The sequence below is a fragment of the Zemynaea arenosa genome, assembly GCF_004614185.1.
GTDB lineage: Bacteria > Pseudomonadota > Gammaproteobacteria > Burkholderiales > Burkholderiaceae_D > Telluria > Telluria arenosa.
Window position 1 is genome coordinate 1 of the sequence record NZ_SPVF01000248.1, and the last position, 46777, is coordinate 46777.

Consider the following 46777-nt stretch of genomic DNA (forward strand, 5'->3'; position numbering starts at 1 on the left):
TGGTGATGCCGCGTGCTTTTTCTTCCGGCGCCGCGTCGATCTGGTCGTAGGCCTTCGCTTCGCCGCCGAACTTCTTCGACAGGACGGTTGCGATTGCAGCGGTCAGGGTGGTCTTGCCGTGGTCGACGTGACCGATGGTGCCGACGTTGACGTGCGGTTTAGTCCGCTCGAACTTTTCTTTTGCCATTTCAATCTTCCTTAAAAGAGCGATTTACTTGAATGATTGCCTCCGGACCGGAAGACCCGGAGGCTAAGGATGTCAAACTGTATTACTTCGACTTCGCGGTCACGATCGCGTCGATGACGTGCTTCGGCGCTTCCGAATAGTGCTTGAATTCCATGGTGTAGGTCGCACGGCCCTGCGTTGCGGAACGCAGCGAGGTCGAGTAACCAAACATCTCGGACAGCGGCACTTCGGCCTTGATGATCTTGCCGCCGCCACCCGGGATTTCGTCCATGCCCTGCACCATACCGCGGCGGGACGACAGGTCGCCCATCACGGTACCGGCGTAGTCTTCCGGCGTTTCCACTTCCACGGCCATCATCGGCTCCAGGATGACCGGCGACGCGCGCTTGCAGCCTTCCTTGAATGCCATCGAACCGGCCATGCGGAACGCGTTTTCATTCGAGTCCACGTCGTGGTAGGAACCGAAGGTCAGGGTGACCTTCACGTCCACCACCGGGTAGCCCGCCAGGACACCGGTCGTCAGCGTCTCGCGCACACCCTTTTCCACTGCCGGGATGTACTCGCGCGGCACCACGCCGCCCTTGATCGCGTCGACGAACTCGAAGCCCTTGCCCGGCTCCTGCGGTTCCACGGTCAGGACTGCGTGGCCGTACTGGCCGCGGCCGCCCGACTGCTTGACGAACTTGCCTTCCACGTCGGTGACGGCCTTGCGGATGGTCTCGCGGTAGGCCACCTGCGGCTTGCCGACGGTCGCTTCCACGCCGAATTCACGCTTCATGCGGTCGACGATGATCTCCAGGTGCAGCTCGCCCATACCACCGATGATGGTCTGGCCCGACTCTTCGTCGGTGCGCACGCGGAACGACGGGTCTTCCTGTGCCAGGCGGTTCAGCGCCAGGCCCATTTTTTCCTGGTCGGCCTTGGTCTTCGGCTCGACGGCCTGCTGGATCACCGGCTCCGGGAACACCATCTTTTCCAGGATGATCGGAGCGGCCGGGTCGCACAGGGTTTCACCGGTGGTCGCTTCTTTCAGGCCCACGGCAGCGGCGATGTCGCCGGCGCGGACTTCCTTGATCTCTTCACGCTGGTTGGCGTGCATCTGCAGGATACGGCCGACGCGTTCTTTCTTGCCCTTGATCGGGTTGAACACGGTGTCGCCCGAGTTGATGACGCCCGAATACACGCGGAAGAAGATCAGCTGGCCCACGAACGGGTCGGTCATGATCTTGAAGGCCAGCGCGGCAAACTTCTCGTCGTCCGACGCACGGCGGGTGACCGGCTGGTCGTCCTCGTCGGTACCAGCGACCGGCGGAATGTCGACCGGCGACGGCAGGTACTCGATGACCGCGTCCAGCATGGCCTGCACGCCCTTGTTCTTGAACGCGGTGCCGCACATCATCGGCACGATTTCGCCGTTGATGGTACGGGTGCGCAGCGCCTTCTTGATCTCTTCTTCGGACAGTTCGCCCTCTTCGAGATACTTGTTCATCAGGTCTTCGGTCGCTTCAGCAGCGGTCTCGACCAGCTTCTCGCGCCATTCTTCGGCTTGCGCCTGCAGTTCGGCCGGGATGTCGCGGTAGTCGAACTTCATGCCCTGGGACGCGTCGTCCCAGTAGATCGCGCGCATCTTGACCAGGTCAACCACGCCCTGGAAGTTGTCTTCCGCGCCGATCGGGATCTGCAGCGGGATCGGGTTGGCCTTCAGGCGCGCGCGCATCTGCTCGTACACCTTGAAGAAGTTGGCGCCGGTACGGTCCATCTTGTTGACGAAGGCGAGACGCGGCACCTTGTACTTGTTCGCCTGGCGCCACACGGTTTCCGACTGCGGCTGCACGCCACCCACGGCGCAGTAGACCATGCAGGCGCCGTCCAGCACGCGCATGGAACGCTCCACCTCGATGGTGAAGTCCACGTGGCCCGGGGTATCGATGATGTTGAAGCGGTGCGGCTCGAAGTTGTTCGCCATGCCCTTCCAGAAGCAGGTGGTCGCGGCGGAGGTGATCGTGATGCCACGCTCCTGCTCCTGCTCCATCCAGTCCATGGTGGCGGCGCCATCGTGCACTTCACCGATCTTGTGGTTCACACCGGTGTAGTACAGGATACGCTCGGTGGTGGTCGTTTTACCGGCGTCGATGTGAGCGGAAATACCGATGTTACGGTAGCGCTCAATGGGGGTAGTGCGTGCCATAAAAATATCCTAAATCTTTGAATGGACAAAACCGAGCACCACTGCGTTACGCAAAATGTGCTCGGCCTGAACGTCATTCCGGCCACCCACGCGGATAGCCGGGTACTGCTGTGCTTTAGAAGCGGAAGTGCGAGAACGCGCGGTTCGCTTCTGCCATGCGGTGGACTTCGTCGCGGCGCTTCATCGCGCCACCACGCATTTCCGCAGCTTCCATCAGCTCACCGGCGAGGCGCAGCGGCATGGACTTTTCGCTCCGCTTGTTTGCGGCTTCGCGCAACCAACGCATGGAGAGAGCCATCCGGCGCACCGGGCGAACTTCCACCGGCACCTGGTAGTTGGCGCCACCGACGCGGCGGGATTTCACCTCGACCATCGGCTTGCAGTTGTTCAGGGCGGCGGTGAACACTTCCAGCGGGTCCTTGCCCGACTTGGTCTTGATCACATCGAACGCACCGTAGATGATGGATTCCGCGGTCGACTTTTTACCGTCGAGCATCAGAACGTTGACGAACTTGGCGACATCGGTATTGCCGAATTTCGGATCCGGCAGAATCTCGCGCTTGGGGACTTCACGACGACGTGGCATTTCAATTCCTTCCTTGTCTTCAGTTGAGTGCCTCTTTGCTGGCACCCGCGTGGGCCCTCATGGCCTCACACTTACTCGGCCTTGCGGCCGCCTCAACTCAATCTTAAAAAGCTAAAAGCGAAATTACTTCTTCGCCTGCTTAGCGCGCTTCGCACCGTACTTGGAGCGAGCCTGCTTACGGTCTTTCACGCCCTGGGTATCCAGCGCGCCGCGGACCATGTGGTAACGCACACCCGGCAAGTCCTTCACACGGCCGCCGCGGATCAGCACGACCGAGTGTTCCTGCAGGTTGTGGCCTTCACCGCCGATGTACGAAATGACTTCGAAACCGTTGGTCAGGCGCACTTTGGCGACTTTACGAAGTGCCGAGTTCGGCTTCTTCGGAGTGGTGGTGTACACGCGGGTGCACACGCCACGCTTTTGCGGGCAGTTTTCAAGTGCCGGCGACTTGCTCTTCACGATCGCAGCCACGCGGGGCTTGCGGATCAGCTGATTGATGGTTGGCATCTTTATTTCCAACTAAGTGCTGCTACATTGACATCCCGGACCCATCTACCTATGGGTTCAGGGGCTAAAACCTTGTCCCGACCACTGTACTTCAGAGACGCCGACAGCCACTCAACGCAGATGAGCGGCCAAAGATGCGTAAACGATGTGCAGAATAAAATCGAGAACTCGCGAGTATAGACCGGTGACTGACGCAGGTCAACCGCTTTCGCTCTCAGGCGTTGGGGTGAAAGTGACGACGCGCTGCAACGGTTCCTCTAAGGAAATGCTGTATCTGCGCGGAAAATAGGCACATAATAGACCCTTTGCGCCGCCCGGGCGCCCCTGTTCCCGCTTCACATGCGACACCTGCTGCGCCCCGCAAATCTCTATTTATTAGTCACCTACGTGCTGATTTCGGCCGTGCCGTTTGCCGGCAACCTGTTCGGCAAGCCGGTCGAGCACCCGTACCAGGTGCTGGGCATCGAGGTGATCGGCTGGATCGCGGCCTGGGCCGTGTTCAAGCGCCCGGCCTGGTTCCACATCCTGCTGCTGCCCGCCTTCCTGGCGCTGCCGACCGAACTGTACCTGTTCAAGTTCTACGGCCAGGGCATCTCCACTCACCACCTGGGCATCATCGCCGAGACCAGCCCTAAGGAGGCCATGGAATTCATGGGCTCCAAGGTGTGGCTGCTGGCGGGGGTGCTGCTGGCGGTGATCCTATGGTTTGGCACGACCTTCCGCGTGGCGCTCAAAACGCGCGACCTGGACTGGGCCGATATGTCGCGCTGGGTGGCGCTGGCGGTGCTCGCCGTGGGTGCGGGCGTGCTGGGCTGGGGCTACGAATTCGGCATCCAAGCCAAGGACGTGGAGCCGGTGGTGGCGTCGGCCTCCATCGTCACCGATTCGCCGGTGTCGCACTCGCTGCCGTCCAATATTCACCTGACCAAGGCGGCCGGCAAGCGGCCGGTGCCGCCCAAGGCGTCCCCGATTCCGTCCGCCAGCAGCGTGGTGAGCGCGGCCAGTGAAGAGGACGACGAGGAAGAAGAGACCAATCCGGACGACGAAGCCGTCGACGGCGTGCACAAGACGGGCCTCAAGTGGCGCGAGCTGCCGCACTGGGCCAAGCTGCCCTTCCACTTCGACGAGTTTGCCCAGACCTGGCCGTTCGGCCTGATGGCGCGCGGCGTGGACTTCTATAACGAGCGCAAGTACCTGGCGGAGCTGAACCAGCGCAGCGCCAGCTTCAAGTTCGGCGCGCACCAGGCCACCCAGGACGCCAAGCCGGAAGTGGTGGTGCTGGTGATCGGCGAATCGTCGCGCTACGACCGCTGGAGCCTGAACGGCTACGAGCGTGAGACCAACCCGCTGCTCAAGCAGCAGGAGAACCTGGTGGTGCTGCCCGATGTGGTGACCTCGGTCTCGGCCACGCGCCTGTCGGTCCCGGTCATCATCTCGCGCAAGCCCGCGATGCAAAGCCTGAAGGACGGCTTCACCGAAAAGTCCTTCCTCACCGCCTACAAGGAAGCCGGGTTCAAGACCTTCTGGCTGTCCAACCAGATTTCGTTCGGCCAGTTCGACACGCCGGTGTCGGTGTTCGCCAAGGAGGCGGACGTGATCCAGTTCCTGAACCTGGGCGGCTTCACCAATGCGTCCAGTTTCGACTCGGTGCTGTTCGACCCGCTCAAGATCGCGCTCAACGACCCCGCGCCGAAAAAGCTGATCGTGCTGCACTCGCTGGGCAGCCACTGGAACTACAGCCAGCGCTACCCGGCCGAATTCGACAAATGGAAGCCCTCGCTGTACGGCGTGGACAAGCCGGTCTACACGGACCTCAAGATCAAGCCGCAGCTGAACAACAGCTACGACAACGCGATCCTGTACACGGACTGGTTCCTGTCCAACGTGATCGACACGCTCAAGCACGCCAACGAACTGAGCTCGCTGGTGTACGTGTCCGACCACGGGCAGACCCTGTACGACAACAGCTGCAACCTCGCCTTCCACGGCCACAACACGCAGTACGAATTCCACGTGCCCGCCTTCGTCTGGTACTCGGAGCAGTTCAAGGAGCGCTATCCGGGCAAGGTCGAGCAGCTGGTCATGCACCGTAAGTCCAGGCTCGCGACCGAGAACATGTTCCACACCCTGCTGGACATGGGCGACATCCGCTACCCCACCGAGCGCCTCGACTGGAGCTTCGTGAACCCGCAGTTCAAGCCGCACAAGCGCTATGTCGACAGCTACGGCTGGACCAATTACGATAACGCCAGCTTCAAAGGCGACTGCCGCGAAGTGATCGACAAGGGCAAGCCACTCAAGCAGGACAAATAATCCGCACGGAGGCGCAGCATGGACGGAGGCAAACGGATCGTTTCAATCGACATGCTGCGCGGGCTGGTGGTGGCGCTGATGGCGCTGGACCATGTGCGGGACTTCTACGGCTTCGCGCCCTTCATCGCGGAAGACCTGGCGGCCACCACGCCGGGCTGGTTCTGGACCCGCTGGATCACCCACCTGTGCGCGCCGGTGTTTGTCTTCCTGGCCGGGAGCTCCGCTTTCCTGCGCGGGCAGAAGACCGGGCTGCCGGATCTCTCGCGCTACCTCGTCACCCGCGGCCTGCTGCTGATCGCGCTGGAGGTCACGTGGATCAGCTTCTCGTGGCAGCTCAATTACCAGTTCACCATCCTGCAGGTGCTGTGGGCCCTCGGCGCGGGCATGATCGTGCTCGCGGCCCTGGCGTGGCTGCCCCGCTGGGCCATCGCGCTGGTCGCGGCGGCGCTGATCCTGCCGCATAACCTGCTGGATCAGGTGCACGTCGCCTCGCCGCTGTGGTTCGCCTGGCACGAGCAGAACTTCCAGCCGGTCGCCGGTGGCTACGGCGTGATGTTCATGTACCCGCTGATGCCCTGGCTCGGCCTGATCGCCGCGGGCTACGCTTTCGGACCCGTGTTCCAGCTTGCGCCCGAGCGCCGCCAGCGCATCCTGTGGGGCACGGGCCTGGTGCTGCTGGCCGCCTTCGTGATCCTGCGCCTGCCCAATGTGTACGGCGACCCGGACCCATGGACGTCGCCCGGCCGCGGAACGATGTTCGACCTGATGGCCTTCATGAAGGTGCAGAAGTATCCGCCCTCGCTGCTCTACCTGTGCGCCACCGGCGGCATCGGTCTCCTGCTGCTGGCCGCCTTCGAGCGGGTGCGCAGCTTCGAGCCACTGCTCACCTTCGGCCGCCACCCGCTGTTCTTCTACGTGATCCACATCGCGCTGATCCACGCGAGTTCGCGCGTGTATGCGCAGCTGCGCTACGGCGACCTGCCCAACTTCTTCCAGGCCGTGCCGCACATGCCGAACGGCTCCGAGCCTTCGCTCACCGTGGTGTACGTGGCCTGGGCAGTGGTCTTGCTGGTGATGTTCGCGCTGTGCCGCGCGTGGGCACAATGGCTGTTGAAGCGGCGCCCGGCTAGCCCTCAGCCGCGCCAGTCCACCAGCGGCGTGTCGTAGCCGAGCATCAACGGGTGCAGCGGATCGCCCGACTGCGCCAGCCCGAACACCCGCACCGGCTTGCCGGAAGCGAGCAGCCGGTCGCGCAGCGCATCGAGCCGCGCATGCAGGCGCACCGGCAGCTTGGCGCGGCTGCCCCAGCACGGCACCAGCACGTCGGCGTGCGCGATGATGGCGCGCAGGTGGCGGTCGTTGTACGGTCCCACCGGATCGTCCGCGCGGCCCAGTTCCGCCACGTCGGTCGCGCGGAACGCGAACGCATTCCCCACGATGAAGCGCCGCCCGTCGTTGCGCTGCGTGAAGCCGATCCACTTGCGTACCGTGTGGTCATCCTCGGTCGCCGTCGCGGTCGAGCCGTTGATGCCGAAATAGGCAAACACCAGCCCATGCGCCTGCACCTCGCGCTCCAGGCGATACCGGTACATCCCGCATCTGCTGATCACTGCCGTCATGGGCGCCGATTCTACCGTGCGGCTGCACGCGCGGCATATGCATGGCGCGACAATTTCACGACACCCCGCGCACATACACAGGTGCTACGGTTCTTCTTTTGCCCATGGAGACCCGCCGCATGATCCGCCCCGCCCTCGCCGCCCTTTGCCTCTGCCTCGGCACCGCCGCCTTCGCACACGCGGCCCAGCCGGAACTCGACATCAAGCTGGAGCCCTACCGCAAATCGATCGCAGTGCATGCCACGGTGGCGGGCCAGCCGGGCTTCTTTGGCTTCGACAGTGCGGGCGGCATCAGCCTGGTGTCGCCGCAGCTGGCGCAGAAGGCGGGGCTGCAGCCGTGGGGGATGCTGAGCGGGTATTCAATGACGCGCAACCGCTTCGACATTCCGCAGCTGGAGGGCCTGCCGGTGACCCTCGGTGGCCGGAGCTGGACGCCGCGCGGACTGGGCGTCATGGACGTGGCCCCGCTCTACGCCAAGGACAACACCCTGCCCATCGACGGCAACCTCGCGCTCGACCTCTTCGAGGGCAAGGTGGTGACCCTGGACGTGCCGCACATGCACCTGTACGTGGAGTCGCCCGACAGCCTGCGCGAGCGCGTCGCCGGTGCCATCGAAGTGCCGATGCGCGTGGCGCGCGAGTGGCAGGGGCGGACCCTGAGCGTGTCACTGGGCGTGAAATCGCCCAAGGGCCTGGTGTGGTTCGAGCTCGATTCCGGCAATGGCGGCGTGGTGCTGGTGTCCAAGCCCTTCGCGTCCCTCTTCAACCTCGATCCGGCCAAGGAAGGCCCGCAGAAGGTGCGCCTGGAGCTGGCCCCCGGCTACACGCTGGAGTCGGAGATGGGCATGACGCCCGATATGATCATCGACGGAAACGTCGGCATGATCCTGCTGCGCCAGGCCGTGGTGACGCTGGACCTGGCCAACAGCCGCGCGTGGATCAAGCCGGTGCCGCCGGCGCAGCCGTAAGCGGCGTTGACGCGAGCGGCTGGGCCGGCGGCGCCAGCACCCGCTCCGCCTCCGCGGGATCGGCCAGGTAGCGCGCCAGCCAGCCCTGCACGCGCTGGGCATTGGCCAGCACTGCGCCGCCCAGGCCCGCCGCGCCGAGCAGCGGCACACCGTTGGTCTCAGTAAGCACGCCGGGGCGCAGCTCCACGGTGTCGCGGCCACGTTCCACGCACACCGCATCGAGCCGGTGCCGCATCAGCGCGGCCAGGATCACGTTGTGGGACGAGACCAGCACCGGCCCCCGCGCTGCCAGCTCGTTGAGCACCGCGGCGGCGGACGACACCGAGTCCAGGTGGTTCGTCCCGCGGAAAATCTCGTCGATCAGGTACAGCCCCGCCGGCGCGGCCAGCAGCTCGCGGGCGCGCCGCAGTTCGGCCACGTACAGGCTTTCGCCATCGAGCAGGGAATCGTCGTTGCGCAGGCTCGCATACACCGGCAGCGCAGGCACGCGCGCGGCGTCCGCGTGGCAGAAGCCCAGGCCCCGCGCCAGTGCGACGTTCAGCCCCACGGTGCGCAGCAGGGTGCTCTTGCCCTCCCCGTTGCGGCCCGAGATGAACATGCCCTTGCCGTGCAGCGCCAGCGACACCGGCAGCCCCGCCGCCAGCAGCGGGTGGCGCACTGCGTCGAGTTGCAGCTCCCCCTCTTGCGCCGCGCAGGTACGTTCGCCTTCGATGTACAGCGCCAGCGCCAGCACCGCCTCGGCACGCGCACAGCGGTTGTAGGCGGCCCGCAGCACGGCGCGGTTGTCATGCACGCGCCGGCGCCAGCGCAGGTAGTGCTTCACCTTCGCCAGCAGCACCCACTCGCGGTAGTCCTTGGTCATTGGTGCCAGGTCCAGCACCCCGGGCGACAGGGCGCGGTTGAGCGCTGCGGCCTCCTTGTCGCCATCGAGCCGGACCTTCGCCCGCAACAGCATGGCGAGCGCGTGGCCGCGGCGGCGCGCCAGTTCGATGGTGCTGTGCTGCGCTACGTTGAACCACATCAGGGCGACCAGCGCCACGAACACGCCCAGCCAGGCCACCGGAAACCACGGTGCGGACGCCAGCGACACCAGCAGCAGCCAGGGCGGCACCGGCACCCACCGCGCCCACGGCAGCACGGGGGGCGGCCCGTCCTCCGCGATGCGCTCGTAGACTTCGATATCGGCGCTGCGCAGGCAGGACAGTGCGGCCCGCTGCCGTTCACGCTCCGTGGGGTCCCCGTTCAGCGCCCGCGCATCCGCATACAGGCCGCGCTCGCGACCGTCCTGCCGGCGCAGCGCGCGGTACAGCCACTGGCGGCCGAACAGGCTGGTGCGCGCGCCGGGAGCGATCCGCTCCAGGCAGTCCGGCAGCATCAGGTCCTGCCAGGTCTGCTCGTCCACCTGCGCGCCACCGGCCAGTGTGGCGCGGTGCAAGGCGGCGATGTCGCTGGGAGCGAACGGGTAGTCCGAAGGGGCATGGTCCGGCACATCGAGCAGGCCGCGCACGGCCTTGGCCGCGCGGGTGGACAGGAACGACAGGGGATGGGGCATCGCAGGTCGGCCGCGGCCGTTATTGAAATGCTCACCAGTTTGCGGCACTGATGAGTTTTTCAAGCCCGCCCCGGAAGTTGCGAGTACAGGGCTTCGCACCTGGCGCAACCGGCTCCGGAGCGGCGACCGTCACACCGTCGACGCTTGCCGCCCTAGTCACGGTCGCGCTGGCTGGCGCCGCTGTCCGCCCGGGTGTCCGTACGGTGGGGCGCGGACGGCGCGGACACGTATGCATGGCTTATGAATCAATGAGTTAGCTCATGGCACGCTTCCTGCATTGCAGGGACTCGTCATTTGCACAGAGCCTAACCATGATTCGCGATACCTCAGCCCAGGATGCCGTCATCGCCGCGCATCCGGCCCACCAGTACAAGAAGAAGGCCGCCTGGATCGGCGGCGCCGCCATCGCCATCGTCGCCGCCGCCACCCTGTTCGGGACCTGGCGCAGCAGCGAGGGCTCGGTCAGCGCCGCCCGCATCCGCATCGCGGAAGTCGGGCGCGGCACGCTGGTGCGCGACGCCCAGGTGAACGGCCGCATCGTCGCCGCCGTCTCGCCCACCATGTTTTCCACGGCCGCCGGCCCCGTCACCCTCAAGGTGCAGGCCGGCGACACGGTCCAGAAAGGTGACGTACTGGCGATCGTGGAATCGCCAGACCTTACCGATGCCTTGAAGCGCGAACAATCGACCTACGACCAGCTGGTGGCCGAAGTCGCGCGTCAGGAAATCCTCGCCCGCAAGCAGAAGCTGCTGGCCCAGCGCGAGGCGGACGTCGCTGAAATCGAGCGGCTGTCCGCCCAGCGCACGCTGGAGCGCTACCAGGGCGTGGCCAACGAGGGCATCATCGCCAAGATCGATTTCCAGAAAGCCAAGGACGCGCTCAATTCCGCCGAGATCAAGGCCAAGCATGCCGCCTCCGCCGCCGCCCTGGAAAAAGACGACGTGGCCCTCGAACTGAAGTCCAAGATCAACCAGCTGGAACGCCAGAAGCTCAGCCTCGCCAACGCCCAGCGCCGCGTCGACGAGCTGACCGTGCGCGCTCCGGTGAATGGCCTGATCGGCACACTGAATGTGCAGAACCGCAGCGTGGTGCAGGCCAACGGCCCGCTGATGACGCTGATCGACCTGTCCCGTCTCGAAGTGGAACTGGAAGTGCCGGAGACCTACGTGTCTGACCTGGGAATCGGCATGAACGTGGAAGTGAATTTCAACGGTACCACCGCCATGGCCAAGCTCTCGGCCCTGTCGCCGGAAGTGGTCAAGAACCAGGTGCTGGCGCGCGCCCGCTTCGAAGGCCAGCAGCCGCCGGGCCTGCGCCAGAGCCAGCGCGTAACTGCCCGCCTGCTGATCGAAGAGAAGCCGAACGTGCTGATGGTCGCCCGCGGCCCGTTCGTCGAAAGCGAAGGTGGACGCTACGCCTACGTGGTACACGACGGCGTGGCCGTGCGCACCCCGGTGAAGATCGGCGCCACCTCCATCTCCGCCGTCGAAATCCTGTCCGGCGCCAAGCAGGGCGACAAGATCGTCATCGCCGGTACCGACGCCTTCGAGAACGCCCAGCGGGTCTCGATCAACAAATAACTCGTACGAAACCGAAAGGACTCACCATGCTGCGCATGAAAAACCTCTCCAAGGTCTACCGCACCCACATGATCGAGACGCACGCGCTGCGCGGTTTCGAGATCACCGTCAACCAGGGTGAATTCGTCACCGTGACCGGGCCTTCGGGCTCGGGCAAGACCAGCTTCCTCAACATCGCCGGTCTGCTGGAAGACTTCACCGACGGCGAATACGTCCTCGATGGCGTCAACGTGAAAGGCCTGGACGACAATGCCCGTTCGCGCCTGCGCAACGAGAAGCTGGGCTTCATCTTCCAGGGCTTCAACCTGATCCCCGACCTGAACCTGTTCGACAACGTCGACGTCCCGCTGCGCTACCGCGGCTTCAATGCGGCCGAGCGCAAGGAGCGCATCGAGGATGCGCTGGCGAAAGTGGGCCTGGCCTCGCGCATGAAGCACTACCCGGCCGAACTCTCCGGCGGCCAGCAGCAGCGCGTGGCGATCGCGCGCGCGCTGGCCGGCTCGCCCAAGCTGCTGCTGGCGGACGAACCGACCGGTAACCTGGACACCCAGATGGCGCGCGGCGTGATGGAACTGCTGGAAGAGATCAACGCCGAAGGCACCACCATCCTGATGGTCACCCACGACCCGGAACTGGCCACCCGCACCCAGCGCAACGTCCACATCATCGACGGCCAAGTGTCCGACCTGGTGCGCAAGACGCCCACGCTGGTGGCGTAAGCAAGGAGCCCGCGAACATGTTCGGCTATTACTTCAAGCTCGGCGTGCGCAGCCTGCGCCGCAACCCCGCCCTCACGGCGTTGATGGTGCTGACGCTGGCCGTCGGCGTGGCCGCCTCGGTGGCGACCCTCACCATCCTGCACGTGATGTCGGGCGACCCCATTCCGTCCAAGAGCGACCGCCTGTTCGTGCCGCTGGTGGACAACAATCAGCCCAAGGGCTACACCCCGGGGGACAAGCTCAATGACGACCAGTCCAGCTACAAGGACGCCATCGCCATCCTCAACGCCAGGGTGGGCGTGCGCCGCGTGATCATGTACGGCTTCGGCCCATCCGTGGAGCCGCCGCGCGCGGAGCTGGGCGCCTTCAACGTGAGCGGCATCGCGCCGACTGCCGACTTCTTTGCCATGTTCGAAGTGCCGTTCCTGTATGGCCAGGGCTGGGGCGAAGCCGAGGACAAGGCCGGCGCCGACGTGGTGGTGCTGGGCCGCGAATTGGCCGAGAAGGTCTTCGGGAACACCAATCCAGTGGGCCAGACCCTGCGCCTGATGGGCTTCCCGTACAAGGTGATCGGCGTGATCGACTACTGGAATCCGCTGCCGCACTACCACCACATCATCGGAGGCCCCGGCAGCTTCGGCAAACCGGACGACCTGTTCATCCCCTTCAACTCCGCCATCCGCCACGAGACTTCGCACTCGGGCAGCATGAGCTGCGACGGCAACCGCGACCCGGGCTTCCAGGGCTTGCTCAATTCCGAGTGCACCTGGATCCAGCCATGGATCGAAACGCGTAGCGCGTCCGAGCGCGTGGACGTGCACGCCTGGCTGGACAACTATGCCAATGAGCAGCGCAAGCTGGGCCGCCTGCAGCGCAAGGCCCCCAACTATGTGTGGAACGTGATGGAATGGCTGGAATACCGCAAGGTCGTCGGCAACGACAGCAAGCTGCAGGCCTGGCTGGCGTTCGGGTTCCTGATCCTCTGCCTGGTCAACACCATCGGCCTGCTGCTGGCCAAGTTCTCGGTGCGCGCCTCCGAAGTGGGCGTGCGCCGCGCGCTGGGCGCCTCGCGCCGCGAGATTTTCAACCAGTTCCTGATCGAGACCGCGGTGGTCGGCCTGGCCGGCGGCGTTCTCGGGCTGCTGCTGGCCTTCGGCGCGCTGGCGCTGATTGCGATGCAGTCCAACGCCATGTCGGTGGTGGCGCACATGGACTGGGCGATGCTGGCCACTACTTTCATCATGTCAGTCGCCGCCGCCATTCTCGCCGGCCTGCTGCCGACCTGGCGCGCCTGCCAGGTCACGCCGGCCCTGCAACTGAAGTCGCAGTAAGACTGAGACGCACAAGGATCACATCATGGAAATCCGTCCCATCCTCTCGGCGCTGTTCCGCAACAAGACTGGCGCCATCCTGATCGCTCTGCAGGTGGCCATCAGCATGGCGATCCTCGCCAATGCCCTGCACATCGTGAATGTGCGCCAGGCGGTGGCCGCGCGCCCCAGCGGCATCGCCAACGAAACCGATGTCTTCTACATCCAGGTTCAGAACCTGACCAGCGGCGGCTTCGAGCAGCGCCTGGCCACGCAGCACCGGGAAGAAGCGACGCTGCGCGCCGTGAGCGGCGTGACCCAGGTCGCGCAGGTCAACCAGATGCCGATGACCCGCAACGGCAGCTACAGCGGTCTTGCAGTCGACCGCAAGCAGGCCAAGGTCACCACCAGCGCGGCCTCGTTCTCCACCGGCGGCAACATGATCAAGACGCTCGGTCTCAACCTGGTGGCCGGCCGTGACTTCCGCTCCGAGGAGTACCTGGAGCTGGACCCCGACAAGGACACCGAAGGCTCGAAGATCGCGCTCATCACCCAGCCACTGGCCGAGAAGCTGTTCCCCGGCCAGAAAGCGGTGGGCAAGCACTTTTACTTCGGCACGGGCGACAACGCGACCGAGGTCGAGGTGATCGGCGTGGTGGAGCGCCTGCAGCGCCCGGGCGCCGAAGTGAAGGACGCTGGCGAGTACTCGACCATCCAGCCCGAGCGCGTCCCGTTCGACAATGGCGCCAATTATGCCGTGCGCGTGGAGCCGGGGCAGACCGACCGCGTGATCAAGGAAGCCGAAGCCGCGCTGCGCAAGGCGGCGCCCAACCCGGTCATCACCCGCGTCAAGTCGGTGCCGCAGATCCGCAACGAGCGCTATCGCGCCGACATGGCGATGGCGTGGATGCTCGTCACCGTCTCCGTGCTCCTGCTGCTGATTACGGCCTCCGGCATTGTCGGCATGGCCAGCCTGTGGGTCACGCAGCGGCGCAAGCAAATCGGCGTGCGCCGCGCGCTGGGAGCGCGCAAAATCGACATCCTGCGCTACTTCCTGACCGAGAACTTCATGATCACCAGCCTGGGGATCGTGGCCGGGGTGCTGGGTGCGATCGGCCTGAACGCCTTCCTGGTGTCCAAGCTGGAGCTGGCGCGCCTGCCGCTGATGTATCTGGTGGGCGGCGCGGGCATCTTCTGGCTGCTCGGCTTCTTCGCCGCCTATGGCCCGGCGTGGCGCGCGGCCAGCATCTCGCCGGCCATGGCCACGCGCACGGCCTGAGGCCTCGGCCCGGATGATATGCTAGCGCTCATGCCGACCGTATTGATCATCGACGACAACGCCGCCGTGGGCGTGGCGCTGGAGGTGCTGTTCTCCCTCCACGATATCGCCGCCCTGTGCGCGGCGTCGCCGGAGGAAGGCCTGGCGCTGCTGGAGCGGCACCCGGTGGACCTGGTCATCCAGGACATGAACTTCACCGCTGACACCACCTCCGGTGCGGAAGGCGTGGCGCTGTTCCGCGAGATTCGCCAGCGCCACCCGGACCTGCCTGTGATCCTGCTCACGGCGTGGACGCATCTCGACGCGGCGGTCGACCTGGTCAAGGCCGGTGCCGCCGACTACCTCGCCAAGCCGTGGGACGACCAGCGCCTGCTGGCCACCGTCACCAACCTGATCGAACTGGGGCAGGCCAACCGCGCGCTGGGCCGCCGCCTGCAGCGCGAGCGCCGCGAAAAGCGCGAGCTCGAAACCAAGTACGACCTGTGCGGCATGGTGTGGGAAGACCCGGCCACCGAGCGGGTGCTGAACCTGGCGTGCCAGGTTGCGCGCGCCGAGGTGCCGGTGCTGATCACGGGGCCGAACGGCAGCGGCAAGGAACGCATCGCGGAGATCATCAAGGCCAATTCCGCCGTGGCCACAGGGCCCTTTGTGGTCCTGAACTGCGGCGCCCTGCCCGGTGAACTGATTGAGGCTGAGCTGTTCGGCGCCGAGGCCGGAGCCTACACCGGCGCCTCCCGAGCCCGCGAAGGCAAATTCGAAGCTGCGGACGGCGGCACCCTCTTCCTCGACGAAATCGGCAACCTGCCGCTGGCGGGGCAGATGAAGCTCCTGCGGGTGCTGGAGACCGGGCGTTTCGAACGCCTGGGCTCCAACCGCGAACGCCAGGTGCGGGTGCGCGTCATTAGCGCCACCAACGCCGACCTGCCGGCCATGATCCGCGCGGGCACCTTCCGCGAAGACCTGTTCTACCGCCTCAACGTGATTGAACTGCGCCTGCCACCGCTGGCCGCGCGCCCGGCCGACATCCTGCCGCTGGCACGCAGCTTCCTCCACCGCGACAAGACATTGGACGAAGCGGCCGAAGCGGCGCTGCTGGCCCACGCCTGGCCGGGCAACGTGCGGGAGTTGAAGAACGTGATGCAGCGTGCCACGCTGCTGGCCACCGGGACGAGCATCCGCGCCGACGACCTGGGCCTGCCGCTGGTGCCGATCGCCGCGGCCGAGAATGAGCCGGACCGCGACACCATCGCCGCCGCCCTGGCCCGCTGCGGGGGCGTGGTGGCGCAGGCGGCGTCGGAACTGGGGCTGTCGCGCCAGGCCCTGTACCGCCGCATGGAGCGGCTCGGGATCGCCCGTCCATGATGCAGCGGCAGCCCGGCCGCGGCTTCCGTCTCTCCCTCGTCACCCGCTGCGCCGCGCTGGTCGGCACTTTGCTGGCGCTCGGCGTGCTGATCGCGATGGCGCTGGACCGGCTGCTGCCAGACCGGCCGGTGCTGGTGTTCATCGTTTGCCTCGCATGCGTGGTGCCGATCTCCATCATCACCATCCGCTCGCAGATCCAGCCCATCCTGTCGCTGTTCCGCGCCCTGCAGGGCACCGTCACCAGCTACAAGGACGGGGACTTTTCCTTCAGCCTGCACTGGCCCCAGAACGACGAGCTGGCGGACCTGGTGGCGGCCCACAATGAACTCGGGGGCGTGTTGCGCAACCAGCGCCTGGAGCTGGTGCAGCGCGAGCTGCTGCTCGACACCATGGTGCAGAACACGCCGGTCGCCATGCTGCTGGTGACCGAGGGCGGGCCGATCGTGTATGCGAACATCGCGGCGCGCCAGCTGCTCAACCACGGGCGCAAGCTCGAAGGCAACCAGCTGTCCACAGTGCTCGAACATGCCTCTCCCGCGCTGCGCGAAGCGGTGGGCCGGGGCGGCGATGGCCTGTTCACGGTGCCGGGGCAGGATGCGGATGGCGAAGAGGTCTACCATCTCGCGCGGCGCAGCTTCTCGCTCAATGGCCGCAAGCACGAGCTGCTGCTGCTGCGGCTTTTGACGCTGGAGCTGCGGCGGCAGGAGGTGCAGACGTGGAAGAAGGTGATCCGCGTGATCTCGCACGAGCTGAATAACTCGCTGGCGCCTTTGACCTCGCTGGCGCATTCGGGCGCCGAGCTGGTGCGGCGCGGGCAACCGGAGCGCCTGCCGCAGATCCTCGCCACCATCACCGAGCGCACGCGCCACCTGGAGAGTTTCATCCTCGGCTATGCGCGCTTTGCCAAGCTGCCCACCCCGCGCGTGGAGCCGCACGCGTGGCCGGACTTCGTGGCGCGGCTGGCCGATGAAGTCCCGTTCCGCCTTGCCGCCGAGCTGCCGCCGGAGCCGGGACATTTCGACGCCGCTCAACTGGAGCAGGCGCTCATCAACCTCCTCAAGAATGCGCACGAATCGGGTTCGGCCGCGGATGAAGTGGAGCTCTCGATCCGCCAGCAGCAAGGCATGGTGCGCATCGAAGTCTCGGACCGCGGCCAGGGCATGAACGACGCGGTGCTCACGAATGCCCTGGTTCCCTTCTACTCCACCAAGCGCACCGGCACAGGCCTCGGCCTCGCCCTCGCCCGCGAAATCGCCGAAGCGCACGGCGGCCGCATCACCCTCAACAACCGCGACGGCGGCGGCCTGACGGTCACCCTCATCCTCCCGGCCTCACCCGCGTAGCGCCGGGCGCTATACTGGCGCGATCATGTCGCAGCCAGATCCCCGCTTTTCCGCACCGGGCCACCCGCCCGCTACCATCACCGAATTCGAAGGCGTCCGCTTCCTCCACCTGGGCACCAGCTGGGTGCAGGGCGCGATGCGGCTGTCGCGGCCCGACGCGATTGAACTTGAATACGTGCAGATGATGATGATGTGGATGCTCTTCATCGAGCGCCCGCGCCGCATCGTGCAGCTGGGCCTCGGCAGCGCGGCGCTCACCAAGTTTTGCTACCAGCGCTTCCCGGAGGCGCGCGTCGCGGTCGCGGAGCTGAACCCCAACGTGATCGCCATCGACCGCGCCCTGTTCGGCCTCCCGCCCAACGACGAGCGCCTAGACGTGCGCGAGATGGACGCGCTGGACTTCGTCAACGACAAAGCGAATCACGGCACCGTGGACGTGCTGCAGGTGGACCTGTACGACGAGGAAGCGCGCGGCCCCGTGCTGGACACGCCCGAGTTCTACCAGGCCTGCGCTGACTGCCTGAGCGAAGGCGGCATCATGACCGCCAACGTATTCGGCGACTTCGATAACTACGACAAGAACCTGCAAGCGATGGAGCAGGCCTTCGACGCCGTGGTCTGGCTGCCCGAAGTCCACGACGCCAACATCGTGGTCGTCGCCTTCAAACGCGCGCCGCAGGTGGACTTCGCGGCCCTGTACCAGCGCGCCGGCGACATCCGCCGCGAGTACAACCTCCCCGCCAAGAACTGGGTCAACGGCCTGAAAAACTGGATGCGGGACCACGCCTGACCGGCGCGGCCGAACGTGTCAGCATACCTGCTTTTCGCGTGGCCGAGAATGCAAGCTTATCGAACTGGCACGTAATAACAACACTCGCCAACAGTCCCGTTGTCCAGACCAATCGTGCTCGTTAGACTCGCCGCACACTGGGTGGCGACGTCCGGCGTGGCCATACCAGTGGCACCGATAATAACTCGCACGAGGACTGATAATGACACGGACCAAACGATCCAATGCACGGCCTATCGTACGCTTCACTCCAACCCTACTCGCTACCTCCCTCCTGCTGGCATTCCACTCCGCCAGCGCCCAGCAGGCTCCCACCGACAACGCCATCGCCAAGGCTTCCGAAGAGCCGGCGCCGCCCGCGGTCGTGGTGCTGGGCTCCCGCTCCACCGCCCGCACCGCGCTCGATTCTGCCGCCCCGGTGGGCCTGATCGGCCAGAAGGACATGCAGATGGCCGGCCCATTGGAACTGGGGAAGCTGCTGCAAACGCTGGACCCATCCTTCAACTTCTCGAGCACCTTTATCTCGGACGGCACGGACATCATCCGCCCGGCCACCCTGCGTTCGCTCGGCCCGGACCAGATCCTGGTGCTGGTCAACGGCAAGCGCCGCCATCAGCAGGCGCTGGTCAATGTGCAGCAGACCATTGGCCGCGGTTCGGCCGGTACCGACATCAACGCGATCCCGATGGGCGCCGTGCAGCGCATCGAAGTGCTGCGCGACGGCGCCGCCGCCCAATACGGCTCGGACGCCATCGCAGGCGTCATCAACATCGTGCTGAAGCAGCAGACCGCGGACTACCAGCTCTCGGCCACTGCAGGTGGCACCTCGGAAGGCGGCGGCGAACTGTATTCGGCCAGCGCCAACAAGGGCTGGGCCATCGGTGACGGCGGCTACGTCAACTTCACGCTCGAAGGCCGCCACCGCGGCGAAACCAACCGCGCCGGGGTGGACACCCTGCGCGTCGATCCCCCGCGCGTGACCCAGCGCATCGGCGACAGCGAAGCACGCGACAAGTACTTCTGGTGGAACGCCTCGCTCCCCACTTCCAAGGACAGCGAGTTCTATGTGTTCGGCGGCGTCTCGCACCGCAGCGGCGACTCCGCGGGCTTCTTCCGCCCCTCGGGCGATGGCCGCAACGTGCCGGCCGTGTACCCCAACGGCTTCCTCCCGAATATCATCACCACCGTCAAGGACCAGTCGCTGGCTGCCGGCTGGCGCACCGACCTGGGTGACGAGTGGAAGCTGGACTTGAGCCTGAACCACGGCCGCAGCGAGCTCGATTTCCACGAGCGGAACACCATCAACGTCAGCTACTGGTACGAACCGAAACCGGGCGGCGGCATCTACGCCGACTCGCCGCTGGAAGCCGATACCGGCAAGCTGAAATTCCGCCAGACGACCTTCAACGCCGACCTGCGCGGCCCGCTCAACCTGGGCGGCACCCGCGTGAGCTTCGCGACCGGCTTCGAATGGCGCCGCGACGGCTACGCCATTGACGCGGGCGACCCGGTCTCCTACCAGTACGGCCGCACCAACAATCCGGCCGTGGTGATCAAGGACCAGACGGGTGGGGCCGCAGCTTCCGGCACGCAGGGCTTCCCCGGCTACACGCCCGGCACCGCGGTGGACGACAGCCGCCACAACACGGCCTTCTACATCGACCTGGAACACAACCTGACGCCGCAGCTGCTGGCCGGTGCGGCCATCCGCCACGAGCGCTATTCGGACTTCGGCAGCACCACCACCGGAAAGCTCTCGCTGCGCTTTGACCCGAGCCGTGAGTTCGGCGTGCGCGGCACGCTGTCGACTGGCTTCCGCGCTCCGAGCGTGCAGCAGAAGTTCTACAGCTCCGTCTCGACCAACCTGAATGCGGCCGGCGTACTGACCGAGACCTTGACCGCGCGCGAAGGCAGCGCGGTCACCAAGGCTTTCGGCATCCCGAACCTGAAGGAAGAGAAGTCGAAGAGCGCCAGCATCGGCATGATCCTGCGCCCGATGCCGAACTTCTCGCTGACGGCCGACCTGTGGCGCATCGACATCGATGACCGCATCGTGTTCTCGTCCAACATCGCACCCGAAAGCGGCGCCTGCGCCACCGCGGCGGCCTGCCCGATCAAGTCCATCCTCGATCCGCTGAAGGTCGGCCAGGCGCAGTTCTTCACCAATGCGATCGACACCCGCACCAATGGCCTGGACATCGTGGCGGAGCACACCACGCGCATGCAGGGGTCCACGCTGGTGCTCTCGGGTCAACTGGGCTTCAACCGCACCACCGTCAAGGACCGCCATTCGCTGTCGCCGGTGCTGACCGGGGCGCAGCTGTTCGACGACGCGCAAGTGACGCTGATCGAACGCGGCCAGCCGCGCCAGCATCACGTGCTCGCGGTGGACTACACCGCCGGCGCCTGGAACGGCAACGTGCGCGCCAACTACTACGGCGAAGTGCAGGGCCAGGGCTTTACCGCGCCGTTCATCCAGACTTGGGAAGCCAAGTGGCTGGTGGACGCGGCAATCCGCTATGCGTTCACGCCGCGTCTCAGCCTGACCGCCGGCGCCAATAACCTCTTCAACACCTTCCCGACCAAGTGGGATCCGGTGAAGGCGGCGCCGTTCCCGCAGCTGGGCTTTACCTATTGCTGGGAGACCTGCCCGTTTGGCATCAACGGCCGCTCGTACTACGCGCGGCTGGATATGAGCCTATGAAGGTGTAGTGCGTTTGGCTTAGCGGCGCTCGCGCCACCACAGGGTGAGCGCCGCGGCCAGGAAGATCAGGGCGAAGGGCCAGACCGGGAACGGCTGGCTCTTTTCTTTTGCAGCGCCGCCTGGGGTGCGGAGGGCGGCGTAGGCTTGGGCGTCGTGGCGCTGGGCGGCTTGCCAGCGCGGCCAGTCCTTGGTGTCGTAGACATAGTAGCGGGCGGATGCCTTTTGGTCTGCCGTTTCCACGGTCAGCCAGCCGGGTTGGCGTGGCCAGATGGCGATGCAGGAGGCATCGGGATATTCGCCACGCTTTTGCCAGGTACGCGTTTGCTGGAGCTGGGGGATGACGGCGCTGCCGGTGACGCCGGTGGCGCAGATTTCCATGCGCAGGTTGGGCAGCGGGAGGGTGCGCGGAGGCAGCCAGGTGATGGGCTGTTCGCGGTGCACGCCGCTGGCGTCGATGACGGACTGCCACCAGTCGCGCAGTGCGCGCGGTTCTGTGACGGCGTAGCGGTGCCAGTCGGCGGCGCCAAGCCAGGCGATGCGGCCTGCTTTCCACTGTCGGGTGGCGACGCCCGTGCTGGCGTTGGCGTTGGCGTTGGCGTTGGCGTTGGCGTTGGCGTTGGCGTTGGCGCTGGTGCCGGTGCCGGTGCCGGTGCCGGTGCCGGTGCTGTTCATGGTGCCAGCACCATCGCGGGTGACGTGGGCGGCCCAGTTGCCGTCGCCGCGCGGAATGAGGGCCGGTGCCGTCAGCACCAGCCGTTCGCCGACCGTGCCGCTGCCCGGCACGAGGGACAGGCCGACCTCACGCTTCCAGAAGGCGGTATCGCGCGCAGTGGCACCAAGGATCAGGAGCGGGCGTCCGGCGGCGGTGGCGTCGAGGATGCGGGCGCGCTCGATGGCGGGGGCTTTCTCCAGCCATGCCGCATCGGCCACCAGAAGTTCAGGGGCAGCGATCGGCTCACGCGGCGTTTCGGTGCGCGTGACGGTCTTGCCGAGCGTCGTCTGCCAATCGAGCACCGCGCCCGATTGCGTCAGCAGATCGCTGAGCGCGCGGATATCGAAAGACGGTGAGCTGAAGCGGCCCGCCACATGCAGGACCGCGGCGTCATGCACGGTGACCGGCACCGGGCCGGATTCGATCACCTTGCCCTGCGCATCCAGCAGCCGCGCCGTGAGCAGCAAAGGCTCGGCCAGCGGGGGCACCCACTCCACCGCGAGCTCGCGGGTCGCTCCCTTGGCTTCCGCCAGCACCCGCCCATTCTCCGCCAACAGCTGCAGCGCCGCGGGCCCCGCATCGGCGCGAACGACGCGCAACCGGAACGGCCGCCCGACAGGCGTCTCGCTCGCAAACTCGACCCGCACTGCATCCTGCAGCGCCGGCAGCGCGCCCTCGTCGCGGTGATCGGCGCCGCGGGTCCTCGCCCCGCGCCCTCCCTTGCTCGCTCCCTCGCCGCGTTGACCGCCGTCAGTGGCCCCCGCCTCGCCCCTCCCCTTGCCGGCGCCTCCGCCGAAGTGATCGGCGCCTCTGGTCCACGCCACTCCGCCAACCATGCTGGCGCCCTCGCCCGACGGCACGGTACTGCCGAAGCCGAGCATCGCCAGCGCGCAGCCCGCGATCAGGACCAGCGCGGCATCAGGCCAGCGCCGCTTGCGCGCATACAGCAGCGCACTCGCCACGGCTGCCACCACGATGCACACAGCCGCGATCATTTCTGCTCTCCCCGCAGTTTGCGTGCGAACCCGCTGTCGTGCTGCATCGGCGCCTGCAAGTTCAGGGGAGCCTCACCCAACGCGCCGCGCAGCCACGCCCGCAGCACTGGACGGCACTGCACGCAGCCGTCGGCGACGTCCTGCACGGCGCGCTGCGCGGCGAGGCGCTGCTCGTCGTCGGCCACGCGCTCGCGCAAAAAGTCCAGAGCCTCGCGCGTCCACAGCGCAGGCAGCGGCTGGTCATTGCCCAATGCCGTCAGCAGCGCACGCACGGATGGTGCGGCGGCTTCCGGCGCCGCGTCCTGTTCCCGTTTGTAGGGCTTGACGCCCACCACATCGCCGCTCATGCGGATCTCTTCCTTGATGGGCGGTGGCGCATACGCCGTCTTGTGCAGGTAGATCCGGTCCGCCTGCTGCAACTGCTTGATGGCGTCCAGCGCCGTGTACTCCGGCGGCAGAGCCGTGCGCGGCGCGATCGCCCGCAAGGCTTTCTCCGCGTCCCACATCGCCGACAGCGCTCGCCGCAGGACCTTCTTCGTTGCGTCGTCGAACAAGGTCGCGTTCTCCGCCTGATCGTGCGCGTGGCCGTATTCGGCGAGGACGTCAACCTGCCCGTCCTTGCCCTTGTGCTCCGGCTCATCGTGCTCGGCGCCACCAAACAGCGACGATTCCTCGCCCAGGAACTGGCCGTAGCGCCGTCGCAGGAGCGCCTGGTCGCTGGCGATGGCCTCGCTCCTGGCACGAACTGTATCCGGCGCCATGCGCGGGTTCTGCTTCATGTCCGCGATCAGCTGCTCGGTGTCGATGATGATCTGCCGCTGGCTGCGCAGACTCTCCGGTTTCACCAGCACCGGTACGGCGCTGGTGTCTTCCGATTCGGCGACCGGGCCCGGCAAGCGCAAGGTGTAAGTGGGCGATTGCACCTGGTGCGCCGGCTCGGCGTTGTCAGATGCGCGGATGAAGAAGTACAACTCATCGCCGGGCTCCATGCCCAGCTCCTTGAGCGTCCAGCGGCGCTGCAGCTTGCGGGTGCGCAGGTCGGCGTCCGCATCGATCGGTACTTCGCGGTCGCTGAAGCGGATGTTTTCGCCGCTGCCGCGCGCCAGGGTGAGGTGCAGCGTGGCCTTGGCGACCTTGTAGTCGTCGGTGACGTCCGCGTTGAGTGCGACGGAAGTCGTCGACTCGGAGAGGATGGTCAGCATGTCCTTGGGTGTGGTGAGCGTAATGCGCGGCGGCTCGTCCGGGGTCACGCGGAGGGTGTAGCGAGTGCCGTACCAGCGCCAAAAAATGGACTCGGTGGCGGTCCATTCCACGCACGGCGAGGCCTTCAGCGACTGGCCGTTGGACAGCTCGATTGCACGGGCTCGCGTGTCCTTGCTTGCGCCGCCTTCGACGCACCAGCTCACCCGGCTGCCAGCCGGCACCTGGATGTCACGAGGAGCGCTGTCGAATGGCTTGACCCCGGTGTAGGCAGGCGGAGTGACGTGCAGCGAGACGCGCAGCGCACCCGCATGCGGCGCGAGGGCTTGCGGTACTGCCACCTGAGAGCGCCCTTGCGGAAGATGGTGGCCGAACCACCACAGCGCGGCCAGGACCATGCTGATGGCGCCCAGCGGGAGTGCGCGCCCGTTGTAGCGCGCGGCGATGCGGGTGAGCGCGGCGCGGTCCAGCAGCGTGCTGGCGCGTTCGATGAGGCGAGCCTGCTGGAGGCGGGCGAGCGGCGTTGCGGCGTCGGCTAGGAGGCGGCTGCTGTCTTCGAGCTCGGGGACGCAGTCGTCCAGCCACGCTGGCCAGCAGTTGTCTACGCGGCGCACAAGGCGATAAGCGTCGGCCAGGACGAAGGCGAGTGCCAGCAGTGCGGCCAGCGGCACGCCCAGGATGAGCCACGGCAGCACGGCGAGCAGCCATGCGGGCGCGCGCCGCAGCAGCACGGCGCGGCGCAGGCGGGAGACAATGTCAGGAACGGCGGCTGACATGAGCGAGGATCCGTTCCGCCGCAAACAGCGCGGCCAATATCATCAGCAGCAGCGGGCGCAGGTCGCCCTGCCTTGTTGTATCCACTGGCGCGCGCGGGTCCGCGTCCAGGCGCACCGGCGGCGCCGTGTATGGCTGCACGCCAAAGTGCAACCGCTCCGCAGCCTCCACCAGCCCTGCGGCTTTAGCCGGATCGGTGGCCGCATCCTGCGCGAGCAGCCATGCCCGCCCGCCCGGCAGGTCCGCTACCGCAGCCAGTGCGCCCTGCCCTTGCCCCGCGCCTTGGACCCGGGCTGATTCGCCTGGCGGGCGCGCGGGCGCCGACTCTGAGCCGGCAGCATGGGCCGCGCGCCACACGACGGTGCTGACGGTCTTGTGGGCGCTGGGGGTGAACCACCACAGAGACGCCTTCATGCTGGTGGGCGGTGGCGCGGCGCGGTCCCAGACGATCAGGTCAGGCGCGGCCGCTGCGGCGCCATCGGGCGTGTACTGCACGGAGCCGTCGGTAGCGGCGGTGAAGAAGCGCTGCCAGGCGGCGGGGGCGTCTGACTCGATGAGGACTCTGCGCACAATGCGTGCGGCTGGCGCTGCGCGCGTCATCAGCAGCACCTCGTGCCGGAAGCGTGGCCGCTGCTCTGGCATCGCCACATCGCCCGCGATCAGCACGCGCGCGCCGCGAGTCCACTCGCGCTCATGCTGGGCAAACCATTCCAGCGCCTGCCCGTCCGGCACGGCAATCCGCTGCGCATCCGCGAACGGCCCGGCGTGCAACTGTCCCTGCAGCCACTTCCCGTCCGTTCCAGGCACCACCAGTACTGCATCCTTGCGCCACGGGAGCGTGATATCGGCCAGCCACGCAATCAGTACCACCAGCAGCAGGCAGCGCACGAGCAGCAGCAGCCAGTCCTGCCAGCGCCACACGCGCCGCACCTGCGGCTGCGCGCCGGGCAAAAACTGCGCGGTCGCCAGCGGTACCGCATCCGTGCGCGCCCGCTTCTGCCGGTGCAGCCAGATCGGCACCAGCACAAGCGGCAGCAGCCACCACCACAAGCTCGCCAATTCGATCATCGATGGCGCTCCGCCAGCCGCAGCCAGGCCCGCAGCACCTGCCCCACCGGCTCCTCGATGGTGCCCATCAAGTAAGGCACATCCGCCTTCTTCCATGCCGCCGCCACGCCATCGAAGTGCGACGACCGCCGCTGCGCGTACTCCGCTGAATCGAAGCGCACCATGCGCGCCGCCTCCGGGTCGACATAACTCTCGCGCGGATCGAACGAAGCGTCGGCCTCCGCTCGGGTCTGCAGCGCCAGCACGCGCACATCGTGCCGCATCGCCCGCAGACGTGTCAGTGCTTCGGCCAGCGGCGACGGCCAGTCCAGGAAATCGCTGACCGCAAACACGAGGCTCGGGCTGGCAGCAAACCGCAGCGCCTTGCGCAGCGCCTCGGCCGACGGCAGATCCCCGGACGCCTCGCAGCGTGTCAGCTGCGCCAGCACACGCTGGAGCTGCCGCGGGCCGCGCGCCGCCGGAATCAGGGTGACCTTGCCGCCGCTGAGGACCGCAAGCCCGAACGCATCGCCTTGCCGCTGCGCGACCGCCGCCACGCACGCCAGCATGATCCTTGCGAACCACAATTTGTCGACGCCCGCCATCGACCGGCTAGGCTCCGCCATCGACGCCGTCGCGTCCAGCACCAGCCACACGGCCACATGGCTGTCCCGCTCCGCTTCCCGCACGTAGTAACGGTCCGCGCGCGCCAGCAGCTTCCAGTCCACGCGCCGCCATTCGTCGCCCGGCGCGTAGGCGCGGTACTCCGAGAACTCCACGCCTGCCCCGCGCTCGCGCCCCGCATGGATGCCATGCCCCAGCCCCGCCAGTACATGGCGAATGACGAGGTCCAGCCCGGCCGTGTGCCCGGTCAGCGTGGCGTTGGAAATCATGCGGGGTGAATAGGTCTAATCGGTGACGCGCGTCTCGACCTGCAGCGTCGAGAGGATGTCCGCGATGGCCACGCCGTCCGCTTCCGCCTCGAAATTGCGCAGCACGCGGTGCGCCAGAACCGGCAGCAGCATGGCGCCGATATCCTCACGCGTGGCCACCAGCCGTCCGTGCATCAACGCGCGTGCCTTGGACGCGAGCACCAGCGCCTGCCCCGCGCGCGGCCCGGCACCCCAGCCCACGTGCTTGCGCACCGCCTGCACGTGCGTCTCGGCGGGACGGGTCGCGCGCACCAGCCGCGTGGCGTAGCGCACCAGGTGCTGGCCGATTTCGATGTCGCGCACCAGCAGCTGCAGCCGCAGCAGGTCCGCCACCTCCAGCGCCGGTTCCGCTTCCGCCAGCGAGGAGCGCGTGGTGGCCGACACCATCGCCACCTCTTCGTCCTCGGTCGGGTAGCCGACGTCGATCCGCAGCAGGAAGCGGTCCAGCTGCGCCTCCGGCAGCGGGTAGGTTCCCGCCTGCTCGATCGGGTTCTGCGTCGCCAGGACAAAGAAGGGCCTGGGCAGCGGGTGGGTCTGACCGGCAAAGGTCACGGCGCGCTCCTGCATCGCCTCCAGCAACGCCGACTGAGTCTTGGGCGGCGCGCGATTGATCTCGTCCGCCAGCAGCACCTGCGTGAACACGGGTCCCTGCTGGAAGCGGAAGACGCGCTGGCGCGTCTCATGGTCTTCTTCCAGAATCTCGGTGCCGACGATATCCGAGGGCATGAGGTCCGGTGTGAACTGCACGCGGCGGAAGTGCAGGCTCGCGGCCTGCGCCAGCGATTTGACCAGCAGCGTCTTGCCCAGCCCCGGCACACCCTCCACCAGCGCGTGGCCGCCCGCCAGCAGGCAAATCAGCAGCGACTCGACCGCCGTCTCCTGGCCGATCACCACCCTGCCCAGGCTGGCCTTGAGCGCATCCACCTTGCCCGTCAGCGCCGCTATTTCGTGCTCGCTCCAGTCCACCGCGTCCATCATGCTCCTGCTGCTCCTACGCCCCGAGGGCATACTGAATAATGTTCACCGCAAAGCGCGTGTTGTCGATGACGAGAAAGCGCTTGTTGCGGAAGTCGTAATCCCACTCGCAGCCGTAGTCCTTGTTCGAGTACAGCACCCGCACCCGCCCATTGATCTCGATAGCCTTGAGGTAGTCGTGGACCAGGTCATCGCCCCACCCGTTCAGCTCCACGCCAGTGTTGGGCGGGCCGTCGAAGTGGAAGAAGGACGAATACACCGGATGATTGTTGGGGATCTTCTTCAACGCCTTCGGCCCGAAGATGCGTGCCATCTCCGCCTCGAACGACTTGGCGAAGAGACCATCGATATCGTGATTGCAGTCGTCCACGAACACGAAGCCCCCGCCCTTCACGTAGCGCTCGAAGTTGCGCCGCTCCGCAGGGGTGAACTGCACCAGCTTGTGCCCCGCGAAATAGCAGAACGGCGCCTCCAGCATCTTCGGATCCGACAGCGCGACGATGCGTTCGGCCGTATCGACCCGCAGCGTCGTGTACTCCACCAGTGAGTTCAGCACATTGCTGGGCATGCGCAGGTCCACATCCCAGTCGCCCGACTCGTAGGTCAGGCGGGTGAAGTAGAAGTCGTAGGGCCCTGCCATCTACACCGCGTCGGACAGGGACGTGAAGTTGAAGTCGCGGACCTTCATCGGCGGGATCACCATCTGGAACGGCACCTCGTCGCCACCGATGACGACCGGCTTGCCCAGTTCCTCGATGTTGTTCAGCATGGAGACTGGGCTCTCGTTGAAGCGGAAGTTCTTCACCGGGTGCTTGATCTTGCCGTTCTCGATGTAGAAGGTGCCGTCGCGTGTGAGGCCCGTCAGCAGCAGCGATTGCGGATCGACGCTGCGGATGTACCAGGTGCGCGTGACGAGGATGCCCTTCTTGGTGCTCGCGATCAGCTCATCGAGCGAGCGCGTGCCGCCCGCCATGATGAAGTTCCCCGGCCGCGCGACCGCCTGCACGCCCTGCTTCTGCGCCCAGTAGCGGCTGTAGAACAGCGAGGCCACCTTGCCGTCCTTGACCAGGTCCATGCGCTGGCGCGCCTGCATCTGGCCATCCCACGGGCGCACCGGCACATCCTTGTCCCACGGGTCGGCCCACACGTTCACCTGTTCGTCAAACAGCTTGTCGCCAAGGCGGTTGCCGCCGCCCTTCTTCGCCAAAAAGCTGCGGCCCTCGTCGGCCTGGCGTGCGTCGTAGGCGCTGAAGAGGCGCCCCACCAGTTCGGAGGTCGCCGCTGGCTCCAGGATCACGGTATAGCGGCCCGGCTCCAGCGCCTTGGCCTCCACCGATTTCAAGGCCTTTTCGATAGCGATCTGCGACGCCTCCTTGGCATCGAAGCGCGCGGCATCGACCGCCGACCGCGCGGCCCAGCCCGAGCCGCGGCCATCGGCGGTACGTACTGTCACGGTGAAGCTCAAGTCCGTCTCCGGCTGGTAGCCGAACACGCCCTTCGAGTTGGCGATGCAGGTGAAGCCGCGCGAATTGGTAAAGAAGCCTGCGCTGGTCAGCCCCAGCTTGCGGCAGGCCTCGATGCTGGCTGCCGCCACTTCGGCGCGATATTCCGGGTCGATGGCCGCGGTGCGCTGGACGAACGTGGCGCTGGACTTGTATTCCTGCTTGCCGATGGCGGGCACGAATTCCGGGTTTTCCGGCGCGAGCTTCGCCAGTTCCTCCGCGCGCTGCACGGCCTTGCGCAGCGAGGCGTCGTCGAATTCATTGATGGTGGCGGTGCCCTGGCGCTTGCCGAAAGCGACACTCACCTGCATGGTCGTGTCCTCGACCAGGCCGGAGGTCGACACGCTGTTGCGCGCATAGCGGATATTGCCGGTACTGTCGCCGGACAGCGCAATGCGGCATTCGTCCGCAGTGGAAAAGCCCAGCGTCCGGTCGCAGATCCGCTTGGCCTCATCCTGGGTCAGCATCTTCATTGTGGTGGTCTCCTAGCCGATCTTGCGGGCGGTGTTGATGACATTGACGCCATTGAAGCGCGTGGTGGGCGAGCCGTGCGACACCGCGCTCACCTGGCTGGGCTGGCCCTTCCCGTCGAAGAAGGAACCGCCCATGCGCCAGTCGCGTTCATCGCAGATGGCGGCGCAGGCATTCCAGAATTCCTGGGTGTTGGACTGGTAGGCCACGTCTTCCAGCATGCCGGTGATCTTGCCGTTTTTGATCTCGTAGTACAGCTGCCCGCCGAACTGGAAGTTGTAGCGCTGCTGGTCGATCGAATACGAGCCGCGGCCGAGGATGTAGATGCCCTTCTTGACGTCCTTGATCATCTCGTCCGGCGTCAGCTTCGCCTTGCCGGCGGCGAGCGACACGTTGGGCATGCGCTGGAACTGGATGCTGTTCCACGAATCCGCATACGAGCAGCCGTGCGATTCCTTCTCGCCGATGATGTGGGCCTGGTCGCGCGTGGCCTGGTAATTCACCAGCACGCCGTCCTTGATGATGTCCCAGCGCTTGCACTTGACGCCTTCGTCGTCGTACGCGACGGCACCGAGCGAGCCCGGAGTCGTTTTGTCGCCGAAGAAGTTCACGCGCTCATTCCCGAACTTGAATGTCTTCGACTGCCATTTATCGAGGGTCGCGAAGCTGGTGCCCGCGTAGTTGGCTTCGTAGCCGAGCACGCGGTCCAGCTCCGTGGAGTGGCCGACCGATTCGTGGATGGTTAGGAACAGGTGGTCCGGCGATAGTACGAGGTCGTACTTTCCTGGCTCGACGGATTTGGCGGTGAGCTTTTCGCGCGCCTGCTTGCCCGCGAGGCGCGCTTCGCCGACGAGGTCATACGCGTCCTTGTACAGGTGCGTGACGCCGCCTGCCGCCACGATGTGCTGGCCCGGCTTCGGTTCCAGGTATTCGTAGCCCATGCCGACCGGCGCACCGAGGCCATCGCGCTTGCGGAACTTGCCGCTGGCCTTGTCGACCGCAGTGGCGGACAACGGCGCCCACAGGCGATGCACATCCTGGTCGATGTAGGAACCGTCGGTGGAAGCAAAGTACTTCTGCTGGTTCACCTGGAACAGCGTGGACGTCATGAAGCTCGCCCCGGCGTCCAGCCCCGCCTTGTTGGCAGCGATCAGCAGCTCGGCCTTCTCCTTGATCGGCACAAGGCGCCAGTCCTTGCGCATCGGCGTGGCCCACGACACCTGCCCGACGCCCTTGACCGGCGCCAGCTGCACCGGCTCCGACTGCAGCGAGGCATTGGCCTTCGCGATAGCCACCGCCTGGCGCGCGGCATTGGCCACGGCGTCCGGCGTCATCTCGTTGGTGGCCGCAAAACCATAAGCGCCGCCCGCGATCACGCGCACGCCGACACCGGTGGATTCGGTGTTGACGACATTTTCCACGTTGAGATCGCGCGTGATCACGTACTGATTCAGGTAACGCCCGATGCGCACGTCGCAGTACGAGGCCCCGGCCTTGGTGGCAGCGTTGAGCGCCACATCGGCCAGCGCCTTCTTGGCCGCTGCCGCCATGGGGTTGAGCAGCTCCTCGGCCGCGATGGCATTGCCGAAGATGGGGACCAGCATGGAGCCGGCCAGCCCGCCCCCGACCTGCAGGAAACGGCGGCGCTCCATTACACCGCGTCCGACAGCGACGTGAAGTTAAAGTCGCGCACCTTCATCGGCGGAATCAGCATCGAATACGGCGCCTCGTCGCCACCGATGACGACCGGCTTGCCGATCTCCTCGATGTTGTTCAGCATGGTCACCGGGCTCTCGTTGAAGCGGAAGTTCTTGATCGGGTGCTTGATCTTGCCGTTCTCGATGTAGAAGGTGCCGTCGCGCGTGAGGCCCGTGAGCAGCACGGACTGCGGATCCACCATGCGGATGTACCAGGTGCGCGTAACCAGCACGCCCTTCTTGGTGTTGGCGATGAGGTCCGCGGTCGACTTGTCGGTACCGGCCATGATGATGTTGCCCGCCGAGCCGACCGGGCGCACGCCCTGCTTCTTGGCCCAGAACAGCGAGTAGTCCAGTGCATTGACGCGGCCGTCCTTGATCAGGTGCTGCTTCTCGCGCGCCAGCATGGTGCTGCCATCCCAAGGCAGCACGGCCACGCGCGGATCCCACGGGTCGGCCCAGATGTTGACCTGCTGGTCGAACAGCTTGTCGCCCAGACGGTTGCCGCCGCCCTTCTTTGACAGGAAGCTGCGGCCTTCGTCGGCTTGGCGCGCATCGAAGCCGGACAGCATGAAGCCGATGAGGTCCGAGGTCGCCGCCGGTTCCAGGATCACGGTGTAGCGGCCCGGCTCGAGCGCCTTGGCGTTCACGGAGTTAAGCGCCTTTTCGATGGCCACCTGCGCCGCTTCGCGCGGGTCGAAGGTCGCCGCATCGAGCGCCGAGCGCTTGACCCAGCCGGAGCCGCGGCCATCTTCGGTGCGGACGGTGCAGGTGAAGTCCAGGCCCGTCTCGGTCTGGTGGCCGAACACGCCGTGCGAGTTGGCGATGGTGCTGAAGGAGGTGCTGTCGGTGAAGAATCCCGCGCACACCAGCTTGTTCTTGCGGCTTTCTTCAATCGCGTACGCTGCGGCCTGCGCGCGGTAGGCCGGATCGATGGCGGCGGTGCGGTCCGCGAAGGTCGGCGTGGCCTTGAAGTCCTGCTTGTCCACCGGCGGCATGTACTCGGGATTCTCCGGCGCCAGCCTGGCCAGCTCCTCCGCGCGGCGCACGACGCGTTCCAGCGCCTTGTCGTCGAATTCGTTGATGGTGGCGGTGCCCTGCTTCTTGCCATAGCCGACCGTCACGGCCAGCTGCATGTTGTCGACCAGGCCTGCGGTCGACACGTTGTTGCGGGCGAAGCGGATGTTGCCGGTGCGGCCGCCGCTGATCGACACCTCGCACTGGTCGGCCTTGGTCAGCGACAGCACGCGGTCGCAAATGCGCTTGGATTCTTCCTGCGTCAGAAATTTCATTATGCGTATCCCCTGCGATGTCCTGGTCAGCCGATCTTGCGGGCGGTGTTGATCACGTTGACGCCATTGAAGCGCGCCGTCGAGGAACCGTGCGACACGGTCGAGATCTGGCCTGGCTGGCCCTTCCCGTCGAAGAAGGAGCCGCCCATGCGCCAGTCGCGGTCATCGCAGACGGCGCTGCACGCATTCCAGAAGTCCTGGGTGTTGGACTGGTAGGCCACGTCTTCCAGCATGCCGGTGATCTTGCCGTTCTTGATTTCGTAGAACAGCTGGCCGCCGAACTGGAAGTTGTAGCGCTGCTGGTCGATCGAGAACGAGCCGTCGCCGACGATGTAGATGCCGTTCTTGACGTCCTTGACCAGTTCTTCCGGCGTGAGCTTCTTCTTGCCCGCCTTGAGCGAGATGTTGGGCATGCGCTGGAACTGGATGCTGCTCCAGGAATCGGCGTATGAGCAGCCGTGCGATTCCTTTTCGCCGATGATGTGGGCCTGGTCGCGCGTGGCCTGGTAGTTCACCAGTACGCCGTCCTTGATGATGTCCCAGGTCTTGCACTTGACGCCTTCGTCGTCGTAGCCGACCGCGCCGAGCGAACCCGGGATGGTCTTGTCGGCCTCGATGTTGACCAGCGGGGAGCCGTACTTGAACTTCTTCGACTGCCACTTATCGAGCGTGGCGAAGCTGGTGCCGGCGTAGTTGGCTTCGTAGCCGAGCACGCGGTCCAGCTCCGTCGGGTGGCCGACCGATTCGTGGATAGTGAGCCACAGGTGTTCCGGCGAGAGCACCAGGTCGTACTTGCCCGGCTGGACCGACTTGGCGGTCAGCTTTTCCTTGGCCTGCTTGCCCGCGGCGCGCGCGTCTTCCACCAAGTCGTAGGAGCCCTTGTACAGGGTCGTGACGCCGCCGATGGCCTTGATCTTGTCCTGCGGACGCGCGTCGAGATATTCGTAGCCCATGCCCACCGGGGACGAGAGGCCGGAGCGCGAGCGGAATTTGCCGGTGGCCTTGTCGACCGCGGTGGCGGAGAGCGGCGCCCACAGGCGGTGGATGTCCTGGTCGATGTACGAACCATCGGTGGACGCAAAGTACTTTTGCTGGTTGACCTGGAAGAGCATGGACTGCATGAAGTTCGCGCCACCGTCCATGCCCGCCTTGTTGCCCGCGATGAGCAGCTCGGCCTTTTCCTTGATCGGCACCGCGCGCCAGTCCTTCTTGAACGGCGTGCGCCATGCGACTTCGCCCACACCCTTCACGGGCGCCAGCTGCACCGGCTCCGATTGCAGGCGCGCGTTGGCCTTGGCGATGGCCACGGCCTGGCGTGCGGCCGCTGCGACGGCGTCCGGGGTCATCTCATTGGTGGCGGCAAAACCGTAGGCGCCGTTGCACACCACGCGCACGCCGATGCCGGCGGACTCCGTATTGACCACGTTCTCCACGTTCAGGTCACGGGTGGTGATGTACTGGTTCAGATAGCGGCCAATGCGCACATCGCAGTAGCTGGCGCCGGCCTGGGTGGCCGCAGTGAGCGCGGTATCGGCGAGCGTCTTGCGGAATTTGGTGTCGACAGGCTTCAGCAGGTCCTCCGCTTCGACCGCGTGGCCAAAGACGGGAACCAGCATCGTCCCCAAGGCCAAACCACTGATGTTGAGAAAAGTACGGCGTTCCATAGGATCTCCTGGGGGCGTGCGCGTGGGGCGCTTTTTTATATGGACGGGGTAACGAACCGGCGACCATCATACGCAAAGAGTGGCAGGTTTGGAACGAAGTCTTGATATGCATATGTGGCAGCGGATCGACACCGGACCGACAGCGGATTTCGACGGGCCAGCCGCAAAAACCGGTCGGTTGAGCGCACGCATGCTTGACCGGGAGCGGGCTTCGTTTCATCATCCGCTGGCCTCAATAACGACAACGGAGAACTCCATGAAACACCTGATCGCGGCCGCCCTGCTGGCCGTGGGCCTGACCGGGACCGTCCACGCGGCCGAAGACGCGGCACTGAAGGCCGCCATCGCAGGCAGCCACCGCTCCGCCGCCAACGTGGCGCGCGACCAGTACCGCCACCCGTACGAGACCCTGACCTTCTTCGGCATCAAGCCGACCATGACGGTGGTGGAGCTGGTGCCGGAAGGCGGCTGGTACACCGAGATCCTGGCGCCCTACCTGCGCGAGCACGGCAAGCTGATTGGCTCGGGCCAGCCGTTCACCAACCGGTACGGCATGATCTTCCAGAAGAAGCTCGCGTCCAACCCGGCGGTCTACGACAAGGTGCAGGCCACGGTGTTCGACCCGCCGGCCACCTACAACATCGCACCGCCCAACAGCGTGGACATGGTGCTCACCTTCCGCAACATGCATAACTGGGTGGAGCTGGGTGACGCCAACCTGCAGGCGGCCCTGAAGCACATTCACTCGGTGCTGAAACCAGGCGGCGTGTTCGGGCTGACGGACCATCGCCGCCCCGCTGCCATGCCGCAAGATGCGAAGGCCGAAAGCGGCTACCTGCACGAGGCCTGGGTGATCAAGCAGGTGGAAGCGGCGGGCTTCAAGCTGGTGGCCAAGTCCGAGATCAATGCGAATCCGAAGGACACCGCGAACCATCCGCGCGGCGTATGGACGCTGCCGCCGTCTCTCGCGATGGGCGCGCAGGACCGCGAGAAGTACCAGGCGATCGGCGAGAGCGACCGCATGACGCTGAAGTTCGTGAAGCAGTGAGCCTGGCCGCCGGGCCGGTTGGCTTGCCAAACCTCCTTCTTTAACGCTGGCTTAACGGCCCATCGCATTGCCACCACCGTGACATTGCGATGATTTTCCCGCTACGGCGGCGGTGTATAGTTGCCGGCGTTGCCAATTATTCGGACGCCATGAACATCCCACGCACCGCTGCCGTATTTATTCTCGCCTTCTCCGCGCTGTCTGTCCTCCCCGCGCAGGCCGCGGCCACGGACCCGCAAACGGCCGGCGCGCCCGCCCTGCCCGCGCTCGAAAACTCCGTCGTCAAGATCTTCGCCACGCTGCGCCGTCCGGACATGTACCGGCCATGGGGCAAGGCCCAGCCGCTGGACGTGAGCGGCAGCGGTGTCGTCATCGAGGGCAACCGCATCCTCACCAACGCGCACGTGGTGGGCTATGCGAGCCAGGTGCAGGTGCAGCCCAACCAGTCCGGCGAAAAACTGTCCGCCACCGTGGAGGCGATCGCCCCGGGCATCGACCTGGCGATCCTGAAGCTGGAAGACGAAAGCTTCTTCAAGACCCATAAGCCCGCGCCGCGCTCCAGCGCTTTGCCGGAGGTGCGCGATGCGGTGTTCGCGTACGGCTACCCGACTGGCGGCACGTCGCTGTCGATCACCAAGGGCATCGTCTCGCGCATCGAGTTCGTGCCCTACTCGCATGCGACGGCGGGCCTGCGCGTGCAGATCGACGCGGCCATCAACCACGGCAACTCGGGCGGGCCGGTGGTCTCCAACGACAAGATGATCGGCCTCGCGTTCTCGGGGGCGGCCAACACCCAGAACATCGGCTACATCATTCCCAACGAGGAGATCGAGCTGTTCCTGCACGATATCCGCGATGGGCACTACGACGGGAAGGTGTACTTCCTGGAGGACGTGCAGACCATGGAGAACCCGGCGCTGCGCGATTACCTCAAGCTGGACAAGGGTGTCGAGGGCGCGGTGGTGAACCATCCGTACTCGGACGATCCTTCGTATCCGATCAAGGAATGGGACGTCATCACCCGCATCGGTGACGCGCCGGTGGACAGCGAAGGCATGGTCCGCGTGAATCCGAACCTGCGGGTGCGTTTTACCTACAAGGTGCAGCAGCTGGCCAGGGATGGCAAGGTGCCGCTGACGATCATCCGCAATGGGAAGGCGATGACGGTGAATGCGCCGGTGTACGCCAAGCGTCCGCGCCTGCTGGACAGCCTGAATGGCTCGTATCCGTCCTACTTCGTGTATGGTCCGGTCGTGTTCACGCGCGGGACCACCGAGTTCCTGGGCGGGATCGCCGGGAACGCGGTCGCGCTGATCAACAACGCCGCCACCGGCAACCCGATGCTGCTGCACATGGGGGACAAGCCGACGGCGGAGCAGGAGGAGCTGGTCGTCATCGCGGCGCCGTTCTTCACCCACAAGAGCATCACGGGCTACAGCAACCGTCAGGGCGCGGTGCTCAAGTCGGTCAATGGGGTGCCGGTGAAGAGCCTCAAGCACCTGGTGGCGTTGCTGCGCGACTCCAAGGACGACCTGTTGCAGCTGCGCTTCCATTCGCGGCCGGACGAGACAATTGTCCTCAAGCGCAAGGACGTGGTGGCCGCCACCGACACCATCCTCGCCGACAACGGCATCCGCTTCCAGGGCTCGCCGGACATGATGGAAGTTTGGGAAGGCAAGGCGAAATGACGTTGGCTGCGGCCACTACCAGGACAAGGAGCGGATGATGGAAGCGAAAGGCCACTTCGAAATCAAGATGGCGCCGGAGGCGATCAGCGCCACGGCAGCGGACAGCGGCATCGGCCGCATGTCGCTCGACAAGCAGTACCACGGCGACATCGAAGGCCATAGCACCGGTGAGATGCTCGGCTATCGCAACATGGCGCTCGGCGCCGGCGGCTATGTCGCGATGGAGACTGTGCACGGCACGCTGGGTGGCCGCGCGGGCAGCTTCACGCTGCAGCACAGCTCCACGATGGATGCCGGCGTTGGCACCCAGTCCATCCAGGTCGTCCCCGGCTCCGGCAGCGGCGCCCTGGCCGGCCTGACCGGCCAGCTCCTGATCATCCAGGCCGACGGCCGCCATACCTACGAGTTCACCTACACCCTCCCGAATGCCTGAGCCCGGTGGATAACTTCCCCCACCGGGGTCAGGCGTGGCCTTCATAGACAAGCCCTGGCACCCGCCCGAATTTCGCCCATCAATTCAAGGGCTTGCGCGGTGATGTTCTGATAACTTTCCGAAACGCCGAGGCCTGACCCCTGTGGAGAAGTTTGTGTCGCGGGGGCGGCGCGGCGTGACATGCCGGCCGCCTGGGATTACTTGGCCGCGGCCTTCTTGACCGGGGTGAAGGTGAGGTCCTGGAAGTCGTAGCTGAAGTCCGTCTCGGCCGAAATCGGGGCCATCTTCATGCGCTCAATGGTGCCGTCCGGGTTCAGCGAGAAGGTCACGTAGGCGTCGGCGTTGAAGTTGCGCTCCTTCCAGCGCACGATGAAAGTGTCGTACTGGAAGTGCTCCAGCTCCCCCACCAGGTCCGGCGTGCGCGAGAACGTCATCACGTTCTTGCTGCCCATCTGCTTGATGGTGACCGTGCCGTACCACGGGTCCTCATAGTCGCCGTAATAGGAGGCCATCGGCAGTGCCGGCGCCGACTTGGCGGCGCGCGTGGCGCCTTCCTTCTTCAGTTTCGCCAGCTCCTTCTCGTGCGCTTCCTTCTCGACGTCCGCCATCAGCTTGATCCAGTCGGTCGGGGCGACGTTGAGGTACTGGTCGAGAATGCGGTACGACAGCGCCGTCATCGAGGAGCTGTTCTCGGCATTGGTGAAGATCGCGATGCCCAGCTTCTCTTCCGGCACCAGCACGATGCGCGAGTAGAAGCCCTGCAGCGCGCCGCCGTGCATGGCCAGCTTGCGACCCTGGTAGTCGCGCAGCTGGAAGCCCAGGCCATAAGCCGAGAAGTTGGCGCGCGTCTTGGCCAGCGCGGGCTTGGGCTCTGAAATGCGGATCGGGGTCTGCTCGGCCCACATTTCGCGGCTCTGCTTTTCGCTGAACAGGCGCTGGTCCGAATCGGGCAGCTTGCCTTGCGCGAGCAGGAGGTTCATCCACTTGGCGATGTCCTCGGCGCTGGTGTTGATGCCGACCGCGCCGACCGCGTTCGATACCGGCATCTGCTTCACCAGCGTGATCTTCTCGCCGACCTTGGAGTGCGCGCCCGCCACATTGGCAATGCCCGCGTTTTCGGCCAGGCTGGTGGTGGTGTGATTCATACCCAGCGGCTTGAGGATCTGCGCGCGCACCGCGTCGCCCCAGGTGCTGCCGTACTTCTGCGCGATGATCTTGCCGGCCACGATGTAGAGCAGGTTGTCGTAGGCGTAGGCGCTGCGGAAGCTGGTGGCGGGCTTGATGAAGCGGAGCCGGTGGATGATCTCGTCCGAGGTGAAGGTAGTCGTGGGCCACCACATCAGGTCACCGGCGCCGAGACCCAGGCCGCTGCGGTGGACCAGCAGGTCGCGCACCGTCATCTCGTGAGTCACGTAAGCGTCATACATCTGGAAGTCCGGCAGGTGCTTGGTCACGGGGTCGTCCCAGGCCAGCTTGCCCTCGTCCACCAAATGCGCCAGCATGGCCGCGGTGAAGGCCTTGGAGTTGGACGCGATCTCGAACAGCGTCTGGCCGTCCACCGGCGCCGGGTCGCCCAGCTTGCGCACGCCAAAGCCGCGCGCGGCGATCACCTTGCCGTCCTTGACGATGGCGATCGCCATGCCGGGCACGTCGAAGGTGCGCATGGCGCGCAGGGTGTCGGCTTCCAGGTCGTAGGCCGGGACGGCGGCTGCGGCAGCGGGTGCCGCTGCGGTGTCGCGCGCGTGCAGCGGTGCGGCGGTGCCAAAGGCCAGCAGCAGCGCTGCGGCGAGAGTCAGAACGGGGGTCTTGATTCGGGTCTGCATGTCGGTGTCGGTCCTTGTTTACTTCTTGGCCATCTGCTTGTCGACGCTCTTCTGCGTCTCGGGGTGGTAATGCGGGCGGGCTTTCTCGTACACGGCGCGGGCCCAGGCGGCGTGCTGCGGGTTCTTGAGCAGCGCGGCATACAGCGGCACCACGAACTTCTGGCGGCCGACGCGCATCAGGAAGGATTCCAGCGGCGGGCGCACGGCGTCGTAGCCGGCGTGGATGGCGGCGCGGTAGAAGCGAAAGGCCACTTCGTCGTTGCGCGTCTTGCCCAGGCCGAAGGCGGCATCCAGCTCCTGGAGCTGCGCGCGGGTCACCTTCTCGTCGACGTCGTTCAGGAATTTCATCCACTCGGCGGCGGACCACTTGGCCGTGTCGAGCTTCGCGGTGCTCACGCTGCCCTTGAGCCAGGCCTCGCGGGTGGCGTCCAGCGCGGCGAGACGCGGGGACACGGCGCGCTGCGCGCTGGCCGGGATACCGGGGCCATACAGCCACTGGTTCAGTTCCGCCTCGGTGAGCAGGTTCGGGTGCTGTGCCAGGAGGTTCTTGCGCAGGTAGTCGACAAACTGCTCGGTGGTCACGCTCTGGAACGCGTGCTGGTCGAACCAGCCGCGCAGGAACGGGTCGAACACGGCGCGGCCGGCGCGCTGCTCCAGCGTGCGCAGGAACCACGCTCCTTTCGGGTAGGCCAGGCCGTCGTCGGTGTAGCTGGCGTTGGAGGTGTCCGGGTCGCGCGTGATCAGGGCCTGTTTGGCGGCCGGGATGTCGGCCAGCGACGCCAGTGCTTCTTCCTGCTCCAGCTGCAGGTTCATGGTCGCGAAATCTTCTCCGTACAGCACCTCGATGATGCGGGTGGTGACGTAGGTAGTGAAGCCCTCGTTGAGCCACCAGTGCTTCCACGAGGCGTTGGTCACCAGGTTGCCGGACCAGCTGTGCGCCAGCTCGTGCGCGATCAGGTCCACCAGGCTGCGGTCGCCCGCGATCATGGTCGGCGTGGCGAAGGTCATGCGCGGGTTTTCCATGCCGCCGATCGGGAATGACGGCGGCGCGATCATCACGTCATACCTGCCCCACCGGTATGGGCCGTACAGGGATTCGGCCGCGGCCACCATCTTCTCGGTGTCCGCCAGTTCGTAGGCGGCGTCCTTGATGCGCAGCGGTTCGGCGTAGACGGCGGTGCGGCTGCCCAGCGTGGCCACATCCAGTTCGCCGATGCCGATGGCCAGCATGTACGAGGCCACGGGCTGCGGCATGCGGAAGTCCCAGCCCTTGGCGCCGGTGGCCTTGGGGTCGTTCTCGGCGCTCATCACCACGCGCAGGCCCGGCGGCGCGTCGATGTGCGCGGAGTATGTGAAGCGAACGGCGGGCGTGTCCTGCAGCGGCACCCAGGAGCGGGCGTCGATGGTCTCGGACTGGCTGAACATGAAGGGGCGCTTGCCGGACATGGTCTGCGCGGGCGTGAGCCATTGCAGAGCGGCGGCGGTGGGTGCGGTACTGTAGTGGATGCGGACCTTGCGCGGCTGCTTGGGCAAGGCTATGTGCAGGGCGCTGCCCTTCTCCTTGTCGGCGGCATCGAGCTTGTACTCGGCGGTGTGCCATGCGCCCTTGCCGTCGAGCGCTTCGATCTTCGTGATCGCCAGGTCGCGCGTGTCGAGATCGAGCACGGTGGCCTTCGGGTCCAGCCACTGGAGCGCCAGTTCGGCATAGCCGTCCAGCGTCTTGCGGTCGAAGTCCGCCTTCAGCTTGAGCTGGATGTCGGTCTGCCGGACCTGGTCGTAATGCGAGTAGGAGAGCGGGTCGAGCGCGTGGGCCTGGCCGGCCACCACGAACAGCGCGCATGCTGCGATGCGCAAGGGGATGGGCGTTTTCATGACCCGGCAGGATAGCACCATGCCACGCACGCACGCCAGCAAAACCGGCGTCTTGACAGCCGCCCGGCTGGTATCATCGCGCCTCTTCATCAGGATCTGACATGGAAGCGTTCCTCATCTCCACCGGCATCGTCGCGCTGGCCGAAATCGGCGACAAGACCCAGCTGCTCGCCTTCCTGCTCGCGGCGCGCTTTCGCCGTCCGCTGCCGATCGTGCTCGGGATTTTCGTTGCCACCATCGTCAATCACGCCTTTGCGGCAGCGGTGGGCGCGTGGGTCTCGGCCACGCTCGGGCCGCAGGTGCTGCGCTGGGTGCTGGGCCTGGGCTTCATCGCCATGGCCGCGTGGATGCTGGTGCCGGATGAAGTGGACGAGGACGACGCCAAGCTGGCGCGCTACGGCGTGTTCATGACTACCCTGATCGCCTTCTTCCTGGCCGAGATGGGTGACAAGACACAGGTCGCCACCGTGGCGCTGGCGGCGCGCTTCGGCTCCATGGCGCCAGTGGTGGCCGGAACCACGCTGGGGATGATGCTGGCGAATGTGCCGGCGGTCTACTTCGGCGGCCGCATCGCCAACAAAGTGCCCCTCAAGCTGGTGCACGGGATCGCGGCGGCGATTTTCGCGGTGCTGGGCGTCCTGACGCTGCTTGGCGCGGGGGCATCCTACGGGTTCTGAGCCGGCTTCTGGGTCACCCACACGGGGGCCGTCCACAGCATGCTGCCGTCGTCCTGCGTGACCTTCGCGTAGTAAAAATGCTCGCCCACGGCGGGCGCGATGGTTGCCGACATCTCTGCCGATAACTGCGCCACCTTGCCGTTGCGGGCAGGGACGCCTTCCATGATCGCCACCGTGGCGACGCGCTTGTCGCTGCTGCTGGCGTGGCGCACCTCCAGCCGCAGCGGACCGCTGCTGGCGAACCGTTCCCCCATCAGGTGGCCGTTCGCGGTCAGGACCAGCTGCGCTGTCTTGTCCATGGTCGCGAACACGCGGCGGGCGCGGATGGCTTCCAGCAGGTTGTCCGTGGTCAGGCGCCGCCCGCGCGGGATCAGCACCGCGGTGCGGTTGGCGTACGACGCGCCCCAGTTGGCGCAGTGGTTGTCCTGGCTCGATGAAAAGGCGATGTGGTAACCCGCTTCCAGCGCGCGGTTGCATGCGTCCTCGTAGCCATGCCGACTGGTTTCGTCTTCATTCACCTTGCGCGAGTAGGCCGAGGTGTTAAGGACTTCGCACAGGGCGATGGTGTCGTCGCCATCCGGCGTGTACGCGAGCGGTACGCCGTTGACCTGGAACTGGCCGGTGAACGCGGGGTGGTTGAACTGGCCGATCCAGCCGCGCTGGCGCATCAGCGTATAGAGGGCGGCGTAGTCGCCACGGGCGGTGTACAGGTCGGCCAGCAGCGCGCCGTCCGCGTTGCGCTCCCAGCCCAGCAGCTCGGGGGCATTCAGGATGTTCAGGTGGCCGCCATTGCCGATCACGCCCCACTCCATGCCGTACAGGGCAACGAAATCCGAGTGGGTTGTGTTGAAGTCGTTGGCGGCGGTGAGGCCGGAGCGGTACAGCATGCGCGACCACCCGGGGTCGGCGCCGGCGTTGGTGCCGTCGGAGCCGTCGTACATGTGGTTATGCTCGGACGTCATCAGGAAGTCGAGGCCGTGGGCGCGGGCATAGGTGTAGGCGTCGCCGGGGCCGTACAGGCCTGTCTGCGGGTCTTGGGCGCCAGTGCAGGTGGTGACTTCGGCGCCGCCGTCACTGTGGTTGGTCTGGCTGTGCAGGTTACCGTAGTAGACGGTGTAGGGGAGGTCGAAGGCTTGCTTGCGGCGCGCGGCGGCGGCAGCTGCGGCCAGCGGCGCCGGGTGCGCTGCGGGTGGGGCGCCGGTCAGGATGTCCCAAGATTGGTCGTCGCTGGTGCCGTCGGGCAGAGCGGCGTGCAGGTGGACGGTGTAGGTGCCGCGGGCTGGCTCGCCGCCGGGCAGCGTACCGTCCCATTCCACTTTGGTTTCGACGGGCTGGGTGGCCATGGCGGTGGTGCCTTGCCAGCGGCGCAGCACGGAGCCGGGGATGCTGGCGCCGGAGCGGGTCAGCTCCAGCGTCCAGCTGACTTGGGTGGCAGCGGGCAGGCCAGGGTAGCCGAAGCGCAGCGTGAACGTGCGCCGCTCGCCCGCCTCGCCGCGGTAGGGCGCGTACAGGGTCGCCTCGAACTCGCGGTGATCAGCGACGCCTGCCGCTGCGGGCAAAGGGAGCAGCGGTGCGGGCAACAACGTAGACACAGCGAGCAGCAGGCAAGGCAAGCGTCGGGACATGCGGCCTCCATCGTATGGACGCCCAAGAAGACGCGTGCTGCAGCGCGATCGGGCGCCCCAGCACGCGGACCGCGGACCGCGGACTGCCGACTGCGGGCTGCGGGCTGCGGGCTGCGGGCTGCGCGGGGAGCACGGTGTTTCGTGGGCGTGCGGCTGTCAATGTCCCGCCGCGGAGCGCGGCGGCGTTTGCGCTGCGTCAGGAGGCGTCGCCGAGGGTGACGCGGATCTCGTGCTCGCGATGATCGTCTGCCAGCACGATGCCGTCGCGGGCCTGCGGCTGGCCATCCAGCGCCAGCGACCACTCGGCGCCGCGCTCCACGCTGATAGCATACGTGGCGCTCCGCCAGCGCAGGCGCAAGCGGAAGCCTGGCCATTCCGGCGGCAGCAGCGGAGCCAGCGTCAGCCGGTCCGCCTCCACGTGCAGGCCAAGCAGCGACTCCACCAGCAAGCGGTACATCCACCCCGCCGACCCGGTGTACCACGTCCACCCGCCCCGCCCCTCGTGCCCGCGGGCCGAATACACATCCGCCGCCATCACATACGGCTCCACCCGATACCTCTCCACACCTTCCGCATCGCGCGCGTGGTTGACGGGATTGATCATCCGGCACAGCTCCCACGCACGCGGACCGTCGCCGAGCCGCGCGAACGCCATCGCCGCCCATACCGCCGCATGGGTGTACTGGCCGCCGTTCTCGCGCACGCCCGGCACATAGCCGCGGATGTATCCCGGATCGGTGCGACCCGCATCGAACGGCGGATCCAGCAGCTGCACCAGTTCCAGCTCCCGCCGCACCAGCAGCTGATCGACCTGCCGCATCGCCTTGCGCGCCCGTTGCGGATCGCCCGCCGCCGACAGCACCGCCCAGCTCTGCGAGATCGAATCGATCCGGCATTCGTCCGCCGCCGCCGTGCCGAGTGGCGTGCCGTCGTCGAAGTAGGCGCGCCGGTACCACTCGCCGTCCCACGCGTGCCGCTCCAGATTGAGCGCCAGCTCCTGCGCCTGCTCGCGGCAGGTGGCCGCGAACTCCTGGTCCCCCTGCAGCCGCGCCACGCCTTCAAACTTGCGCAGCACATCGCACAGGAACCACCCGAGCCACACGCTCTCGCCCTTCCCCTCGGCGCCAACACGGTCCATACCGTCGTTCCAGTCCCCGGAGCCCATCAGCGGCAACCCGTGCTCCCCAAACCGCAAACCGTGCCGGAGCGCGCGTACGCAGTGCTCATACAGGCTGGCATGCTGCTGCGCCGGCTGCGGCAAGTCGTAGTAGGACTCTTCGTGTTCCTTGAGCGGCCGCCCTTCGATGAAACCCGCCGCCTCATCCAGCACGGCGCGGTCGCCGGTCGCGCTCACATAGGCATGCACGGCGAACGGCAGCCACAGATAATCGTCCGAGCACATAGTCCGCACGCCGCGTCCGGATGGCGGATGCCACCAGTGCTGCACATCCCCTTCCGGGAACTGGCGGCTGGCTGCCAGCAAAATCTGTTCGCGCAGCAGCTGTGGATCGGCATGGACCAGCGCCACGGCGTCCTGCAGCTGGTCGCGGAACCCGAACGCGCCGCCCGACTGGTAGTAGCCGCTGCGCCCCCACAGCCGGCTCGCGATCACCTGATACGGCAGCCAGCCATTGGCCAGCACGTTCAGCTCGGGGTCGGGCGTCTCGACCTGCACGCCGCCCAGCAAGCCCTCCCAGCGTTCCTTCACCTTGGCCAGCGCCTGGTACGCGGCCACCGCGCCCGTGCGGGTGGCGATCATCTGCGCCAGCTCCTCGGTGCGGCGCCCACTCACGCCCAGCGCGAACACCACTTCCTGCGTCTCGCCCGGCGGCAGTTCGAGCGGCACCATGATGGCCGCGCACGGGTCGTAGCCGGCCCCGGTGCGGCTGGACAGGCGTGCGCGCAGCATCGCCGCGGGACTGCGCAGGCTGCGCTGGCGGCCCAGGAACTCTTCCCGGTCGGCCGTGACCGTGAAGCTGCGCGCATCGGCGTGGAAGAACGCCATCCGCCCCGCGAATTCCGTGTTGTAGCCATTGCGGGCAAACAGCGCACCGCTGGCCGGGTCGATTTCGGTGACCACATGCGGCGCGCTGCGGTCGCGGTGTTCGCCCAGCACCCATTCGACATAGCCGGTGAGCGCGACCCGGCGCTTCATGCTACTGTCATTGCGCACCTTGAGGATGCTGTACTTGATGCCTGCATCGGCTGCCACGAACACGGTCAGCTCGGTGTGCAGCCCGTCTTCCACGTGTTCAAAGACGCTGTAGCCCAACCCGTGCCGGGTCAGGTAGTCCCCCTGTCCGGCCGCGGGCAGAGGCGCCGGCGACCAGAAATGTCCCGTATGTTCGTCGCGTACATAGAAGGCTTCGCCGGACGTGTCCGAGACCGGGTCGTTGTCCCAGGGCGTCAGGCGGAACTCGTGAGCGTTCTCCGCCCAGGTGCAAGCCTGCCCGCTTTCGGAGACCACGCTGCCGAACCAGGGATTGGCCAGCACATTGCACCAGGGCGCCGGGGTGGGGGCGCCGGCGCGCGTGCGGATCACGTACTCGCGCCCATCGGCACTGAAGCCGCCGGTGCCATTGGCGAGCATCAGCTCCGGCAGCTCGAGCTGCACCGGCTCGTGCACCAGCGCCGCGCGGGCGTCGGCGGCCAGCACCGGCACTCGCAAGGGACGCGGAACGGCGCGGCGCAACTGGTCGTCCAGCGCGCCGCGGTCGCCATCCAGCACGACGCGGGCCACGGCAGCGATCAGCACCTGGTCCTCCGGCGGCACCTGGTCCTGCAGGCGGACGAAGATCCCGCCGGGCCGGTCCAGGGCCTGCGCCTCGCCCGCGGACGTCACCAGCCCCATCAGCTGGTCGCGCAGGCCCTGGCGGTAGCCTTCGCGGTCATGGCACCAGATCACCAGGTCCACGGCCAGCCCCTTCAGGCGCCAGTATTCGTGCGCCTGCACCATCTGCCGCGCCAGCTCCATGTGGGCCGGATCGCGCAGGCGCAGGAGCACGATCGGGAGGTCGCCCGAGATCGAGTAGGCCCACAGGCCGGACTGGCCGCGCTGGTTGCGTGCGATGGTGGCGGGATCGGCGCGCAGGCGCGGCACGTTGAACACCACCGCGGCGGCCAGCCCGGCGTAGCGGCGCGCATCGGCGGTGCTGGCGTTAAGCTGGCGCAGCACCACCTGGCCGTGGGTCCAGGCCAGGTCGAACACCCGGTCGGCCGCCTGGCGGTCCTGATAGCGGCGCGCCAGGTCCTGCGCCGCGGCCCGGTCCGGCGCCACCCCGGTGACGAAGTCCAGCACCGCCGTCTCGTCCGGCTCGAGGACGATCCGGACGCGGATCGCCAG

35 protein-coding genes are annotated in these 46777 nt (G+C 66.4%); 15 read left to right on the forward strand and 20 right to left on the reverse strand.

From position 1 onward, the window contains the following. The 4 genes from E4L96_RS19395 to rpsL form a co-directional block, all read right to left on the reverse strand. Window positions 1-187: GTP-binding protein (locus E4L96_RS19395; protein ID WP_072788221.1), on the reverse strand; the 187-nt coding region annotated here is incomplete at its 3' end. A gap of 82 nt (window positions 188-269) precedes the next feature. Further along, window positions 270-2375, reverse strand: coding sequence for an elongation factor G (fusA, locus tag E4L96_RS19400; RefSeq protein ID WP_135208863.1), 2106 nt, complete (start codon window positions 2373-2375; stop codon window positions 270-272). Window positions 2376-2490: 115 nt separating this feature from the next. Further along, on the reverse strand, window positions 2491-2961 hold the full coding sequence (gene rpsG / locus E4L96_RS19405; protein WP_135208864.1) for a 30S ribosomal protein S7: 471 nt from the start codon (window positions 2959-2961) through the stop codon (window positions 2491-2493). A 123-nt stretch (window positions 2962-3084) separates the two neighbouring features. Then, on the reverse strand, window positions 3085-3468 hold the full coding sequence (rpsL, locus tag E4L96_RS19410; protein WP_135208865.1) for a 30S ribosomal protein S12: 384 nt from the start codon (window positions 3466-3468) through the stop codon (window positions 3085-3087). 339 nt (window positions 3469-3807) lie between these two features. Here rpsL and E4L96_RS19415 point away from each other — a divergent pair, with 339 nt between their 5' ends. Both E4L96_RS19415 and E4L96_RS19420 read left to right on the forward strand, forming a co-directional pair. Next, on the forward strand, window positions 3808-5781 hold the full coding sequence (locus tag E4L96_RS19415; RefSeq protein WP_135208866.1) for a phosphoethanolamine transferase: 1974 nt from the start codon (window positions 3808-3810) through the stop codon (window positions 5779-5781). A gap of 18 nt (window positions 5782-5799) precedes the next feature. Continuing rightward, window positions 5800-6948 carry an acetyltransferase domain-containing protein gene (locus E4L96_RS19420; protein ID WP_135208867.1) on the forward strand — a complete coding sequence of 383 codons (1149 nt, stop codon included), beginning with the start codon at window positions 5800-5802 and terminating at the stop codon, window positions 6946-6948. On the opposite strand, the gene E4L96_RS19425 is transcribed toward E4L96_RS19420, so the two are convergent. After that, window positions 6915-7400, reverse strand: coding sequence for a DUF1643 domain-containing protein (locus E4L96_RS19425; RefSeq protein WP_135208868.1), 486 nt, complete (start codon window positions 7398-7400; stop codon window positions 6915-6917). The two genes, E4L96_RS19420 and E4L96_RS19425, sit on opposite strands and share 34 nt — an antisense overlap. 119 nt (window positions 7401-7519) lie before the next feature. On the opposite strand from E4L96_RS19425, the gene E4L96_RS19430 reads away from it, so the two are divergent. Next, the gene (locus tag E4L96_RS19430; RefSeq protein ID WP_135208869.1) at window positions 7520-8368 is read left to right on the forward strand and encodes a hypothetical protein; all 849 of its coding nucleotides are present in this window, start codon (window positions 7520-7522) and stop codon (window positions 8366-8368) included. Here the strand turns inward: E4L96_RS19430 and E4L96_RS19435 are convergent. After that, entirely contained in the window at window positions 8340-9920 is a 1581-nt protein-coding gene (locus E4L96_RS19435) for a MutS-related protein (RefSeq protein WP_135208870.1), read from the reverse strand. The genes E4L96_RS19430 and E4L96_RS19435 overlap by 29 nt on opposite strands. Before the next feature lie 311 nt (window positions 9921-10231). Between E4L96_RS19435 and E4L96_RS19440 the strand changes: the two genes are divergently transcribed. The 8 genes from E4L96_RS19440 to E4L96_RS19475 all read left to right on the forward strand — a co-directional run bounded on the left by E4L96_RS19440 (window position 10232) and on the right by E4L96_RS19475 (window position 21007). Next, a complete protein-coding gene (locus E4L96_RS19440; protein ID WP_135208871.1) occupies window positions 10232-11500 on the forward strand; it encodes an efflux RND transporter periplasmic adaptor subunit in 1269 nt (422 codons plus the stop codon). A 26-nt stretch (window positions 11501-11526) separates the two neighbouring features. Continuing rightward, a complete protein-coding gene (locus E4L96_RS19445) occupies window positions 11527-12219 on the forward strand; it encodes an ABC transporter ATP-binding protein (RefSeq protein ID WP_135208872.1) in 693 nt (230 codons plus the stop codon). Between the two features lie 17 nt (window positions 12220-12236). After that, window positions 12237-13550 (forward strand): ABC transporter permease, encoded by a 1314-nt coding sequence (locus E4L96_RS19450; RefSeq protein WP_135208873.1) that lies wholly within the window; start codon window positions 12237-12239, stop codon window positions 13548-13550. A gap of 25 nt (window positions 13551-13575) precedes the next feature. Next, window positions 13576-14808: an ABC transporter permease gene (locus E4L96_RS19455; RefSeq protein ID WP_135208874.1), complete on the forward strand. Its 1233-nt coding sequence runs from the start codon at window positions 13576-13578 to the stop codon at window positions 14806-14808. A 30-nt stretch (window positions 14809-14838) separates the two neighbouring features. After that, window positions 14839-16170 carry a sigma-54-dependent transcriptional regulator gene (locus E4L96_RS19460; protein ID WP_135208875.1) on the forward strand — a complete coding sequence of 444 codons (1332 nt, stop codon included), beginning with the start codon at window positions 14839-14841 and terminating at the stop codon, window positions 16168-16170. Continuing rightward, window positions 16167-17513: a sensor histidine kinase gene (locus E4L96_RS19465; protein ID WP_135208876.1), complete on the forward strand. Its 1347-nt coding sequence runs from the start codon at window positions 16167-16169 to the stop codon at window positions 17511-17513. Before E4L96_RS19460 ends, E4L96_RS19465 begins: the two co-directional genes overlap by 4 nt. 25 nt (window positions 17514-17538) lie before the next feature. Further along, entirely contained in the window at window positions 17539-18303 is a 765-nt protein-coding gene (locus E4L96_RS19470; RefSeq protein WP_135208877.1) for a fused MFS/spermidine synthase, read from the forward strand. A 202-nt stretch (window positions 18304-18505) separates the two neighbouring features. After that, window positions 18506-21007 (forward strand): TonB-dependent receptor plug domain-containing protein, encoded by a 2502-nt coding sequence (locus tag E4L96_RS19475; protein WP_135208878.1) that lies wholly within the window; start codon window positions 18506-18508, stop codon window positions 21005-21007. Between the two features lie 18 nt (window positions 21008-21025). Here E4L96_RS19475 and E4L96_RS24610 read toward each other — a convergent pair whose 3' ends face one another. From E4L96_RS24610 to E4L96_RS19525, 10 genes are read right to left on the reverse strand one after another with little or no spacing between them, the layout of a single operon-like run. Continuing rightward, complete coding sequence (locus E4L96_RS24610; protein ID WP_135208879.1) at window positions 21026-22714, reverse strand: hypothetical protein; 1689 nt, start codon at window positions 22712-22714, stop codon at window positions 21026-21028. Next, window positions 22711-24690, reverse strand: coding sequence for a DUF4175 family protein (locus tag E4L96_RS19485; protein ID WP_135208880.1), 1980 nt, complete (start codon window positions 24688-24690; stop codon window positions 22711-22713). Before E4L96_RS19485 ends, E4L96_RS24610 begins: the two co-directional genes overlap by 4 nt. Next, window positions 24671-25756 carry a BatA domain-containing protein gene (locus E4L96_RS19490; RefSeq protein ID WP_167758748.1) on the reverse strand — a complete coding sequence of 362 codons (1086 nt, stop codon included), beginning with the start codon at window positions 25754-25756 and terminating at the stop codon, window positions 24671-24673. The genes E4L96_RS19485 and E4L96_RS19490 overlap by 20 nt, the downstream gene beginning before the upstream one ends. After that, on the reverse strand, window positions 25753-26628 hold the full coding sequence (locus tag E4L96_RS19495; RefSeq protein WP_135208882.1) for a DUF58 domain-containing protein: 876 nt from the start codon (window positions 26626-26628) through the stop codon (window positions 25753-25755). The genes E4L96_RS19490 and E4L96_RS19495 overlap by 4 nt, the downstream gene beginning before the upstream one ends. Before the next feature lie 15 nt (window positions 26629-26643). Beyond that, window positions 26644-27645, reverse strand: coding sequence for an AAA family ATPase (locus tag E4L96_RS19500; RefSeq protein ID WP_135208883.1), 1002 nt, complete (start codon window positions 27643-27645; stop codon window positions 26644-26646). 13 nt (window positions 27646-27658) lie between these two features. Beyond that, window positions 27659-28282, reverse strand: a complete 624-nt coding sequence (locus tag E4L96_RS19505) for a DUF4159 domain-containing protein (protein WP_135208884.1) — start codon at window positions 28280-28282, stop codon at window positions 27659-27661. Then, on the reverse strand, window positions 28283-29617 hold the full coding sequence (locus tag E4L96_RS19510; protein ID WP_135208885.1) for a TldD/PmbA family protein: 1335 nt from the start codon (window positions 29615-29617) through the stop codon (window positions 28283-28285). Between the two features lie 12 nt (window positions 29618-29629). After that, window positions 29630-31267 (reverse strand): TldD/PmbA family protein, encoded by a 1638-nt coding sequence (locus E4L96_RS19515; RefSeq protein WP_135208886.1) that lies wholly within the window; start codon window positions 31265-31267, stop codon window positions 29630-29632. Then, window positions 31267-32604, reverse strand: a complete 1338-nt coding sequence (locus tag E4L96_RS19520) for a TldD/PmbA family protein (protein WP_135208887.1) — start codon at window positions 32602-32604, stop codon at window positions 31267-31269. Before E4L96_RS19520 ends, E4L96_RS19515 begins: the two co-directional genes overlap by 1 nt. Before the next feature lie 26 nt (window positions 32605-32630). Beyond that, window positions 32631-34268: a TldD/PmbA family protein gene (locus tag E4L96_RS19525; RefSeq protein ID WP_135208888.1), complete on the reverse strand. Its 1638-nt coding sequence runs from the start codon at window positions 34266-34268 to the stop codon at window positions 32631-32633. Between the two features lie 256 nt (window positions 34269-34524). On the opposite strand from E4L96_RS19525, the gene E4L96_RS19530 reads away from it, so the two are divergent. The 3 genes from E4L96_RS19530 (at window position 34525) to E4L96_RS19540 (ending at window position 37437) form a co-directional block, all read left to right on the forward strand. Beyond that, on the forward strand, window positions 34525-35316 hold the full coding sequence (locus E4L96_RS19530) for a class I SAM-dependent methyltransferase (protein WP_135208889.1): 792 nt from the start codon (window positions 34525-34527) through the stop codon (window positions 35314-35316). 149 nt (window positions 35317-35465) lie between these two features. Then, a complete protein-coding gene (locus tag E4L96_RS19535) occupies window positions 35466-37004 on the forward strand; it encodes a S1C family serine protease (protein WP_135208890.1) in 1539 nt (512 codons plus the stop codon). A gap of 34 nt (window positions 37005-37038) precedes the next feature. Continuing rightward, on the forward strand, window positions 37039-37437 hold the full coding sequence (locus E4L96_RS19540) for a DUF3224 domain-containing protein (protein WP_135208891.1): 399 nt from the start codon (window positions 37039-37041) through the stop codon (window positions 37435-37437). Between the two features lie 197 nt (window positions 37438-37634). Here E4L96_RS19540 and E4L96_RS19545 read toward each other — a convergent pair whose 3' ends face one another. Then, the gene (locus E4L96_RS19545; RefSeq protein WP_135208892.1) at window positions 37635-39260 is read right to left on the reverse strand and encodes a serine hydrolase; all 1626 of its coding nucleotides are present in this window, start codon (window positions 39258-39260) and stop codon (window positions 37635-37637) included. Window positions 39261-39278: 18 nt separating this feature from the next. After that, a complete protein-coding gene (locus E4L96_RS19550) occupies window positions 39279-41132 on the reverse strand; it encodes a M1 family metallopeptidase (RefSeq protein ID WP_135208893.1) in 1854 nt (617 codons plus the stop codon). Window positions 41133-41233: 101 nt separating this feature from the next. On the opposite strand from E4L96_RS19550, the gene E4L96_RS19555 reads away from it, so the two are divergent. Continuing rightward, the gene (locus E4L96_RS19555; RefSeq protein WP_135208894.1) at window positions 41234-41809 is read left to right on the forward strand and encodes a TMEM165/GDT1 family protein; all 576 of its coding nucleotides are present in this window, start codon (window positions 41234-41236) and stop codon (window positions 41807-41809) included. On the opposite strand, the gene E4L96_RS19560 is transcribed toward E4L96_RS19555, so the two are convergent. Together E4L96_RS19560 and E4L96_RS19565 are read right to left on the reverse strand one after the other, a co-directional pair. Next, complete coding sequence (locus E4L96_RS19560) at window positions 41797-43434, reverse strand: CehA/McbA family metallohydrolase (RefSeq protein ID WP_135208895.1); 1638 nt, start codon at window positions 43432-43434, stop codon at window positions 41797-41799. The genes E4L96_RS19555 and E4L96_RS19560 overlap by 13 nt on opposite strands. Before the next feature lie 196 nt (window positions 43435-43630). After that, on the reverse strand, window positions 43631-46777 hold a 3147-nt coding region (locus tag E4L96_RS19565), incomplete at its 5' end, for a glycoside hydrolase family 94 protein (RefSeq protein ID WP_370660757.1).

Excerpts from the sequence above, each read along its gene's own strand:
- fusA (WP_135208863.1), bottom strand. The coding sequence starts at position 2,375 with ATGGCACGCACTACCCCCATTGAGCGCTACCGTAACATCGGTATTTCC.
- rpsG (WP_135208864.1), bottom strand. The coding sequence starts at position 2,961 with ATGCCACGTCGTCGTGAAGTCCCCAAGCGCGAGATTCTGCCGGATCCG.
- rpsL (WP_135208865.1), bottom strand. The coding sequence starts at position 3,468 with ATGCCAACCATCAATCAGCTGATCCGCAAGCCCCGCGTGGCTGCGATC.
- E4L96_RS19415 (WP_135208866.1), top strand. The coding sequence starts at position 3,808 with ATGCGACACCTGCTGCGCCCCGCAAATCTCTATTTATTAGTCACCTAC.
- E4L96_RS19420 (WP_135208867.1), top strand. The coding sequence starts at position 5,800 with ATGGACGGAGGCAAACGGATCGTTTCAATCGACATGCTGCGCGGGCTG.
- E4L96_RS19425 (WP_135208868.1), bottom strand. The coding sequence starts at position 7,400 with ATGACGGCAGTGATCAGCAGATGCGGGATGTACCGGTATCGCCTGGAG.
- E4L96_RS19430 (WP_135208869.1), top strand. The coding sequence starts at position 7,520 with ATGATCCGCCCCGCCCTCGCCGCCCTTTGCCTCTGCCTCGGCACCGCC.
- E4L96_RS19435 (WP_135208870.1), bottom strand. The coding sequence starts at position 9,920 with ATGCCCCATCCCCTGTCGTTCCTGTCCACCCGCGCGGCCAAGGCCGTG.
- E4L96_RS19440 (WP_135208871.1), top strand. The coding sequence starts at position 10,232 with ATGATTCGCGATACCTCAGCCCAGGATGCCGTCATCGCCGCGCATCCG.
- E4L96_RS19445 (WP_135208872.1), top strand. The coding sequence starts at position 11,527 with ATGCTGCGCATGAAAAACCTCTCCAAGGTCTACCGCACCCACATGATC.
- E4L96_RS19450 (WP_135208873.1), top strand. The coding sequence starts at position 12,237 with ATGTTCGGCTATTACTTCAAGCTCGGCGTGCGCAGCCTGCGCCGCAAC.
- E4L96_RS19455 (WP_135208874.1), top strand. The coding sequence starts at position 13,576 with ATGGAAATCCGTCCCATCCTCTCGGCGCTGTTCCGCAACAAGACTGGC.
- E4L96_RS19460 (WP_135208875.1), top strand. The coding sequence starts at position 14,839 with ATGCCGACCGTATTGATCATCGACGACAACGCCGCCGTGGGCGTGGCG.
- E4L96_RS19465 (WP_135208876.1), top strand. The coding sequence starts at position 16,167 with ATGATGCAGCGGCAGCCCGGCCGCGGCTTCCGTCTCTCCCTCGTCACC.
- E4L96_RS19470 (WP_135208877.1), top strand. The coding sequence starts at position 17,539 with ATGTCGCAGCCAGATCCCCGCTTTTCCGCACCGGGCCACCCGCCCGCT.
- E4L96_RS19475 (WP_135208878.1), top strand. The coding sequence starts at position 18,506 with ATGACACGGACCAAACGATCCAATGCACGGCCTATCGTACGCTTCACT.
- E4L96_RS24610 (WP_135208879.1), bottom strand. The coding sequence starts at position 22,714 with ATGATCGCGGCTGTGTGCATCGTGGTGGCAGCCGTGGCGAGTGCGCTG.
- E4L96_RS19485 (WP_135208880.1), bottom strand. The coding sequence starts at position 24,690 with ATGTCAGCCGCCGTTCCTGACATTGTCTCCCGCCTGCGCCGCGCCGTG.
- E4L96_RS19490 (WP_167758748.1), bottom strand. The coding sequence starts at position 25,756 with ATGATCGAATTGGCGAGCTTGTGGTGGTGGCTGCTGCCGCTTGTGCTG.
- E4L96_RS19495 (WP_135208882.1), bottom strand. The coding sequence starts at position 26,628 with ATGATTTCCAACGCCACGCTGACCGGGCACACGGCCGGGCTGGACCTC.
- E4L96_RS19500 (WP_135208883.1), bottom strand. The coding sequence starts at position 27,645 with ATGATGGACGCGGTGGACTGGAGCGAGCACGAAATAGCGGCGCTGACG.
- E4L96_RS19505 (WP_135208884.1), bottom strand. The coding sequence starts at position 28,282 with ATGGCAGGGCCCTACGACTTCTACTTCACCCGCCTGACCTACGAGTCG.
- E4L96_RS19510 (WP_135208885.1), bottom strand. The coding sequence starts at position 29,617 with ATGAAGATGCTGACCCAGGATGAGGCCAAGCGGATCTGCGACCGGACG.
- E4L96_RS19515 (WP_135208886.1), bottom strand. The coding sequence starts at position 31,267 with ATGGAGCGCCGCCGTTTCCTGCAGGTCGGGGGCGGGCTGGCCGGCTCC.
- E4L96_RS19520 (WP_135208887.1), bottom strand. The coding sequence starts at position 32,604 with ATGAAATTTCTGACGCAGGAAGAATCCAAGCGCATTTGCGACCGCGTG.
- E4L96_RS19525 (WP_135208888.1), bottom strand. The coding sequence starts at position 34,268 with ATGGAACGCCGTACTTTTCTCAACATCAGTGGTTTGGCCTTGGGGACG.
- E4L96_RS19530 (WP_135208889.1), top strand. The coding sequence starts at position 34,525 with ATGAAACACCTGATCGCGGCCGCCCTGCTGGCCGTGGGCCTGACCGGG.
- E4L96_RS19535 (WP_135208890.1), top strand. The coding sequence starts at position 35,466 with ATGAACATCCCACGCACCGCTGCCGTATTTATTCTCGCCTTCTCCGCG.
- E4L96_RS19540 (WP_135208891.1), top strand. The coding sequence starts at position 37,039 with ATGATGGAAGCGAAAGGCCACTTCGAAATCAAGATGGCGCCGGAGGCG.
- E4L96_RS19545 (WP_135208892.1), bottom strand. The coding sequence starts at position 39,260 with ATGCAGACCCGAATCAAGACCCCCGTTCTGACTCTCGCCGCAGCGCTG.
- E4L96_RS19550 (WP_135208893.1), bottom strand. The coding sequence starts at position 41,132 with ATGAAAACGCCCATCCCCTTGCGCATCGCAGCATGCGCGCTGTTCGTG.
- E4L96_RS19555 (WP_135208894.1), top strand. The coding sequence starts at position 41,234 with ATGGAAGCGTTCCTCATCTCCACCGGCATCGTCGCGCTGGCCGAAATC.
- E4L96_RS19560 (WP_135208895.1), bottom strand. The coding sequence starts at position 43,434 with ATGTCCCGACGCTTGCCTTGCCTGCTGCTCGCTGTGTCTACGTTGTTG.